Origin of the sequence: Bradyrhizobium sp. 76 (genome assembly GCF_023073025.1) — a bacterium.
In the GTDB taxonomy this organism is placed as follows: Bacteria; Pseudomonadota; Alphaproteobacteria; order Rhizobiales; family Xanthobacteraceae; genus Bradyrhizobium.
The window spans coordinates 1,131,212-1,185,319 of sequence record NZ_JADPIS010000090.1 but is presented as its reverse complement, the minus strand read 5'-3'; the positions used below and the strand labels follow the sequence as shown (position 1 = coordinate 1,185,319).

Here is a 54,108-nt window from a genome sequence, read left to right as displayed (position 1 = left end):
CGCCGCTTCCTCAATGTGCACTGGCTCAATCCGGCCTATCTGATCCCGCTGGTCGAGGTTTCGCCAAGCAAGGCCACCGATCCAGGCATCATCGAGGCGGTCAAGGCGCTACTCGAAGGCATCGGCAAGGTCCCGGTGGTCTGCGCAGCGACACCTGGCTTCATCGTTCCGCGCATCCAGGCGCTGGCGATGAACGAGGCCGCGCGCATGGTCGAGGAAGGCGTCGCTAGCGCAGAAGACATCGACAAGGCGATCCGCTACGGCTTCGGCTTCCGCTATGCCGTGCTCGGGCTGCTCGAATTCATCGACTGGGGTGGCGGCGACATCCTCTACTACGCCAGTCGTTATCTTGAAAGCGCACTCGGCAGCGACCGCTATCGTGCACCCGAGGTCATTTCGCGGAACATGCACGAGGGCCGGATCGGCCTGCGAACGGGCGCAGGCTTTCTCGATTATTCAGGTATGGACATCGACGCCTATCAGGCAAAACGGCTTCAGGCCATGGTCGACCTGCTCCGTCACTTTGACCTGGCTCGCCCGCCGGTGCTCGATAGGAACTAGCCGAACACGTCCTGCAGCACCCCTTCACTCACCACGGCGGCACCATCGAGCTCGATCGTCGTCCCCATCATCGGCAGATCGAAATGGCCCGCCGTGTAACGGCCGGCGAATTCGTTGGCACCGGTCGAGAACAGGAAGTTGCCGGAGACGGCACGAATTTCCGTGCCGTTGGTGTCGCGCTGGTCATACATCGACAGCGCCTCGTAGCGCGCGCCGGGATTCATGCCGAAGCCGACATGCGACACCGCATAGGCTTCTCGATCGCCCCAGGCGGCAAGATAGGCACGCATCATTGCGGCATCCGTGCCCTCGCCTTCCAGCTCGACGACATAATCGTCCTTCAGTGTCATCTTCACCGGCGACGTCAGGTACCGCTTGAAAGTCAGGTTGATGTCGCCTGGCGCCATCACCAGCGTGCCATTGATCGTTCCGCTCTTGGGGAAGCTGACGACGATCCCGCCGGGCCAATGCGCCAGCGTACCGGGCTTGTCCGTCCACCCCCACACGCCGACCGTGGATGCGCCGACCATATCGACGTCGAGCGCCGTGCCGGCCTTCGACGTCACCCGCATCCGCTTGGTCCCGCGCAGCATCTTCGCCGCCGCGCGAACGCGCTTCTCGAGCGCGGAATCCGGCACCATCCGCTCCAGCGCTTCGGGATGCTCGTTGGAGATCACCAGGATGCGCGCGCCGGCTTTGAGGATCTCGGGTGTCTCCACCGCATGCATCAAGCCCTCTATGGTGCAATCCACCACAAAGCCGGCTTGTTGAAGCGCGGTAATGACCGGGCCGAGCCGCTGGATCGCCTCGCTCGCCCCTGTCGAGCGAACCGGAACGATATTCCGGTTACGCGGGGTCGGCATGACCACGTGAAACGGTCGGGCGCCCATCCGCAACAGCGCGAGCTCCGCCAGATGAACGTTCAACGCACGTGACTGGGTTTCCGAGAGGATCGCCGCGGTATCGCCGGCCTTGACGGCGCATCGCTCAAAAATCTCGCAAAATGCGTCGATCCATTTTGCCTCAATGCGATCAGCCAGCATGTCTACTCCCGTCTTTCTGTTTCTTCTTCGTCAGTTCATGCTTCGGGGAAACCCCGCAGCAGATACGCGCGCACTGCCCCCAGCAGACCATTGAGGATCAGGCCCAGCAGCGAGATCGTGATCAGCGGCACGAACATGTCGACGGCCTGAAAGGTCCGGGCCGCCGTGACGAGCACATGTCCGAGCCCGTCGCTCGACGTGATCATCTCCGCCAGAAACACCACGATGCAGGAAATGACAAGGCCGATCCGGCAACCGGTCAGGATCGACGGCATCGCGGCCGGCAGCACCACCTTGAACAGGATCTCATAGCGCGGCGTTCCCGCCGCCATGGCCGACCAGATCAGCTTCTGCTCCACCGTCGACGCACCGTAATAGGTAGACAACAGAATGGGAAAGAGTGCATCCGCCGCCACCAGCGTAATCTTCGATCCGTGACCGAAGCCGAGCAGCAGCAGCAATGCTGGATAGAGCGCGACCTTTGGCAAGGGTGCAAGCACGCGAACGATCGGCCGAACCACGGCGTTGATAGCCGGATTGGCGGCAGCGGCGATGCCCATGCTGACACCGAGCACGACCGCAATCGCGAAGCCGGCAAACAGCCGGATCAGAGTCGCCGCGATCTCCTGCTGAAACGTCCAGGTCAGGAGTTGCTGAAGCAGCCTGCTGAATACGTATCCCGGCGGCGGCAGCAAGACCGCAGGCGCAAAGCCAAATGATACAAGGCCTTGCCACAGCGCGATCACCAGCACGATCGGCGCAAGCCCGAGAATGATGCTGGTGGAGCGAAGCTGCGGCATCATGAGAAGCTCAGCGGCATGTCGAACTGCGGTTCAGACCAGCGCACCAGCCTTGCGCGGACCCGCTCGAAGATCGCATCCAGGCATATTCCCATCGCGCCGACGATGATGATCATCGCAAAGACGGTGTCGTATTGGCCCATGTCGAGAGCGTTGAACAAGATGTTACCGGCGCCGGACTGACGGGCGATCATCTCGCTGGTGATCATCGTGATCAGCGCCAGCACGAGTCCGGTGCGGCAACCGGTCAGAATTTCCGGCAGCGCCGCCGGCAGTACGATCCGGACCAGCCGTTGCGCAGGCGAAAGCCCCATCGCGGCACCCGACCACAGCATCTTCTCTTCCACCGCCTTGGCGCCCTCGAAGCTGTGATAGATCACGGGCAAGCTGACACCGAGGAAGATCACCAGCGTCTTCGTGATGTCGCCGACGCCGAGCCACAGCATGATGATCGGCATCAAGGCGGCCTTCGGCACCGGGTAGATTACCATCAGGAGCGGATTGAAGAAGGCCGCGACGGCCCGGCTGCGGCCCATCAACAGGCCGAGCGGAATCGAAACCGATACCGCTATGCCAAACCCGACCGCCATGCGGCGGAGCGAGGCCAGGATGTTGATCAGCGATTCCTTGTCCCCGAGAATGTCCGGGATTGCACGAATTGCTTCGATCGCCGTCGGAAAGCTGTCATTCTTCAACGCGAGGGACGCCGCCTGCCAGATCGCGAGCAATCCGATGCAGGCAAGCACCGGGGCAGCCCGTCTCGCCAAAGCGGCGAGCGATATCATGACGGAGACCCGACAGGGTCGGTCTCGTCGAACATCCGCTCGATATCGACAACGTATTTCTGGTAGCGTGGATCGAGCAGCAACTCGCTGCGTCGGCGCGGCCGCGGCAGATCGATGTCGATGACCTCGCGGATGCGGCCGGGAGACTTCGACATCATCACGACCTTGTCTGACAGGAACACCGCTTCGTCCACCGAATGGGTGACGAACAGCACCGTCTTGCGATCACGCTCCCAAATATTCAACAGATCGTTCTGCAGGCGAGTTCGCGTGTGAGCATCGAGCGCGCCGAACGGCTCGTCCATCAACAGAACCTCAGGATGGTAAGCCAGCGTTCGAGCCAGCGCTACGCGCTGCTTCATGCCGCCGGACAGCTCCTTGGGATAGAAGTTCTCATAGCCCTTGAGCCCGACCATTTCGATCAAGGCCCGGCTCTGTGCTTCCGCCTCGGCGGTGCGCACGCCCTGCTGGCGAGGGCCATACATCACATTGCCCAGCACGGTCTTCCACGGAAACAACGCGAATTCCTGAAACACCGGGCCGCGATCCGGCCCTGGACCCGTGATCGTCCGTCCCTTGATCTTCGCTGAACCGCTGGTCGGGCTGACGAAGCCGCCGACGACGTAAAGCAGTGTCGACTTGCCGCAGCCGGACGGACCAAGGATGGAGACGAAGGCTCCTTCGTCGATCGCCAGCGAGATGTCCGATAGCGCTACATGATCCTTGCGCGCCGAGGTCTGAAATACCTGCGAGACGCTCTCGATCTCGATGATTGCAGAAGCCGGTTTTTGCGGCGTCACCGGTCTCACCCATTCGCTCCATCTCGAAGGCACTACCTTCATCCCGTCTCACTTCGTTCGCGCGACCCCTGCGCAACAGGCTTGCTGAACATCCTTCGTCAGCGACGCGAGCTTAGCAAGAAACTTGCCAGACGATTGGCTGTTTTCGGGCAAGTGCGCCGCGTCATCCGAACCAGGGCCATTCCGCGGGCCCCTCATGCGTCACGGCCCCGCCCGGTGCCTGGCCAACCAATCGGGCATATTTCGCCAGCGCGCCGGCACGGTGACGAGGCGGACGCGGCTTCCAATCGTGCCGGCGAGCAGCGAGTTCCTGCTCGTCGACCAGCATATCCATCCGCCGGTTCGCAGCATCGATCCGGATCCTGTCGCCATCGCGAACCAGCGCCAGCGGACCGCCGACGAAGGCCTCGGGAGACACATAGCCGATGCACATTCCGCGCGTGGCGCCAGAGAAGCGTCCATCCGTGATCAGGGCCACCTTCTCGCCCATGCCCTGTCCATAGATCAGCGCCGTGACGCCGAGCATCTCGCGCATGCCGGGGCCGCCCACCGGCCCCTCGTTTCGGATCACGAGAACCTCGCCCGCCTGATAGGTGCGATCACGAACCGCAGCGACGCAGGCCTCCTCGTCTTCGAAAACGCGCGCCACGCCTTCAAAGAACTGACTCTTCAGGCCGGCGACCTTGATGACCGCGCCGTCGGGACAGAGGTTTCCCTTCAGCACAGCGACGCCGCCATCTGGCATGATCGGCGCGCGAGCCGCGTAAACGACCTCGCCGTCAGGTGCATTGGCGGCGCCGTATTCTTCGGCAAGTGTACGGCCCGTGACAGACAAGCAGCTGCCATCGATATGCCCGCTCTGGATCAGCTCCCGGATCACCACGGCGGCACCGCCGATATCGTAGACATCCTTCGCTGTATATTTGCCTCCAGGCCGCAGGTTTCCGATCAGCGGCGTCCTGGCAAAAACCTCGCCGACATCGTCGATCGTGAATGCGATCCCGGCCTCGTTTGCGATCGCCGGCAGATGTAGCGCAGCATTGGTCGAACCGCCCGTGGCGGCCACGATCGCCGCACCGTTTTCCAGGGATTTCCGTGTCACGATGTCGCGCGGCAAAGGCCCGCCCCGCTCCAGCATCTCCACGACGAGGCGCCCGGCCCGCCTGGATATCTGCGCGCGTTCGGCATAGACACCCGGCACCATCGATACGTTGGGAATGGTGAGGCCCATCGCCTCCGACACCATCCCCATGGTGTTCGCGGTGAACTGGCCGGCGCACGCGCCGATTGTCGGCAGGCAAGCCCGCTCGATCCGCTCGAGCGTGGCACTGTCGATCTCTCCGGTCATGAAGCTGCCGACAGCCTCATAGGAGTCGAGCACGGTGAGGGTCCGCCCGTCCATACGGCCCGGCAGCGCGCTGCCGCCATAGATGAAAATGGACGGGACGTTGCACCGGACCATGCCCATCATCACGCCGGGAAGCGTCTTGTCGCATCCGCCGTATCCGATCAGCGCATCGTAGGCGAGACCATGGACGACGGCCTCGATCGAGTCGGCGATCAGCTCCCGCGAAAACAGCGAGAACTTCATCCCCTCGTGATTCATGCTGATACCGTCGGAAACCGATACGGTAGAAAACTCGCGCGGCGTGCCGCCGGCCTCTTCGATTCCGGTCTTGGCCGCGGCGACCTGAAAGTCGTGCGTCATGTTGCAGGGCGTCTGTTCGCCCTTCATGCTGACGACGCCGACCATCGGCTTGGCAATTGCAACGTCGTCAAGCCCCATAGCGCGCATGAACGCGCGGTGCGGGGCCCGGTCGAGACCATCCGTCGTGATCCGAGATCGGAGCTTCTTCATACGTGCATCTTCTTCATGCAACGTCCCGGATCATCCTGGACGCCACGACCTTCTCGCTCGGTTCGTTCGCCCGATCGCCTATTGCAGTGGAGCGACAATCGTCGAATGCTTGAATTGCGCGACATCCAATTTCGGCAGCATCCCTGTCTCCGCGTAGATGTCCAGCATCTTCTGGATCGCGGGGAAATTCGGCGCCGCACCCGGATCGCGGCCAAAATCATTGTCCTTGAGCAGATAGGTCTCGAGAACCGGAATAGGTGCCTTCAGGACTTCGTTGACGACCTTCAACGTCTCTTCGCGGTTCGCCAGCGCTTTCTTCATGCCGGAGGTAATGTCACGCACGTAAGCCTTGACCAATTCCGGGTTCTTGTCGACGAAATCGGCACGGCAGGCTTCCAGGATGTGCACGATGTTCGGCATCGCCTGCGACAGCGAGAACAGTTTGCGCGTGCCGCCCTTTGCCTCCGCGCGCGCGGCAAACGGCTGGTTCATGTTGACCGCATCGACGCGGCCCTGCCGCAACGCATCTTCGGAGACGGCAAAGCCGACCTCGACCAGCTTGATGTCCTTGGCCGGATCGATGCCGTTCTGCTTCAGCAACAGATTGAACGGGCCTTGCGTGCCGCCGCCGATCACGGAAATTCCGACCGTCTTGCCTTTGAGATCGGCGATGGTCTTGATCGGGGAGTCGTCCATGACAGCCCAGTAGACCGAGAAACCGCCGGCCTTTTCGAAGACATGCTGCGCCACGATGTAGGCCTTGAGGTTGCCGCCAACCACGCCGTTGGCGAGCGACAGCGGCGCCTGCGTCGCGCAATCCAGCGCGCCGGCCGCCAAGGCCTGCGTCATCGGAGCGGTGCCCTGAAACTGGGTCCATTCGATATTGTAGGCCTTGCCGATGTTGGGAAACTCAGCCGGGCGGCGCATCATCCAGTATTTGGATTCCTCGGCTGGAATCGTCCAGCCGACGCGAATTGTCTGCTGCGCCCATGACGGGCCCGCGCTCGCGCTCACGGCCACTGCCGCCCCCAAAGCCAGGATCCACTTCGAAACGGTTCGCATCGTGCCCACTCCGCTGCCCAGGCGCCGACCCGCGCCATCCAACCCGACTGCGGCAAATGTTTCATGGTTCAAACAATCAAGCAAGCCATGCAGGCCGGGCGGTTTCGTCGTGGGATACGCCCTATATGGTAGTGCAGCGTCGCACAGCAGCAGATGGAGGCAACCTATGGCTGAGGCAAGCAAGACAAACCCGCAAGGCGTCGAGCGGCTCGGCTATCTCGGCCTTGGACTGATGGGGACACCGATGAACCGGCGCCTGCTCAACGCCGGCCATCAGGTCACTGTCTGGAACCGTTCGGAAGGGAAGATGGCCGCGCTCGTCGAAGCCGGTGCCAGGCGCGCAGCCAGCCCACGCGACTTGATGGAGAGCTCGGACATCGTCTTCATGTGCGTGACGGATGCGGCCGCCGTGGAAGAGGTGATCTTCGGGCCCACGAGCATCTCAACAGCGCCCGGCGCGGGTAAGCTCGTGGTCGACTTCTCGTCGATCCATCCTGATGCCGCACGGGACCTTGCAACACGATTGTTAGCTGCGAACGGCGCGGACTGGATCGATGCGCCGGTCTCCGGTGGCACCAAGGGCGCCGAGGAAGGCACGCTTGCCATCATGGCCGGCGGAAAAGCAGACGATATCGACCGGGTCCGCCCCTACGTACTGGCCATGGCACGCAGGTTCACCCACATGGGCCCGACCGGCGCCGGCCAGACCACAAAGCTATGCAATCAGGTGATCGTCGGATGCGCGATGGCTGTTCTTGCGGAGGCAACACGCCTTGCCGTGAACGCCGGAATCGATGCCAACCGGTTGCCCGAAGCACTCGCCGGCGGCTTCGCGGATTCCATTCCGTTACAGCTGTTCGTGCCGCGAATGGTCCAGGGCATTCACTCACCGCCGCTTGGTCACATCGCTACAATGCTCAAGGACCTCGATACCGTCGCCGATGTCGCGCAGACGACGTCGACTCCGGTGCCCATGGCCTCGCTCGCAGACAACTTTTCAGGCTCGCCAAGGCCGCGCGAGGCGCGGACGCGGATGCGCTCGAAATCTACAAGCTTTCGGCAGGGGGCGCTCAACCGTCGCCCGCAAGCTGAAGCACGCTTTGAGTGACTACTTGCGCTAGCCGTCGGCGAGAAATCGGCCGAACGCGCCGCGCGCGAAGAGCAGCGGCTCCTTCGCATTGTAAGTATAGGCCTCGACCGCACCGAGAAAGATCACGTGGTCGCCGCCGTAATAGCGATTGACCGAGCGGCATTGAAAATTGGCGACGCTCTCGGCGAGCACCGGCGCGTTGCCGAGGCCCGGCGTCCAGTCGACACCGGTGAACTTGTCATCAGACGACTTGGCGAATTTGCTCGCAAGCGCCTGTTGCGAAACGCCAAGAACGTTGACCGTGAAATGACTGGCGTTCTGGAAGATGGTCAGACTAGAGGAATAGACGACAAGGCTCCAAAGAACCAGCGGCGGATTCAGCGAGACCGAGGCAAACGAATTGCACGTCAGGCCATAGGGCTTGCCGTCAGGCGCAGCGGCTGTGATGATCGTCACCCCCGTGGCGTAGGTGCCTAGCGCACTGCGGAAATCACGGGGATCGATCGGCGAGTTGTCGCTCGCGAGTTCGTTGGCCGGATCGGGAACGGCCGGCTGCTTCGGCAGATCATTCATCGGCCGGCCTCACAGCGTGAGATTCTCGGACGGCAGGCCCAACGCCACGCGTCCATAGTTGGTCCCGGCTGCATCGAAATTGAACGCGAGATGCGAATTGATCGCGTGCGCATCGCGGAACTGCCGCTGCAACGCGCCCGTCGTGAACAGGCCCCGCGCTCCGCTCGCGGCGAACAGCATCGACACCGCATCCGTGCAGAAGTTTACTGAAAAGGCGCCGTCGCGCCGATATCTGGTCTTGGTCGCCATATCGGGGATATGCCCCCGCCGTGCATCCTCCATGGCATTCAGACAGGGCGATCGCATGATCAGGCGTGCAGCGTCGATCTTCGCCGAGGCCTCGGCGATCTTGATCTGGGTGCTCTGAAAGTCGCTCAGCCTGGCGTGGTTGTAGGTGGAAATGCGATGACGGACGACCTCCGCATAATCGTCGAGACACGCCTGCGCGTTCCCCAGCGCGACGCCGGAGAGGACGTAGGGAAACAGCGAGAATACCGGGAGCGCATACAGCGGGTTAGGATTGAGCTTGCTTCCCGGCGTCGGACCGCCGTCAAGATCGCCGACTGCAACCGTCATGTCCTCGGGCACGAAAGCGTCCCTGACCTCCACGTCGCAAGACCCCGTCCCGCGCAGCCCCGCGACATTCCAAGTGTCGAGGACCTTGTAGTCGGCTTTCGGCAGCAGAAATATCCGATACTCGATGCCGTCCGCCTCGTCGTCGGAGTAGACGACGCTTGCAAGCATGTTCCATGCGCAGGAGGCAACGCCCGAGGAGAACGGCCAGCTGCCATGGAGACGGTATCCGCCCTCCACTCTCGTGGCACGTCCGGCAGGAAAAATGAACGAGGACGCGATCAGTGCGTCCGGATCAAGGCCCCAGACCAGATCCTGCGCCGCCGGCTCGAACATGCCGAGCATCCAGTGATGGCTCGCCAGATTGGCCAGATTCCACGCCACCGACGCGTCCGCCTGTCCGAGCAAATCCGCGCAGTCGATCAAGGCGACATAATCGAGTTCTGCGCCGCCAATGCGCTTGGGCTGAAGCATCCGGAACAGGCCCGCGTCGTGCAGATCCTTCTCCGTTTCGGGCGGCAAATGCCGCAACTCCTCCGTCCGCGCCGCCCGCTCCCGCAGCCGCGGGACGAGCGCGCGGGCCTTCGCGACCATTGCCGCATGGGCAGGTTCGTCGAATTGCGCCCCTGCGGGTTGGCCCGCGCTCGGCTCTTGACCAGGCGCCATTCGTATCCCTCGCTTTCACGCATTTATGCGGCTGGAACATCGCCAAATCAAGCGGATGCAGCGAAAGGGCGCGATTTGCACGTCCCAAGGGAACGACCGCTTGGGTTCAGACCTGCTCCGATGGATTGCCCGATCCAAAAGCCCCCTTTTGGTTGAACTCCGAGATCCGGCGCTCGTCATAACCGAGCGTATCACGCAAGACCTGCTCGGTGTGCTCGCCCAGCAATGGAGCAGCCACAGGATCAATCGGGCCGGTCAAGCTCATGGCAATCGGCGGCTCGATGTTCGGGACCCACTCTGCCGTACGATGTGGAATCCGGTTCAAGCGATGGCGCTCTCGCGCCTCCGGCGCATTGAACCCCTCCTCTACCGTCCGGAGATAGCCGACCGGGATATTGGCCAGCTTCATCTTGGTCATCCAGTTCTCGAGAGTATCGCTCGCAAAGACCTCCGCGATGGCTGCCCGCAGAAGCTCCTTGTTCTCGGAACGCGCCTTGCGCGAGGCAAACTGCGGATCGGTGATCAGTTCCGGCCGGTTCAGCACCTCGACAACCAGCCGGCGATAGAGCCGGTCGTTCGCGCAGGCCATGTAAAGCGCCCCATCGGAGGCCTCGTACACGCCGACGGTAGGAGAGCCACTCGGCGAATTACCAAACCGGCCGGGATTTTCGCCGTTGATCAGATAGGCCATGCCATAGAAGCCGGTCATGCCCATCGCGACGTCGAACAGGGCGACCTCAACATGCTGACCGCGACCGAGCCGATCCCGCGCCAGCAGCGCCATCAGGATGGCGTTGCAGGCAGACATCCCCGTCGCCATGTCCACGATCGGCGGGCCCGTGCGAACCGCCGGGCCATCGGCAAATCCGTTGAGCGACATGAAGCCGCTTTCCGCCTGCGTGATCGGATCAAAGCCGGGACGCGAGGCAAACGGTCCGGTGCGCCCGTAGGCGGAGATCGAGCAATAGACTAGCCGCGGATTGAGCGGCGCAACCGTTTCATAGTCGAGGCCAAATTTCTTCATGACCCCGCTGGAGAAGTTCTCGACGACCACGTCCGCCTTGCGAATCAAATCCAGCGCGATCTCACGAGCCTCCGGCACGGTAAGGTCGAGCGTGATGCCACGCTTGTTGCGATTGAGGCTCAGATAGGCAGCGCTCTCTCCACCGATCTCGGCGTGTTCATACGCACGCGTGTCATCGCCTCCGTCTGGATTCTCGATCTTGATGACGTGCGCACCGAAATCAGCAAGCGTCTGCGTACAGGCCGGGCCGGCAACCACACGCGTGAAATCGACGACCAGCAGACCGTCGAGCGCGGTAGGCGCCCCCGTCGCGCGCGACGAACGTTCCGGCAATTGAGGCTTGGTGGGCATCGACGGCGCTCCCTTACATCGGCTTATGGTTGCCGAATTTCCCGCAGGAGCAAACTTAAAGCCCGGCACCGCTGACTTCGCAAGTCCTTCGCCCGCATCGCTTCAATACGCAAAAAGGGCCCGACAGCTGTCAAGCTGCCGGGCCCTTGGACGTTCCGTGTTGCGCTTCATCTCGCGCGAACCATTTTCCGTAGCGGGAATCGCGTTCCGCACCACGGGAAACCTGGCTCCACTCGCTCAGCGAAGCCGCTTTCGCCAGCAAAGCGTATGCACCCAAGCCCAGGGCACATGGGGTTCGAAGAGCCGATAGCCCGTCCGGATGAAATTATTCGCAGACACCGGATTGTCCGTCGTATCCGAGACGATGCTCTTCCATCCAACATGCCGTGCCCTTGCCTCGATCACCCGCATCAGCCTGCACTGAAGGTCACGTCCCCGGTGCCGCTGCAACACACCGACCCTGGAGAAACAACCGCCGTTTCGAAGGTACGTTGACGGCACGACACCGGCGAAGGCTACTGCCTCATCGCCGTGATAGGCAAGCCACCAGGCCCCTAACTCGAATTGTACAAGGGAGCCGCATCGAAGTACGTCAACCGATGAAGATCGGCGATGTCGTCATCGGATGCATCGACGATGCGAATTCTCTACATGAGACGGTCCGTTGGCGAAGGATGACGCGAGTGGAATGCAGCAAATGTCGTCGCGGCTGAGGCTCACTTCCCGAGCACGAACTTGACGCTTAGCCCAACCACGCCCATCAGGCCGGTCGCGATCACTGTAATCACGGCCTTGAGCGTGTAGCTCTGCGCCTGCTCCAGGCTCCTTCGCCATCGGCGCAGGTGCTGAAAATCCGCCCTTAGCTCTTTTCGATCGTCATCGTCTATTCCGAAAGACGCCAGCACCGATGCCACTGCCCGCAATACGATGGCATCGATGTTCGGCTGCTGAAGCCTGTGTTGCTCAGCCAGCGTCTCGGCAACGACCGCCCTGATTTCGTCATCTGCCATCTTCACCGCTTGATGATCCTCTCAATGTTCGCGAAGCCGCGCTTGGCGAAGTAGGAGACAACCAGATTAGCTCCGGAGACAGCAGCAGCGCGAGCACCGGCCCAGCGCCGCGAGCCGACACGTTCGCGCGTGCGCGGCCAGCAATGGCACGGCCGGCGGCGCGCCGATCGGCGCTCCAGGTTTGACGAGTGCGTGGCCGCAATGCGCCGCCGCCGTCCGATCTCAATCGAGACGAAAAAACCCGCGGCGGATGCGTTCCGCGCGGGTCAACCAAACTCGTCTCGATGATGGCATTATGCCGGTGTTTTGCCCGACGTGTCAAACGAACGAATTTGCTCAAGCTGCGTTAGACGATCAGGAGGCCGGCAGATGACGCTCAAAACTCCATCACAAGACACATCGCGAAATCTTCCAGGACGAAAGCCGCGCATCGACAAGGAGCGCGACACGCAAGAGACCGTCGTTGAAGACGCCGGCGACACCGAAGACAACAAGCGCGATCTCGTGCATGGCGAGGGCGGCACCATCGACCTCCCCACCAGCCCCGGCGATTTGTCGAAGGACGATTAGGCCGCTCCGCAGGCGGCGCGACGTGTGAAACATCGCTCGTTCGACCACGCCGTGCCGGAACTTACGCCAAGGCGGGCGCGTTTATTCCTTCATCAGGAGGAACATTGTGCGATGAGCCACACCGTACTGGTTGTTGACGACGATCCCGGCGTGCTCGACGTCATCGTCGACATGCTGGAAGATCTTGGTTGCGCGGTGATCAGCTCCCGCAGCAGCGCGGATGCGCTTGAGCGCCTCAAGCAGAACCAGGATATCTCCATCCTCATCACCGACATCAACATGCCCGGTATGGACGGTCATGAACTCGCCGAGCTGGCCAGGCGAGACCGCCCGGAACTGAAGATCCTGCAATTGTCGGGGCGTGAACCCCGGCGCGACGGCCTTCCCATGATCAGAAAGCCGTTCTCGTTCGAGGAACTCGCCAGCACCATGCAGCGGACCACCGGCATCTGCTGAAGGTCGCAAGCCCAAGACGTCGCAACAAGACGTCGCAAACCCAAAACCCAAAACAAAACCCGCGTCGGATCGCGTCCGCGCGGGTTGAACCACACTCTTTTCGACGATGGCATTATGCCGGCGTTTTGCCCGACGTGTCAACGCGGCGAACGCGGACAAAGGATTTCCCTCTCCCCACTCAGATATGTGGTGTGCAACGGGCTTGCTTCAAGCCCCCGACCCTGCCGTAGAACCCTCGACCCGAACACCATCCAAACCCGAGGGGTCATCACATGCCTGTACTGCTTCCGACGTCCCGGACGCGCGACCACAGCAAAGGGCCCGGCGCCCGTCGCGCGCAGGATCACGTGCAAGACCGCGTGAAAGACCACGCGGTGGTGATCGCCGGCGCTGGCCCGACGGGCTTGATGCTGGCCGCGGAGCTCGCGCTCGCGAACGTCGACGTCGCCGTGGTCGAACGGCGCGCCGATCAGGAACTGGTCGGCACGCGCGCCGGCGGCTTGCACGCGCGCAGCATCGAGATCCTCGACCAGCGCGGCGTCGCGGATCGTTTCCTGCGCGAAGGACAAGTCACCCAGCTCGCGGGCTTCGCCTGGACCAGGCTCGACATCAGCGATCTCCCCACCCGGCACGCTTACGGGCTCGTACTGCGGCAGAGCCACATCGAGCGCATCCTGGCCGACTGGGTCAGCGAGCTCGCGGTGCCGATCTATCGAAACCGCGAGATGACGGGTTTTGCGCAGGACGAAACCGGCATCGACGTGACGCTGTCCGGCGGCGAGACCTTGCGCGCAAATTATCTGGTCGGCTGTGATGGCGGCCGCAGCCTGGTGCGCAAGGCCGCCGGCATCGACTTCGCAGGCTCCGATCCGACGCTGAGCAACCTCATGGCCGAAGTCGAGATGCGAGAGGAGCCAGCATGGGGTCTGCGTCACGACGCGCTCGGCTTTCACGGCCTCAGCAAGACCGAGAGCGGACGCGTGCTGGTGGTCGTGACGGAAGCGACGCTCGATCGCACGGGCGCGCCCGGTCCGCGCGATCTCAGCGACGCCCTCGTCGCCGTCTACGGCACCGACTTCGGCCTGCAAAACCCGTCCTGGATCTCCCGCTTCACCGATGCGGCACGGCAGGCCGTGTCCTATCGCAAGCGTCGCGTGCTGCTCGCCGGCGATGCCGCGCATATCCATCATTCCGTCGGCGGACAAGGCCTCAACACCGGCGTGCAGGACGCCGTCAATCTCGGCTGGAAGCTCGCGCAAGTGGTCAAGGGTTTGTCGCCCGAAACCCTGCTCGACACCTACCACGCCGAGCGCCATCCCGTCGCCGCGCGGACCTTGCGCAACACCATGGCGCAAATCGCCCTGCTCCGCCGCGGCGAGGACGGCCTCAAGGCCGCGCGCGAAATCGTCTCCGAACTACTCGGGATGGACGAGCCGAGAAAACGCTTTGGCGCGATGATGAGCGGGCTCGACGTGCACTATGATCTCGGCCAAGGACACGCGCTGCTCGGGCGGCGCATGCCCGATCTCGACCTCACGGTCGAAGGACGTCCGCTGCGACTATTCACGCTGTTGCGCGGAGCGCGCGGCTTGCTGTTCAATTTTGGCGACAAGAACAGCTTCGATACCGCACCATGGGTTGATCGCATCAAGACAGTGGATGTCGAACACGACGGCGCCTGGGAGCTTCCGACCGTCGGACAAGTCGCAGCACCAAGCGCCGTGCTGGTGCGGCCGGACGGGCACGTGGCCTGGGTGAGAGATCAAGGCCATGACGGACTTGCGGACGCGCTGACGAGATGGTTCGGGGCGCCTGCGGCGTAGCGAGAAGCAGTGCACCCGCCGCTGAAACAACAGCCCGCGGTTCGCCGACGGCTGTTGAGTAACAGGTTTTTGGAATGCGACTCAAGATTCGGATGTTGCACCGCTCGTCGGCCTCCGATCCGGCTGGGTTTCCCGCCAAGCCAAATGCCAGAACCGGCCTTTCCGATTCATATGCTAGCCCATCGGCGTCCATTGCGGCCATCCGGTGCCTGCACCTGCTTCAACGCGAGTTTGACGCCCTTTCGCTTCCGTGCTCATGCCTCATCCTGCGAACTCAGCTAAAGCTCTTCATAATCGGCATCGAAATTATTCTTTGCCCGAAGCTGCCGAGAACGCTGACTGCACCCGAAAGCCGGCCTATTATGCTCAGACTGAGTTTTGTCGTTCATGACTCAGAGCCGACCTCGCGTCTCTTAAGGTGACAGCCACTCAAAGGCTTACGCTCGTCGGCCTTCACTGGGCGTCGAGGCACGCTGCGACTCCTTCAGGAGCCGCACCGTCATAGCAGTGGTAAGAGCTGTGGCGATCAGGTAGGCAGGGGACATGTTCCATCCGCTACCTGTGACCACTAAATAGCACAGCAATCCCGCGGCCGACACGGCGAAGCCAAGCCAGGCAAGCTTCGGAAAATGAAATCCGCGTCCGCCGCGCCAGAGATCAAGCACAAGGTAGAACGCGAGAAAGGTATTGCATAGCGCTGCCGGCGGTAGAGCCATAACGATGCCGCGATCGAAAGCGAGATAGGACATTTACACCGTCGACTTGAGCAATAACCGCGAACGGCAGATAGCGCAGATTGATGCAGGACAGGGCGATCGACGTAATCTCGAACGGGTAAAAGTATCGCTCATGCATCTTCGGCAGCAGGTAGGGCATGAACATGAGTGATGCACACGCGACGAGCAGAACAAACTCCGGCCCCACCCGTTTGGACTCCGCTATAAAAATCGATAAGGCAAGTCCGCATGCCGCTGTCAGCACCAAGCCGACGGCGACACCGGTCGTGTACGGTACGCCTGCGGCGAAGATCCAGATGTTCGCTGCACTTATGAAGAGACGATCAAAAGTGTTGGCCTGGTCCACATAGACCCCCACCACGGAGACCAAGGATCTGCCCGCGATGAGAACCGGAATGGCGAGGACCATATAGACCCCGGGGACCGTTGCGAGCCATGCCAGGTGGATCCGGCGGCGCAACATCATACCCAACAAGAAAGGGCCCAAGAATACGCCCTGGGCCTTGACTGAAAAAGCCACCGCGAATGGCAGAATGCCGTTTCGGTCTCGCATGAACAGCGTCACGGAAACCAGCGTGAAAAAGGTCCAGATCGAATCGGCCTGCCCCCACAATGCACCATTGAAGATCACCGTAGGGGCAAGCCAAACCGCGCAGAAGGCTAAGGACGCGCGCAATAGCACCCTTGTAGTGCGCCAGACCATCTGGGCGACAACGATGGCGCAACCGAATTCGAATACTGCCGAGATCATCTTCACGAGGGAAAGTGGCTGGCCAAGCCAATCAAATTGCGCGGCGATCAGGAGGAGATAGCTAAAAAACGGGGTGTAATTGGTGAAAGGTTCGGCCAGCGCGCCGATACCGTGATCACGAGCAAAGGAATACCACGGGATCAGGAACTGAAAGGCGTCGACGGTGGCGTGCTCCCGGGTGAGGTAACGGAGCACAAGGCCTGCAAACCCGCACATTATTACCAAGGCGATCGCAAGCGGCCATTTGGTGAGCAAAGCCTCGTCTGGACTGTTGCAGCGCGCGGGCCCCGGCGACGTGCCGATCTGAATATTCTCTTCTGTCACGCTGTTACTGTTGCTGGTGATTTCTTCAAGAACGAGACGAGATGTCAGAGCTTCATGTTGCGATCAACCTGTAAGTGTAGCTCGTTAAAGTAGCGTAAAATAAGTTGCGCAATTCGATGATTACCCTTAAAAGGATTGTTTGGTTAACCCCACGAGGGGCAACCATGAACGCGAAGACGAACGCCAGGCCGCCGTAGATGCCTGCCGATCAGGCGCCGCCGGCAGACGCAAGCGATGCTGTAACCGAGCTGGACGCCGTCGAACTCAACGACTCCAAGCGCCAGCGCATAGGCGAGATCAGGGCGGCCGAGGCCGCGTTCCCCGATCTGATCGCCTTCCGACCTTTCCAACACCAAGGTCAAAGAAGCCGTCATGTGAGCAATTAAGGGTGTGGTCGCGCAGTAAAGGCACGTTCGGAAAACTAGCCCGTCTGTTCTGGAGGCATCATGTCAAACCTCTAGCGACCTGGTACACCCTTCAGGGCAGTAGCTGCTAGCCACTCCATCAGGGGAAGAGCACTGCAAGAACGCCGTCGACGAAGGCCTGACACTCAGCGTGCGTTTTGAAGGCGCCCTTGTACTTGCCGAACAAGAAAACCGTTCGGCCGCGTCCCTTTCCGAAGAAGTATTGGCCCACGTGCTGGCCGCCTCCATCTTTGAGTTCAATGGCTAGGAGACTCTGGGCTGATTTGAGGTCCGCTTGAGGTAGCTTAATCTGCACGATATTGCTCCCAGGATGAGCTGCCCCGACAGTTTAGTATGACTCGCACTGACTATGCATCATGGCTCTGGTGTCCGTTATCCTGAATGAGGCGCGCGCAACTCTCTTCGCGTATCGTTCCACTCAATTAAGTCGAACCATCGGTACAGAAAAGAACGGGCAAGCCTTCAAATCGATCGGAGTCCTTGTAACGAGCCGAGAAGCGCTCGCGCGAGTCCCGACCAAACGTATCGCCGTCTTTGACCACAAGCCCGTGCTCAACCAGATAGACGGCAAGGCCGTCCACCTTGTTGACCAGCGTTGGAAGTGTCAGCTTGTGGGTCTCGAACTCGATTTCACGCTCAGCGAATGCTGACAGACCCATCGTTACTGCTCCGATGCCTGTCTCTGATCGGAACGGCAATATGTCCACCCACAGTGAGGAAGGATAGTCTGGATACGGCGCAAACGATCGGCTGGACATGTCCAACCATAGTTCGGCGGATCGTGCGACCTTGCCATTCCATACAACAGCGCAACATTCCGGCACCGTCGCAATCAATGCGCCGATGACAGCCGTCGTCAGACGAGCGGCGGACAGCGGCTGCTGGTTTTGGCCTAGCACAGAGACGATCAGATGCCCTCGATGTCGCGCCGCGGCCGCCTTCGCCTGCGGCCATGTCGTGGAAGCGCGCGACCACAAGCCGGGATCGTCGGGAATGCGCGCCGGCATCGACATGACGGCAACAAGCTCGTTGCCACAGCGAATGAGCGGCGAGTTTGCCTCAGCCTGTTGCGCGTCTCCGTTCTCCGCAACATCAGTTGCCAGCTCCGGATGTCGCGCGCGGAGCGCCTTCGCAAGTGCCGACATGTCCGGCGTTGCAGGCGTGTCCAACAGGACCAAAGCGAGCAGTGAATTGCTCATCGGCTATCCCGCAGAAATTTTGGGAGCGAGACCAGATACATTTGCTCCTCGCCCAGAGGTTGAACTTTTACTTTGCTAGAACAAAACACGAACATTGTCAAGTCATCCTCTTCGCCAGCATCGGCTTGCGGGCCACACGCACGTTGTTCTGAAATCATCTCGCGCGTGATGATGTCATCGGCTTTGCTGCGCCGAGCTCGGAAGCGCTTGCGCCGGCGCAGAGATCTCACATCCCGCGCTGATCCTCCGGCGCGTCCCTTCCCACGCGAGCTGAGCTGGCTTTGTTCAAAAGTGAACATTGGCATCGCAGCCACTGAAGTTGAGCAAGTCCCTCAACTGGCTCAACCCGCTCACGCAATTTAATTCGCCGACATATCATATGCTGTGTCTCTCCCTCAAACGCGGGGCGTAAGCTTTATCCATCACCGCAAGGCAATTGGCGTCGACCGGTGATGAGAACGCCGAAAAAGCGCTCCCACCCCGCACACGAACGAGGGAGACGTGCATGCCGACACGACGACGATTCAAGCAGACCACGACACTCACCGAACGGCTGGCCGAGGAGGCCGCCCGGCTGCGCGAGGAAGCGCGCACGCTGGCACCGGGGCGCCGCCGCGAGATGCTGCTGCGCCGCGCGCGGCAGGACGAGACCGCCATGCACATCGACGCCTGGCTGCAATCGCCCGGGCTGAGGGCACCGTCATGATGCAGCAATATCGCGCCTATCTGGTCGGCGACAACGGCGTGTTCCGCTCCGCCGAGGCGTTCGAGGCCGCGTCGGATGCGAACGCCCTCACCTTCGCGCAGCAGTTCACGCGGCACGGCAAGGTCGAGGTCTGGCAGCTCGGCCGCAAGATCGCCGTGCTCGAGTCCGACTCCTACCCGCCGGAATTTCTCACGCGTCAATGATCGCGTGATGTCGAGGGCGGCCTGAAGGTCTCGATCGCGAACGAGAACTTGACCTGCATCACGGGACCTTTGGCATCGCGAACGTCGATCGCCATGGTCTGCCTGGCACCTGCGGGCGGCGCGGAGAGGATGGCATCGCGCGCCATGTCCGCGACCGACTTGGCGGCCTCCGCCTGAACGGCGCGCGCGCTGGCCAGCTCCAACCCTTCCTCGTCGAGCGCTACACCGGTGTCGTCGCGCAGGTCGAAATAATATCGGGGCATTGCAGCATCCTTTGCCCGTAATAGGCCCGAAGCGGACAAAGAGTTTCCGGCGGCCCCGAAAAAATCTGGTGGAATCAACAGGTTCCGGGAACCCGGGGTCTTCCCGACCTGCGCCTGCACTTCGCCTGCGTGTACCCATCTCGGGTCGATCCGGCAGGCAACGAGCGCCGGCCGCGCCGCCCCTCCCCCGTCATCTCTCATTCCAACGAAGGAGGATTTCGCCTGCTGTGTGCGCGGGGTCACGGATGCACGCGCCATGTCCGCCTATCACTCATCCCACGACGACGGCATGAGACAAAACAAACAACCAGACAGGTGGACCATGACGAAGACCCTGATGATCACGAAGATGGCGGCAGCGATCGTGTTGGCCAGTGTTGCGGCAGGCGTTGCGAGCAGCTCGGCTCAGGCCGGCTGGGGCGAGAACGGACAGTACGGCAACGCGCCGCAGGCGCGGCCCCAGTTCGGTCCCCATTTCAACGGCTATGGCGGCAACGGCGGCCAGCGCCCGGTCGTCTATCCCGGCCCCCGGCCGATGCCCCAGGTCAACGTCTATCCGCGGCCCGCGCCGCCGGTCTATATCCCGCCGCAGGTCGTGGTCCGGCCGGTCCAGTATCCGGTTGTCGTGAACAGGCCGGTGTACGTTCCGACGCCGCAGGTAGTGGAGAAGACGGTGGTCGTGCAGCGGCCCGCCACCGTGGTTGCGGCACCGGTCGCGGCGGCTGCGCCCACTCCGGTGGTCAACAACAACTGCAACTGCCTCGTGAAGGAATATCCGCAGGCCGGCGTCGTGGTGTTCAGGGATATCTGCACCAAGGAAAGCGCGACCTACACCAACCTGCCGCAGCAGACCACGCAGGCCGTGCTGCCGCCGACCTAGTAATCGCGGGAGCCGGGCTCAGGATACGATGACCAAATCGAACGCGGCAGCATCGCCTGCCGCGTTCGTGTCTCTTCTTGAAGCGAAAGCGACAGGGGCGAACGACATTCGGCCCTTCACTCCTCCGCAAGCTTCCCGACGATATAGGCATCCACCGTTTCGGCGAACGAGCGCTGCACGCCGACCGCGGTCCCATGCTGGTCGAGCGCGTCGCGCTGGAGCACGCGCAGGCCGCGGCCGCGCATGCAGATTGGCGCCGTGTTCAGATATTGATCGATGGCGCCCTTCGCGAGCGGGATGGCCTTCGGGTCGCCCCTTGCGATCAGAAGCCGCAAGAGGCTCTGGCATTCGGCCAAACCTGGCATGGGATCAGCGCCTCACGCGCGCGATTTCGCCGGCCGCTTGACCGGCTGGGTGTGGGTGCCGAACAGCGCCAGCAGAAACGCGACTTCTTCCTTCGAACCGACCTGGATCATGATGATCTCCTTTTCGCTAGGTTGGTCGGGCACAGCGGGCGGGGCGTTCGAGACAATCGGGTTTCAGCACTGTTTCAGGCGTGTTTCGTCGCGACGCGCGACATGGTCGTCTGAAATAGGAACAGCTGTTCGGGCTAAAGGTTATCGGTGCGTCGGTCCGGATGCACGACCGGCTACCCCCCACGGCCTCAGCTCCGCCCCCGGGCTGGGGCCGTTTCTTCCCCGCGCAAATTCAACGCGAGCGCGCCTGGTTCTGGTCTCGCATGGGCTTCTCCCAGGACAGCTTGTTGCAACCGGAACACCGGAAGATGGCAATCGCCCCCTCGGGTGAGCTGACCGCGTCGATGAATGTCATGGGCTTGTTGCACGCGGCGCACATCGGCCGCTGCCTGGTATCTCGGTTCGCCATCCGCGCAAACGCGGGACAGAGCAGGAGGTTTCTATCGTTCTGCTCTTCGCTGTTCCTTAACGCCTGCGACCTAGTTTTTCCCGCGGCGCTTGAGAGGGCTTGGGGTTCGCGTGATGGCTGTGAAGTGTGCGGGATGTGCCGACGGGACCGAACTCCCGTTCCAGTTCAACATGGCGTTTCAGCCGATCGTCAACGTCGTCGAGCACCGCATCTGGGGCTATGAGGCCCTGGTGCGCGGTCCCAACGGCGAAAGTGCGCATAGCGTCCTTAGCCAGCTCACCGACCAGCAGCTCTATCGCTTCGACCAGGCCGCACGCGTGCTGGCGATCGAAACCGCAGGCGCGCTGTTCGACGATCCGGAGGCGCGGCTCTCGATCAACTTCCTGCCGAATGCGGTCTACGAGCCGCGCGCATGCATCCAGAAATCGCTGGAGGCCGCGCGCCGCGCGCGCTTTCCGACCTCGAATTTGATGTTCGAATTCACCGAGAACGAGCGGATCAGCGACCCCGCCCATATCGAAAACATCGTCCGCGCCTACAAGGCCTTCGGGTTCTGGACCGCACTGGACGATTTCGGCGCCGGCTATGCCGGCCTCAGTTTGCTTGCGCGGTTGCAGCCGAACCTGATCAAGATCGACATGGAGCTCGTGCGAGACATCCAGCTCAGCCATCCCAAGCAGGTGATCGTCGCCGCGGTGGCCGCGATCGCGCGCGAGCTCGACATCACCGTGCTGGCCGAAGGCGTCGAGAGCGAGGCCGAGCTCACTTCCTTGCGGGCCGCCGGCATCGCGCTCTTCCAGGGTTACTATTTCGCCAAACCAGGCTTCATGTCGCTGCCGCAGGTTGCGGGACTCCAGCGGCTGGATGTCTCGATCGCAAGTGCCTCGTGAAGAACGGTGGACGAGGTCTCTATTGTTCTGGAGGCTCGGGATGCCAGATCTTCGGCACCTGGTGCTGAAGCAGCGCCATTGACGCCGCGATCTGCTCCCGGGAACGGCGCAGCATCTGCCGCGTCGTTTGGCTTCCATCAAGCTGATGCGTTTTCTGCCGGTCGAGATACGCCTCGAATTCCTTGCTGGTGAGCATGACAAGCTCCCGTCTTCCTGCTCGATGGGCGAAGTAGGTCAAGAGATGATTGCGGACAGTTCAGAAGTGAACTTAACGAGTCCGGCGACCAGATACGGCAGCACGCGAGACCATGCATGTCTCCATCGACTTGGGCTGCTGTTTAACCCACGGCCATCGAAGGCATATTTGAAAAGCACATAATTTGTTCCGAGCAGGGAACTGAACTTACCGTTTTCAGTTTTGGAGTCGTCGTCAACAGCTCAGGAGCGTGCGTCGTGATCGGGCATCGCCGCAGAGTGAAGCATACTCGTTCCCTGGAAGAGCGACTGGCCGAACTGGCCGCCCAGTTCAAAGACCTGGCCAATCAATTACCCGCAGGCGCGGAGCGCGACAGTCTTCTCAGGCGGGCACGCCTGGCGGAGACGTCCGCGCACATCAGCGATTGGCTGAAGTCCCCAGGCTTGCAGGCGCCAAAGTAATGCCATCGGCCCGGTATGTCATGGGTGATCGGATCGTGCGCGCTTCTGCGTGACGAGGCGCAGCGCGATGCCGTGCTGCCAGGCGCGCACCCTCACCGCCGCCTCGCTGCGACCAAGCTCGCCGGCGATCTCGTCCGGCCGCCAGCCGGCTTCGGCCAACGCCTTCAGCCGCTCGTGCTCTTCCGCTGTCCACTTCTTCAACAACGGGTAGCGTGATTGCATGGTCGGAAGCTGTCTCGCCTTGCGTGGTCGATGCAGACGAAAAGCGCGCGAAACAAGCGAAGTTCCTATGCGGCGTTCATCTGCGACCCGCAAAAGGCCATCCGGCAGATGGGGCCGACGCTGGGGACCCCCTCACTCAGATCCATACGTCCTCGCGGCACGAGTCGCAGCGATAGATCAGGATCGAGCAATCGCGCCTCACGTCGAAGATCGAGGTCAGGCAGCGCGTCCCCCTCTCGCATTTGGGGCAGGCCGGCCCCGGCCTGAAATGCTGATCCGGCCTCGTTGCCGGGCCTTGCTGTTCGCTGCTCATCTCATCCCTCATTGGAGGACCGAGTTCCTAAGTGCCAAAGTGGACATTCGTTCCAATGGCGCGGGCGGTGCTTGTGATAGAAGCGAGGGCCTAGACGCCCCATGATCGCGCGCGCTGGTCATGGGCTTTGTCCTGAACCATCAAGCGGGTTTGTCCTGAACGATCAAGCCGGCTTGCTGTTGGCGGGCTCCCCCCCCGAGTTGGTCCAGGCTCTCGAGTGTGGAGATGAGCGCGGCGCGGCGCGCCAGCTCGTCGTAATTTTCCGCCACCTTGCGCAGCACGTCCCGCGTCTCGGGATATTCGCAATTGTCCGCCTTGGTGCGAAATTCTTCCGCCCGCATCCGCCAGTACCGCGGAGGGTGCATCCGCTCGGCGCCCATGGGCCACTCCCCTCAGTTGGTCCAATTGTTCATGTTCGTTAATGGAGAGCGCGTCCAACAGTTCCCGCGCAGATATTCCATTCCCGCTCGCACGTCCAGATTGCGCAGCAAACTGCAGCCGACGGCGGCATCCTGCGGGACGCGTCAACTTTAGTTCAAATGCAGCAGGGCGAATTCGGCAGGATGCAATGGGTTCGCGCCATGCTGGAACATGTCCCTTGCGATAGACGCAACGGGGATAGCTCGGAGAGATCGTCGATGTATGTCGTCGCCGCCGCATTGCTGGTGCTGTCCGGACTGTTCTACTCCGCGAGCCATCACGAGATCGGCTCGTTCGGCGTCACCATGTGCACCTATGGCAGTGCGTTCTGCGACAACCCTCTGATCGTCTTTTCCGGCGCCGCGCTGGCCGGCGCCTGGGGCATGTTCGTCAGCATCAAATAATCCCGACCGCACTCTCTGCGGGACGAACACCTTGCTGGTGTCCGTAATACGGGGTTGCGGAATGCGCGACAGCCGTCCATGGCCGCCCGGTTGCGCCCGGGGATGCGCGCCAAAGCGGGCACCGGGTATTCTCCGATGATGAACTTATACAGGTGTTTGGCCCGACGAGTCAAAGGCGATTAGCTTTATCCGAATTGGATGAGACGCCCGCTCACCCCGGCTCGGGAACCTTGTTTCCTGCTTAGCATTTGTGAAGGACGCGCCCGACCGAGGTCCCTCCTGCCATGACCGACAGTGCCCTCACCCCCACGAAATCAACGCCGACGCTGTTGCAGAGGCTGGGGCCGGGTCTCGTCACCGGGGCGGCCGACGACGATCCGTCCGGCATCGCCACCTATTCGCAGGCCGGCGCGCAATTCGGTTACGGACTGCTCTGGACGGTGTTTCTGACCACGCCGTTCATGATCGCCATCCAGCTCGTCAGCGCCCGGATCGGCCGTGTCACCGGCAAGGGGCTCGCCGCCAACGTCATGCAGATCGCGCCGCGCTGGGCGGTGCTGTCGCTGGTCGCCATGCTCGTCGCCGCCAACACCTTCAACATCGCCGCCGACATCGCCGCGATGGCGGAGGCGCTGTCGCTGGTGATCGGCGGCCTCAACCACGAGCACGCGCTGATCTTCGCGGCGGGCTCGACCCTGCTGCAGGTGTTCCTGCCCTATCGGCGCTATTCGCCGGTGCTGAAGTTTCTCACCTTGGCGCTGTTCGCCTATGTCGCGACCGCCTTCACCGTCAAGATCCCGTGGAGCACGGCGCTGCTCGCGGCGGTGTGGCCGAAGACGAATGTCAGCGCCGACTATTTCATGATGGTCGTCGCCGTGCTCGGCACCACGATCAGCCCGTATCTGTTCTTCTGGCAGGCCTCGCAGGAGATCGAGGAGATGAACCAGGGCAAGCGCGACAAGCCGCTGCGCGAGCTGAAGCGCGGCGGCAGTCCGGAGCTGGCACGCATCAGGTCCGACACCATCGCCGGCATGCTGCTCTCGAACGGCATCGCCTTCTTCATCATCCTCACCACCGCGTCGGTGCTGCACGCGAATGGCGTCACCAACATCAATTCGGCGACGGAAGCCGCCGAAGCGCTGCGGCCGCTCGCCGGCGACTTCACCTTCGCCCTGTTCGCGACCGGCATCATCGGCACCGGCCTGCTCGCAATTCCGGTGCTGGCGGGCTCGGCCGCTTACGGCGTGGCGGAGATCTTCGGATGGCGCGCGACGCTTGAGGCGAAGCCAGACGAGGCGGTCGGCTTCTACACCATCATCGCCGCGGCAACCATCATGGGCTTCGGACTCGGTTTCACCGGGATCGATTCGATCCACATGCTGGTCTGGAGCGCCGTGCTCAACGGCATCGTCGCCGTTCCGATCATGGCCATGATGATGCTGATCGTGTCGAGCAAGGCGATCATGGGCCGCTTCGAGGGCCGCTCATGGCTCGTCGCGCTGGGGTGGCTCGGCACCGCGCTGATGGCGCTGGCCGTGCTCGCTCTGCTCGGCTCGTCCGCGATCGGCTGACCAGCCAGCCTTTGACTAGCCTTGCGACAAGGCTGCCGATATCTGCGAGGCGATGACGAGGGCCGCGAACACGGCCGGCACGCTGATGAAGCGCAGGAATTGATCGATCGAAAGCATCGCTGTCTCCCCCAAGACAAAAAGCATCTCCGCCCGCCGCGCTATTCCACCCCGTGCGCGACGTGCTGATCGGCCGTCAGAAACTGATCGGAAATGGCCGCTCCACCCATCGTGAGCAGCGCCAGGATCGAAATCACCGCCAGAAATTTCATGGCCGGAGGGTCGATCCCGATTGTGGCCAAAAACGTCAAAGCATGGTCCCTTTTCAGGACGATCCCGGGAAAGATCATGGCTGTCCCCACCGGATTCCCCGACCTTTCCCGCCGAAGAAAGGCGGCAAAGCGCCCCCGGCGCAGTTCGCCGGGCTTCACTGCGCAGGGCCATTAGCTTAACAGTTGCGGCTGGAGCGGGGCTTGCGAGCCGGCCAAACAAAAAAAGGACCCAGCCAGGTCACAGGGAGCGACATGACCAGATCATCAAAAGCAACGAGTCTTGAAATTCTCGCCTGCGACGCCGGCTGGCGAAACTACCACTTTGTCAAGCTGACGACCGAGGACGGCATCGTCGGATGGAGCGAGTTCGACGAGGGCTTCGGCTCGCCTGGCGTCGGCGCTGCGATCCAGCGCCTGTCCGCCCGCGTCGTCGGGCAGAACGTCTTCCGGCACGAGCGCATCTACGCAGAGCTGTTCGCGGCCACGCGTCCCGCCGCCGGCGGCGTGGTGGCGCAGGCGCTCGGCGCGATCGAGAATGCGCTGCTCGATGCCAAGGCGAAGTGTCTCGGTGTGCCCTGCTACGAACTGCTCGGCGGCAAGATCCGCGACCGTGTCAGGGTCTATTGGTCGCATTGCGCGACGTGGCGGATCAATCATCCGTCCTGGTACAAACCGCCGATCGAGAACCTCGACGGCGTCAAGGCAATGGGACGCGAGGTCCGCGAAAACAAGTTCACCGCGCTCAAGACCAACATTTTCTCCTACGACGACGGCAAGCCAACCGGTTGGCGACCGGGCTTCGGCTCGCCCTTCGCCCCCGAAATCAACGTCGATCGCAAGATCCTGCGCGACCTGCGCATGCATCTGGAAGCGATCCGCGACGGTGCAGGCCCTGATGTCGACATCCTGCTTGACTGCAACTTCAACGCCAAGACCGAGGGCTATCTGGAGATCCTGCGCACCATTGCGGACCTCGACATGTTCTGGATCGAGATCGACAGCTTCAATCCGGAAGCACTCGGGTACATCCGCAGGCAAAGTCCGCATCCGATCTCGTCCTGCGAGACGCTATTGGGCTTGCGGGAATTCCTGCCCTATTTCCGCGAGCAAGCCATGGACGTCGCGATCATCGACACACCCTGGAACGGCGTCTGGCAGTCGATGAAGATCGCAGCCGCTGCGGAAGCGTTCGAAGTCAACGTTGCGCCACATAATTTCTACGGCCATCTCTGCTCGATGATGAACGCGCATTTCTGCGCCGCCGTGCCGAACCTGCGCATCATGGAGATCGACATCGATCGCCTGGCATGGGACCGCGAACTGTTCACGCATGAGCCCGAAATTCAGAACGGCCATCTGGTCATTCCGGACCGACCCGGCTGGGGCACCGATCCGAACGAGGAAGCCCTTCGCGCGCACCCGCCAAAGACCACCGGTGGACTGCTCAACTACGGCCGCAAGAGCTAGAGCGTCTTACGGCGTCACTGGATTGACGGTCGGGGACGTCTTGGGCCCCGGCCGCTCCGGCTCGAGCGGCGACTTCTGTTCGGTCGGGAGCACTGCGGCGCCTGCGGCGCGGGCGGCCTCGCCCGTGGTCTCATACATCGCAACGTGAGCAGGCTGCGTCTTGGCGCGATTCCATGGCCCATGATCGACGATGAGCATCGCAGCAATCGTGACCGCGGCCACAATCAACGCGATCACGCCGGGATGGCGAAGCGCTGAGGACATGGAATTTGCGAAGCGATCCGTTGCCATCGTGGAATCCATAGGTTTTTCCTCTCGCAGGTTAATGCAATCGGGTCCTGCGAGTTCCGCCCTTTGCCAACGCAAGTTCCAAGCGGGGAACCTGAGCGCCACAAAGCCAGTCAGTGTTTCACATCCGGCCGGGTATCGCCGACGAATCGGTCGCGGTTCGGCATTTTGACAGCCGCAAGCGATTTGGCATCGAGCGTCGCATCCGCTCCTACCAGTCCATTCAGGTTCAGGATGTACGCGGAGACCGCATAAACCTCCTCATCGCTTAACGATTGCGGCGCGTTCTGCGGCATCGCGCGGCTGATATAGTCGAACAGCGTCGGCGCATACGGCCAATAGCTACCGACCGTGCGGATCGGCTTTGGCGTTGCGATCGTGCCCTGCCCACCGACGAGCCGGTCACCGAGCCCGCCCTCGCCTTTGTCGCCATGGCATGATGCACATTGCTGGGCGAACACCTCGCGCCCATGGCTGACCGAGCCACTTCCCTTCGGGAGATTGCTGCCGTCGCGTCCGATGTCGATATTCCAGCCCGCGATCTCCGCAGCCGTAGCGGGGCGTCCGAGGCCGTACAGGCTTTGTGCTTGCGCAACACTCGCGAACGCACACAGCACGATGACGACAGCAATGCCGCAAGTCTCACGCCAGCGCATTGGTCACCTCGCCGTCAGCCGCGATGCGCCACGGCCAGATCGCGTTGTTGTGGTAGAAATAGTTCTCGCCGCGCACCGCGAGCAACTCAGAGAGCGTCGGCTGCACATAACCGGTCTCATCGATGGCACGGCTCTGAATCACGGCAGGCTTGCCCTCCCATCGCCACGGCAAACGGAAGCGCGTGAGAGCGCGGGTCAGCACCGGCTCCTGCAATTGCGCGCTTTGCCAACTTTTTCCCTCGTCGACGGACACTTCGACGCGCGCGATCTTGCCATGCCCGCTCCAGGCGATGCCGGTGATCTCGTGGACGCCGGGCGCGCCCAGGCGTTGGCCGCCGGAGGGCCTCGTGATGATCGACTTCGCCTCCATGTAGAACGAAAATTCACGCGCGGTGCCGTCCGGCAGCAGGTCTGTGTATTTCGAGGTCTCCTCGCGCGAGTAAACCGGCTCAGCCGTCACATGCAGGCGGCGCAGCCACTTCACGCTCATATTGCCCTCGAAGCCCGGCAGGGGATAGCCCTGCTGCGGGCGCAGCCGCTCGCCGTTCTGGCTGTAGACCAGCATGGCGTCCTCGAGGCATTTCTCGATCGGGATGCTGCGGGTCAGTGCAGCCGCGTCGGCGCCCTCGGCGACGACCCATTTGGCTTCCGGCTTCAGCCCGGCCTCTTGCAGCACCAGCTTGAGGCTGACGCCGGTCCATTCTGCACAACTCACCAGACCCAGAAGGTCCGACGCTGTCTTGCCGTAAGGCTTGCTGTAGCCGGGATTGCCGGAGCATTCGAGAAAGTGGACGCGCGATTCCGACGGGAAACGCCTGAGATCGTCCATTGTGAAGATCAGCGGGCGCTCGACCAGCCCGTGCAGCATCAGCCGGTGCTGGGCCGGATCGATGGTCGGAACGCCGCCGTGGTGACGCTCGTAGAACAGTCCATTCGGCGTGATGATGCCATCGAGCTCCTGCAACGGCGTCCGGCTGGAGGCCGAGATGTACTGCTTGAGAGTCTTCGAGATGTTCTTGACGACGCCCTTCTCGAACGACGATGGCGCGCCATAGAGCTGGCCCCCCGTCGGTTCGCCCGGCGCCTTCATCCATTCGGGAATGTTGGGTGGAAGGTTGTCGGTCCCGGCAGCAACCGATGCGCCGGCGCCCAGGACAGTACCACCCGCAGCGGCAGCGCTGCCGCGCAGAAAGCGGCGGCGAGTCGTCCCCGCGGATTTGTCGGCGGCGTCGAACGTGCGGCTCATTTGCGGATCCTCGGTTGAAGCGCGACCCGCATGGAACATTCTGCGACGAGCATTTGCAATTCGCACCTGTTTCAAAAACAGGCGATTTCGATCTGGACTGATCTAAATCCGGTGGCGGCGACGGCAATTCTCTTCTTCGCAACGCACAAACGGCTCGTCCGTCACTCGCCCGGCGCGATCGCATTGCTCGGGGTCGGCCGGTCGGCGATCTGCTGGCCGAACAGGCTGCCGATCAGTTCGACCGCGGTGCGCGCGGTGCGGCCACGCTCGTCGAGGAACGGATTGAGCTCGACGATGTCGAGTGAACCGACTACGCCGGAATCGTGTAGGAGCTCCATGATCAGATGCGCCTCGCGATAGGTCGCTCCACCCGGCACCGTCGTGCCCACGCCAGGTGCGACGCAGGGGTCGAGAAAATCGACGTCGAAGCTGACATGCAGTACGCCGTTGCTGGCCCTGACGCGCTCTATGACGCGGCGGATCAGTACGGCGACGCCGAATTCGTCAATCTGGCGCATGTCGACGACCCTGATCCGGCGCGAGCGCATCAACTCCTTTTCGAGCTTGTCGATCGAGCGCGCGCCGAACAGGTCGAGCCTGTCGGGATCGATCGAGGCGCGCGGATCGTCGCCCAGCAATCCGTCGAGGCCGGGTTCGCCGCAAAGGAATGCCGCCGACATGCCGTGCATGTTGGCAGTGATCGTCGTCTCCGGTGTGTTGTAGTCGGCATGGGCATCGAGCCAGAGCACGAACAGTTCGCGTCCGCGCTCCTGCCAGTGACGGGCCATGGCATTCACCGATCCCATTGACAACGTGTGATCGCCGCCAAGAAAAATCGGCAGCGCGCCGGTTTTCGCGATCTCGTAGCCTCTGCGGCTCAGCACGCGCGTCCATCGCTGGATTTCGCGGTAGTGATTGGCTTTATCCGGGGGCCTGTCTGCGAGGTCCCGGAGCTCGGCCACCGAGAGATCGCCGTAATCGACGACCTCGAAATCCAGGCTCTCGAGCAATGTCGCAAGGCCGGCGGTGCGGAGCGCCGCAGGGCCCATCAGGGTACCGCGCTGCGAAGCCCCCATGTCGATGGGAGCGCCGAGCAAGGCGATGCGCCGGGCTCGATCCGTCGTGGTCCGGTCGGTCACAGCTGTCTCCTGACATCAGCAAGATTGAGCCAGCCTAACAGAGATTCGCATCCGTCGTTTCACGGGGGCGGTCCGCGCAGGGGCGCATCGTTTCGGAACAAAAGCCCGCCCGCCGAATTGCTTATTCAAGGCCGGTACCCGCCGTAAAAACCACGGCGCCTGTCGCGGATAGCCAAAGGTCATCTGACCCGCTGTTCAGAACGAGCGCTCGCGCGGATAGCCAAAGGTATCGGCCTCCGTCACATGATCAGCCCGGAGGTCGCGCACTTGAGCACGGAGATCCCGCAGTCCACCTCACATCCCGGCATGGCCGAGCGCGCCATCGATGCCGCGACGGACGTATCCCGCACCATCGGTGAAGTCGCGGGTGGCCTGCATGCAGCTGTCGACCGCATGACCTCCGCTATCGACGAAGCGCGAAAGCCGGGCCGGCCCCTCGCGACCGTCGCTGCGATCACGCGCGAAGCGCCGCTCGCCAGCCTGTTCGTTGCTTTCCTGTTCGGCGTCGCGGTCGCGCGGCGGCGCTAGAGCAACGTATGTTCAGGCCGCACTGACGGCGGCGCACTCGGCTGCGAGGAACTGCCGCTCGAATGCTTCCGCCGGCATCGGACGGCCGAAGAAATAGCCCTGGCCTTCCTCGCATCCCATGCTCACCAGGAAGTCGGCCGTGGCGCGATTCTCGATGCCCTCGGCCACGACCGTGAGACCGAGCTGTTTGCTGAGGCCGATGGTCGATCCGACGATCGCGGCATCGTCGGAATTCGCGAGCAGACCGAGCACGAACGACCGGTCGATCTTGAGCCCATCGAGCGGAAACTTCTTCAGATAGCTCAGGCTCGCATAGCCAGTGCCGAAATCGTCGAACACGACGTGGACGCCGAGCTGCTGGATGCGCTTGAACATGTCGAGCACGCGGGCTTCGTCATGGAGCAGGATGTCCTCGGTGACCTCGAGCTCGAGCAGCGACGGCGTGAGCCCCGTCGCTTCGAGCATCCCCGCAACCGAATGCGCGAGATCGCCGGAGTGCAGCTGCGAGGGCGACAAATTGATCGCGACGCGCACTCTGTCGCCGGACAATTCCCAGGCGCGTGCCTGCCGGCAGGCGGTCTCCATCACCCAGTTTCCGATCCGCTCGGACAGGGCTGAGCTGTTGACCACGGGCATGAACTCTCCGGGCGAAACGTAGCCGCGCACGGGATGCCGCCAGCGGATGAGCGCTTCGGCCCCAACCAGGCTGGCGTCGATCAGGCGAACCTGGGGCTGGTAGAACAGCTCGAACTCGCCGCGATCCGCGGCAAGCGCCAATTCGCTCTCCAGCGTCAGGCGGTTCTCCAGCTCCTGCCGGATCGCGCTCTCGAAGACCACATGACCGCCGCGCCGCGTCAGCTTTGCCTTGGTCAACGCCAGATGGCCGTTGCTCAGGAGATCGTCGGCGTTGTGTCCGCCTTCCGGATGGACCGCGACGCCGATGCTGATCCTGACGCGATGCTGCCGCGTGCCGGTCGCAAGCGGCGCTTCGAACGCGCGCGCAATTCGTTCGGCGTACTCTGCGATCCGCTCGTCGCCATCGGCGCCTTTGCGCGCAATTGCGAATTCGTCGCCGCTAAGCCGGGCAACGACAGCGCCGTCGCCCGCGTGGGCTTTCAGGCGAGTAGCGACCGCCTGCAGCACGAGGTCTCCGGCGGAATGGCCCAGCATGTCGTTGATGCTCTGGAAACCGTCGAGCCCGATCACGAGCAGCGCGACCTCGCAAGGACGCTGCGCTGCATCCGCGATCATGCCGACCAGTCCGGCGTGCAGCGTGTTGCGGTTGACCAGACCGGTCAGCACGTCGTACTCGGCGAGATATCTGACGCGTTCGGCCTCGCGCTTGCGGACCGAAATGTCGCGCAGGATGGCTCCGTATTGGAAGCCGTCCGTTCCCTGCCAGCCCGAGAAGCTCGCCTCGACCGGGAAAGTTTCACCGTTCTTGCGCCGCCCTTCGAACTCGATGACGACCGCTCCGCCGGGTGCGAGGAGTGCCTGGCGCGCGGCGTCGCGCGTGGACGGCCTCGCCTCACCGTCCACCGGAACGGCACATAGCGTTTCGAACGGGCGGCCGATGATCTCGGCGGGCATATAGCCGAAGATCGCGCTGGCGCCGGGGTTCCAAACGGTGATCAGCTGATCTTCGTCGGTGCAGACGAGGCCATCGCCGAGCGACATCGCGATACGATGAAAGCGGCTTTCGGCGATGCGCCCCAGCAGACCACGAAAATCGATCTCGTCGAGTGCGATCGCCGTCAGATAAGCGACAATCGCGATGTGGAACAACGATGTGTCGATGATGAAGGGCCATCTTGCCTGAACGAGGATCGCAACCAGCTCGAAGGCCGCCCCGGCCGAGATCAGGATTGCGACGCGAATTCCCGAAGCGAAGCGGCGCCACGAATACATCATCAGCAGGCAGATCACCGCGAGACCCAGGATCATGCCGGTATCGGAAGTCCAGCGCAGCATCCGGTTCTGGAGGATCGATTCCGCTGCCAGCGCCTGGAGGATGGGTCCGGAGATGATGCGGCCATTTGGAACGCTGAAGCGGTCGCCGAGTTCGAGCGCCGTCGCTCCAATGATGATCTTCTTGTCTCTCAGCCTGTCGAGAGCGGCGGCTTTGCCGCGGAGCACGTCGACATAGGAGACACTTGGAACGGAGCCCGCCCGAATGCTGAAATCGATCAGGAACGGCGGCCGCCGATTGGCGTCCTGCCCGGCCAGCACGACGGCCATCGAAGGCATCAACGCATCGCCGAGCTTCTCGCCGAACGGATATCGGCGAACGAGCCCGTCGGATTCGATGGCGACATTGACCAGCGCGGGCCACGACTGGTTGCCGAACGGCTTCAGGGGGCGATTGATGTGAGCTGCGCCGCCATTCGGCGCCGGCTGCTTGAAGGACGGCAGGATGGTCGAGCCGCCAGCCTCACGCAGCGCGTTGACGAAAGCCTCGTCGGAGGCCGGATCGGATGGCGAGCTGAAATCGACGTCGAAAGCGACGTCCTGTGCCCCCGCAGCCTCTAACCTGTGCAACAGTTCCGCGTGCAGCCGGCGCGGCCACGGCCATACCCCGATCTGGTCGATTGAGGGCGCGTCAATGGCCACCACGACGACGTTGCCGCTCGCGGCGCGCGATTGCCAGGCAAACCGTAGGTCGGTCAGCGCGTTGCGAAGCGCACCATGCCACCCCGTCGACAGCACGATCGCCAGCGCGGTCACGACTAGAATATGCGGACGATAGCGCTTCACTCCGGTCCTCCCGCGCACCCGCTTCTGCGGTTGCGCTCCCTCATCCCCAGGAAATCGCCTCAGTGCTTGTTGTGGCCAAAGGCATTGCCGTGGCCATTGCTGCCGTTGCCGCCGCCATTGCCATTGCCGTTGCCGTTGTTGCCCTTGCCATTTCCGGTGGCACCGCTGTTGCCATTGCCGTTGCCGGAATTCCCATTGCCGGAATTGCCGTTACCGGAGTTGCCCTTATCCGGTTTGGTCTTGCCATCGGAATTTCCGCTGCCGCCGCCCGAACCGTCGCTGGACGCACCTGCCATGGTCGCGGCTATTGTCGTGCTTGCAGCCGACGAACTGGTGCTGCCAGCCGTCACGCCGCTGCTCGTGGTTACCGCAGTCTGGACGGTGCTGTTGGATGCGTTTGTGCCCGATTTCGAGTCGCTCCAGACCGTCTCCGTGCTGGCGTGCGCGTTGCGCACCTGTCCGGGGGCACCGCCGCCGTGGGCGAGCCCGTGCGTGACCTTGTGGACGTTCAGCTTGACCTCGCCGAGCGAGTTCGAGATGCGTACGACGCCGGGCTTTGCAGCACCGCCCTTGGCCGCGTGAGCTCCAGCCGCCTGTTGCGATGGCTTGAGCGCGCCAGCCGTCTTGCTGCCCTTATCGATCGGCCCGAGCGCATGGATCATGTGGCCATTCGCCCCGTTGCGCGGCGCCGGCAGGCCCGATTTCGGCACGGGCACGCGCTCGATGCTCGAGGCGCGTGGCTTGCCGTGCTCGATCGGATTGAAAGTCCCGGCGCCGCTCAGGCTGAGACCAGGCTTGCCATGCTCAAATACGGTGGCGGCCTGCCCCGGCAGGACCTGGGCGATCTGTCCCGTCTTGAAGTCGGAGACCTCGACCTGACCGCGAAGCACGCCGACCTTGGTGCTGCCCGCATTCACGGTGACGCTGAACTGGGTGCCCTTGACGACAGCGGCGAGATAGGGCGTCTCGACCTCGAAATGCTTGACGTTGCGCTTCTCGACCTCGAGCAGGATCGAACCTGCCTGCTGGATGATGGTAGTCGAGAGGCCCTCCTTGCTCTCGGTCGGCAAGCCGACCACCGAGTTGGGAGAGATCAGGATCGTTTCCTCGCCGCGGACGAGCAGCACGCGGCCATTACGCCCGGTGCGAATGGTGTCGCCGGGCTTGAGCGCCTCCTGCTGATTCAACGAGACCTGCTGCGCGCCGCTGGTGGCGACCCAGACCTCGCCGGTGGCTTTGCCGACCGACCAGACGCCATCGTCGGCGGCGGATGCGCCGCAAGCCGTTCCCAGGATCAGCGCAGCCGCGAAGGCGCACCGCATTCCAATTTTGCTCAGCATGACGATCCTCAGTCCGCGTTACAGCCAACCTGAGGGGTATCCGAAATCACTCAACATAGGATTAGCGGGAAGCGGCCAGCGGAGCGGTCGCGTTAACGGTTCATTGACCATAAAAAACTATGAAAAATCATGTGGCTAACGAACCCTTATCGCATCAGGGGCACATCTCCGTCGAACTACGGGGACAGGCGCATTGCGCGCGTCGGGAAGCGGCATCTCATTACCACATTGGTGCTGTTAGCCCCTTTTTTCACGGGAGTTCCTCAGGCTTTCGCACAACAGGCGAACCAGCCGGGCTTCGATCCGCGCCAGCCTGAGAAATATTTTGAAAACCAAACCGAGCGGGAATCGCTGACCCGCCCTCCGGTCAGGCTGCCGACAGTCGGCCAGCCCAACACCGGCGGCGATACCAAGCCTCAATTCGTGCTGCGCGGCGTCGATATCAGCGGAGCCCGGGCCGTATCCCCCGATCGCATCGCCGCGGTCTACCAGCCCTATGTCGGCAAGAAGGTTTCGCAGGCGGATCTCGCCGCGATCGCAGGCGCGATCAGCGATCTCTACCGTGCCGATGGTTTTCACTTGAGCCGTGCGATCGTGCCGCCGCAGGATATTGGGGACGGACGCGTCCGGATCCAGGTGGTCGAAGGCGCCATCTTGGAGGCCGAGCTGAAAGGCGACGGCGCCGAGCAGTTCGGCGTGAGACCGATGCTTGGGCCGGTTCTGGCTGAGCAACCGTCGCGCCTGGCAACGCTGGAACGTCAGCTCTTTCTCGTCAACGGCAGACCTGGCGTCCGGATCACCGATACCGCACTGGAGGAGATCGGCGGCGCAACCGGCCGATTCCGCCTCATCGTCTATTTGAAGACCTGGCACGTCTTCTCGTCGTTCGGTCTGGACAATCTCGGCTCATCATCAGTTGGTCCGTGGCAGACCTATGCGACCGGCGCGTTCAACTCCTATCTCACGCCCGGCGACACGCTGGCGGTCAATCTGTCGACCATCGCCAACGACCCCCGCCAGCTTGGCTTCGCACGGCTGTCCTACGATGCACCGGTCGGTGTCGACGGTGTGCGTCTCGGCGGGTCCGTCCTGTACAGCGCGGTTAGACCGGGCGATGCACGCCGCCTCGACAGCGACATCACCACGACCGAGGCGTTCGAACTGCGTGCCAGCATCGTCCCATTGCAGTCGCAATCCTCCTCGCTGACCCTGACCGCGGCGACGACCTTCAGCAACGTGTCCGAGCATGACCTTTACGGCCCCTGGTACAACGACCACATCAGGACCGCGAGCCTGACCGCTGATTACCGGCTTCAGGACCATTTCGGCGGCACCAATTTCGCGACGCTGACCTACCGCCAGGGCCTCGACATCTTCGGTGCCTCGCATTTCGACGACGATCTTTTGTCGCGCGATGGCGCGTCATCGAACTTCTCGGTGCTAAACCTCTGGTTCACGCGCTACCAGACGCTCAACGACGTCTGGTCGCTCAAGCTTTCCGCTGCGAGCCAGACGGCGTCACGGCCGCTGTTCACCTCGCAGCAATTCTATCTCGGTGGCGCTGCCTTCGGTCGCGGCTATGGCGCAGCAGAGATCAGCGGGGACAACGGTCTTGCCGGCTCTCTCGAACTGCGCTTCGACCAGAAACTCAACTACCGCTACTGGACCGGCTATCAGCTCTATGCCTTCGGCGACGCCGGCGCCGTCTGGAACGACGGTTACCGCCTGAGCGACGGCCTGTCGCTGACCTCGGCCGGAGCTGGCGTGCGGTTCTTCCTGCCGGACGATTTCCAGGCCGATCTCGGCGTGGCCGTCCCCCTGAGCTACCGGGCGCCCGACAACGACCGCCGCAGCCCCCGCTTCCTGTTTACTCTGTCCAGCGCGCTGCGGCTCTGCTCCGAACGCGGCAAGGGCGGCTGTCTCTAAACCCTTGCCCTTCGCGCCATGGCCCCGGGCATGCGGCTCTTTTGGGACGCGGCTCACAGACTTGCCTAAATTTAATCCCGTAACCTGCTCACGATCGCTCGATCCGGGAGTTCCCAATGGCCATGTTCAGTCAAAGTGATTGAGACGGAACCATGAAAAAGGTTTTTGCTGTTCTGGCGTTTCTCTGCGTCCTCGGCGTCGGCCAGTATTTCGTCGTCAGCCGGTTCGCGATCCGCCATGAGGTTTTGACCCTATTCGACGCCGCGCGCCAGCGGCCGATTGCGGTCGAAATCGCTGTACGGCGCGATTACGAAACCAAGGCCAATCTCGGCCTCTGGAAGCTCCCGCTCGCCATCATCAGCAACGGCAATACCGTCAAGGCCACCGAATATTCCTTCCTCGCCAACGTGCTCGCCGCACGCGGTTATCTCGTCGCCAGCATCCAGCAGGATCTGCCGAGCGATCCGCCGCTGATGACCAAGGCCGGCCAGCAATATGTCGGCCGGCGCGAGGTCTATATCCGCTGCGAGGCCAACATCCTCTTCACCTTGGGCGAGTTGAAGCGGCGGCAGGAGAACGCCGACTACGACCACATCACGCTCGTCGGGCATTCCAACGGTGGCGACGTTTCGATGTATGTCGCCCATCAGCACCCGGAGCTGGTGTCGAAAGTGATCACGCTCGACAATCTGCGAGTGCCTTTCGTGCTTAGCGACAACATGAAGATCCTGTCGTTCCGCTCGAAGGATCCGCATTTCGTAACCGATCCCGGCGTGCTGCCGACGCCGGAAGAGGCCAAGGCGCGCGGCATCGACATTATCCACACCGGCGCGCAGCATACCGAGATGAGCGATCGCGGTCCCGATGCGGTCAAGGAGAAGATCCAGGCGACACTCGACCGCTTCCTGCGCGACAGCGCCAGCAGCGCGCTCGCGCCGGCCGATACACGAAGCCCGATGATCATGAACCCCGGCGACTATTAGTCCAGCACCTTTGCGGCAGATCAAGGCTGCGGCGAGCCGGCCACGCTAGAAAGGGCCTTGCCATCTCGGAGAGACACCGTGTCGCACTCCATCGAAAGCCTTGGTACGAAAAGACTCGCTGCGACAAGCTTTGTCCTGCCTGCGGCAAGGACGCCGAGATTCGCCCGGCATCTCTATCGTTTGGCCCGCAAGCTGCTGCGGTCGATCATCGCCCGCATCGACCTCTCGCAGTTTCCGGGTTCGTGTTGCGGATGAGGACGGCGTCGCTAGCCAACAACACACAGGGTTGCCCTATGCACCGGCATTTGAGACGAATCTGTCTGCTGGTTGCAGTGGCCTCGAGCGTGTGCGCGTCGCCCGCTCTCGCCGCCGATGCAGATCACGGCGCCGACCTTGCGAGGCGCTGGTGCGCCAGCTGCCATGTCGTGGCGAACGGCCAGATCCAGGCGAGCGCCGACGTCCCCTCCTTCGCGTCCGTTGCGCGCAGGCCTGACTTCAGTTCGGAAAGGCTCGCCTTTTTCCTGCTAGACCCGCACCCGAAGATGCCGAATTTCCCTTTGAGCCGGATCGAAGCCGGCGATATCGCGGCCTACATCGCATCGCTGCGCTAGCAGAGCCACCGATCGGTCAAGACACCCGCGACAAATGCTTATCCCTGCCTGAGAACCGACAGGGATCAGCAGAAGGGATGATGGGCGGCGAATGAGGTCCATTCGACGGCCCAGCATGGACCGGTACCCGCATCGACGTGCGGACAATCACGCCCGGGCAAGTCCAATCTCTGGACGCGCCAGGAACACACCGAGAATCAGGACTTGCCCTTCCCTGGCTGCATGAGACTGCCGGTCATCTGGCGCATGTGGTCTCCGGCATTGGTGAACTGGCTGCGCAGGAAATCCGATTGAATTCGCATCGCCTCCTGAAGGTCGGTCGCATGGACGAGCTTGCGAGCATGCTCGAACGCCGACTTCATGTTCTGCTCGGTGAATGCGAGCGCCTGCTTCGAGACGTCCGTCCCCGCACCCGGAACGGTCGTCATCGATTTGGTGGCGGCTTCGAAAAACATGCCGAATGCTTTTTCCGCCTGGTCAATCGTCTTCTCGGCCAGGTCGCGCAGTTCGGCCGGAACTTCGAGCTTCGGTTCGATCATGGTCGCACTCCTCCCGCTTTCAGAACTGAATACCACACTTGCCGGATCGCCTGCCAGCGTCCAGGCCGGGGAAGACGTCGCCCGGCGGCCGGCTCTGGCAGGAAAACGAAGGGCAAGGGGTAAGGCCAGCGCGCAGGCCGGCTCAGGACAGGGGGTGTTCGGGAAGGGATTCTTCGGTGGCGAGGTCTTCGACGAGCTTGATGACTTCGAAACGCTGCCGGGGCGCGAGCTTCAGAAAGGCGCGGAGCAGGCGCAGGCTTTCGACAGTACCGCTTGCAGGCGCGCCGAGCTTGAGGTGCAGCTCAGCTGCGAAATTGAGGTTCTTCATCTCGCACCTATAACAAGCATCGGACTTCGTGATCCAACATCGAGGTCCCAACTAAGAACCGAACGCCACAACCGGATGCCACAACCGGATGCTATGGCGATGGCGCGCTTTCGTCCGGGGGAAGCCCGGTGTGTTCGCACGCCGAGGTACATGTGCAAGCGGGCCCACTTGAACAGGTTGCAACTATGTCAAGAAACAACCCCTCCGGCAAGCCTAACAGTTGACCCAGCGATGCTTCGTCTGCATCGCGCCACGGCAATTCCGGATAACAGGAATATGACCAGCCGTCACCCACCTGCGTCAAGAAGCGTCATCGATCAGGCATGCAGCTTCGATCGCCGTCAATCGACGCCTTGTTTCGTCTTGTTTCAGATGTGAATGGACATTGGTGGATCCGACCAGTGCTTCTTCAGCGTATGCACGTAATTGTTGAGTCCGGCGTCGGCGGTTGTATCGTCCACGAAATAGATGTCGATCTCGGGCCATGGATCGGCAGGCACAGAGCGGCCTTCTGAACCAAGAGACAGACTATGGCGTTTGGATTCATCTAAACCCGCCCCATCGAGCTCTTGGACTTGGACTCGCCTCTTCGCATCAGAATTCATCGGGCCGCATTTGTTTCCGGCGGTGAACCGTTTTTGAGGAGCAAACGACAAAGCGGTGGCGAAACAGCCACGCAGATCACGGGCGCCATGGCCGATGCATTGATCGATTCGGCGCCCCAGAAACCAAAGGACGACGGCATGCTTTCTCGCTGCGATCTCATCAAGGGCGCCGCAGTCGCGCTTCTCACCTTCTCGATACAAGGCGCATGGGCGCAGGAGACCAGGATGAACCTGTTCAAGATCGTCACCATCAAGGACGAAATCGTCGTCGGATTGTCGACGGAGGAGCTTCAGGCGCTCGGCGGCAATGATGCCAGCGCCGTTGCACATGCTCTGGCACAGAAGGGCGATCTCACCGTCTGGCAATACAACGTGCATCGCGGTCCGAACGGCGAATTGCAGCAAGCGCCGACCGCCAGAATCGGGCTTTTGGCCAACGCGTCGCTCCGGGTCGAGCCGTATACCACGACCTACCAGATCCTACCGCATCCCTAAGCAGCAGACCGGCGCGCCCGCGACCGAGGTCGCGGGCGCGCCCTTGTCATCTGCGTTGCCCTGCACGCCGTGCCCCCGTTTCCGTCGCAAAGCCGTAGATCAGTGCCAACCGGTCCAGGCATTCACGAAAACGTCGAGAAAAATAGTCGGTCCAGCGTTGCGTACGAACGGCGCGACGCTGGCCGATCTCGTCCATGGTCAGGCCCAGCACCAACACGTCGTGCACTAGCGCGGCACCGTCAGTGCCGAGTTCGCGCTCAATCCGGTTCAGCCGCAGCACCGCCTGACGTTGGCTCTCGGTAACCGGCTCGCGCGTGCGCGCGCCATCGACATATTCGCGGGTCGGGTCCATCGCCTGAGGGCCACGCTCGGCCCTCTCCCAATCGTTCTGGAAGGCGCGCCCGCCGCGATACTGCGCCTCGTCGATCTGATGGTGCGCGTGCAGCCGGCCGAGCGGATCGCTGCGGATCGACCGCACGGCCATGATCTTCTCGCCGGGGTCGAGCGCCAGCGGATTGTCCACCTCGACTTCCGCGATCTCCGCATTGAACGGTATCTCACGCGAGCGTCGATCGTAGACATCCGCCAGTTTGTAAGACCTGTTGCGTCGGACACGTGCCACTCGGATACTCCTTGCGAAATTGACGATTGAACGGGCGGTCGTCAGGTCAGGCGGCAGAGACCAGCCTCAGCACGACGGGGCCGGCGACGCGAGCGGATCCAGCTCCGGCGCGGCGCGTCAGGCGCGCATGCGGCGTGCAATAGCTCGAGCCCGGCTCGCGCGGATGGCCGCAGAAGGTGATCTCCTCCCCGTCCTTGTCGCCGCCATAGGGATAGCGACAGTCCTCGCCAGCGAGTTCGACCAACGGGACCAGGCGCGGCTGGACGCCGACGCAGCGCAATTTGACCTGCGCGGCAGGCTTCATCGCAGATTTCGGCGGCAGGCTCAGCTCCGTAGGGCGGTGCGGCAGGACAAGACAGCCCCCAGACGGCAACACTGGGACGATCGACGGGCTCGCCGTCCGCACCTGCACGACCAGCCCGAGCCGCTTGGCGCGGCCGACCACCGCGTTGCGCGTGTAAGACGTTCCAAACCTTGCGTTAATCTGTCTTCCGATCTCCGCATAAGACATTCCCTTGAGAAAATAGTCGCGAAGCGCGTCGGAGTGCTCCGACGGCCAATGGCCCGGTTCCATGCTGCTGTCCTGTGATGCGCCTCCTCCGATCGCACGATCGCGAGGCGAAGCGCACATTCCGGTATTCCGAAGTCAGAGTCAAGCGATAATTCTGATATTCATAATTGCATCAATTCCGAATTTCGGATTACAAGAGGCGGAACGATGGACAATCGAGGGAATCACCATGCTGGACGCTGCAATGATCGAACGGGGCCTGGAAAAGACAGGCAAGAGCAAGGGCGGCCTGGCGGCTGCCATGGGCGTGCGGCCCGGCGCGGTCTCGGAGATCCTCGGCGGTGAACGCCTGGTGAAGGCTTCGGAAATCATTCCGATCATGGAATATCTCGAGCTCAATCTCGCGCCGATCATGGGCCGCGTCGGCGCCGGTGCCGTGATCGAGCCGGATTATGAGCAGGTTCCCCCGGAAGGCCTGGGCGACATCGCGCTGCCCTTTCCGATCATGGAGGAGACCATCGCATTCGAGATCGTGGGCGATTCGATGCTGCCCAAATACGAGAGCGGCGACGTCATCGTGGTCTACAAGGACCAGCGCCATCCCCTGTCGAGCTTCTACGGCGAGGAGGCCGTGGTCCGGCTCAAGACCGGCGAGCGCTATCTAAAGACGATCGAGCGGGGCAAATCCCCCTCCGTCGTCAATCTCAGCAGCTTCAATGCCAAGCAGATCGTCGGCGTGAAACTGGAGTGGGTCGGCGAGATCTGCCTCTCCATGCCCAAGGGGCAGCTGGAGCGGCTGCGCGCCAAGTCGGCGCGCCCTCGCAAGAGGAGCAAGTAGGCTGGAATTTCCGTTTTTGCGAAATGCGCCTTGACTTGATTCCGTTTTTCGGAAATACTCTGCCGTGCCCGACATGGGGCACGGCAGGATCGTTTCATGCAGTATTTTGTCGTGATGATCGAGTATGGGCGCCGCGGCCGCGAGGCGGTCGTCGACCCTGAAATCACCAGGCGCGAGGTTATTTCCCGCGTTGCCTCAGGTGAATATCGGAACATCTCGTTCATCCACGAGATCGCGGAGAGCTCGGTCGAGGACATTACCGAGGCCATCCTCGCCGAGGCGGCCCTCCCGGAGATCCGGCCCGAAGAAGTCGACTTACAGGCTATCCGCCTCGATCACGCCCACGATCTGCGTAAGCACGAGCCGACGTGACGCAAGGCCAAGCGGCCTGCGCCACAGCCCGATCGGAGATCACACCGTGAGGACGGTCGATCCCGTGGTCTTGCGCGCGGCGAGATCGGCATGCGCCTTGGCGGCATCCTTCAGCGGATAGGTCTGGTGCACCTCGATCTTGACCGCGCCGGACTTGACGACGTCGAACAGCTCGCCTGCCATCGCGACCAGGCTCTCACGCTTGGCGGCGTAGGTGAACAACGTCGGCCGGGTGACGTAGAGCGAGCCCTTCTGCGCTAGCAAACCGAGATTGAGCGGCTCGACGGCGCCGGACGACGCACCGAACAGCGCGGCGACGCCGAGCGGCGCGAGGCAGTCGAGCGACTTCAGGAACGTATCCTTGCCGACGGAGTCATAGACCACCGGCACCTTCTTGCCGCCAGTGATCTCATCCACGCGCTTCACGAAATCCTCGCGGCTATAGATGATGACATGGTCGCAGCCATGCGCCTTGGCGAGCTTGGCCTTTTCGTCATTGCTGACGGTGCCGATCACGGTCGCGCCGAGATGCTTGGCCCATTGGGAGAGAATCAGGCCGACACCACCGGCTGCCGCATGGAGCAGGATAGTGTCGCCGGCCTTCACACGATAGGTCTGCCGGATCAGATACTGCGTGGTGAGTCCCTTCAGCATCATCGCCGCCGCAGTCTTGTCGTCGACACCGTCGGGCAACTTCAGCAGTCGGTCGGCCGGGATCAGCCGCGCCTCGGAATAGGCGCCGAGCGGCGAGGCGCCGTAGGCGACGCGATCGCCCGGCTTCAGATCGGTGACACCGGGCCCGACCTCCTCGACGACACCAGCGGCCTCGCTGCCAAGCCCGCTCGGCAGTTGCACCGGGTAAAGGCCCGAACGGTTGTAGATGTCGACGAAGTTGAGACCGACGGCGGTATGGCGGATTCGCGCCTCGCCAGGTCCGGGCTTGCCGACACTGACCTCTTCCCAGACCAGCACTTCCGGACCACCAGTCTTGTGAAAGCGAATGGCATGCGTCATGGGCGTTGCTCCCTTATCGTTGAGGTCAAAGTCCGAATACCGGATCGGGCTTTTGAGATAGGTATTTGGTCCGCCCGTCACAGTACAGAGACGTAACAAGAATGTCACAGCGAACGACAAACCTCCGCCGTTCCGCCTCTGTTCGAAAGAGTTGATGTCGGCCTTGCGCCAGCCGGCAGTAGCCTTCGCGCGGGTTTGGAGGTCGTCTGCGAAGGAGAGCCGAGATGCCAGCTTATGTACAGCATCATCAGGATATCGAGATCGCGCCTGTGATTTGCCCTGCTTGCACGGGGTTCCTTCCAATGTATGTGCGCGAGGTCGAGCCGCATTGGAGTCTTGCCAAGATCGACTTCGTCTATGAATGTGCCGATTGCGGCGCCGAGGTCAGACAGACAATCCGCAAGCCGGAGTTGCTGCGGCACTGATCGCGCGGCCAGTGGCTGCTATTTGCGTTGAGCGGAAAAAACGCCCATTGGCGCGGGTCTGGCCTCTCCCAAACGAGGCTTGTTCTTTGCCGTGAACGCAGGCAGAACAAGCCTCAATCAAGACCTTTGGGAGCGCCTTTTCGTGGCTGAACAGAAGCCCTCGACAGCGATCGAGGCAGTGGAGAGCGGCCTCGCCGCGCAAGGCTACATCGCGAGCCGGCAGATCGCGACCGCCGTCTATTTGTCCCAACAGATCGAGAAGCCGATCCTGGTCGAAGGCCCCGCGGGCGTCGGCAAGACCGAGCTTGCCAAGGCGATCGCGGCCTGGCGCGGCCTGAAGATGATCCGCCTGCAATGCTATGAAGGTCTCGACGAGGCCAAGGCGCTCTATGAATGGAAATACGCCAAGCAGCTTCTCTACACGCAGATCCTCAAGGACAAGCTCGGCGAAGTCCTTGGCGGCGCGCAGACTTTGCACGCTGCACTTAATCAGCTCCACGATTTCGGTGACGTGTTCTTCTCCAAGGAGTTCGTCGAGCCGCGGCCGCTGCTGCAAGCGCTGGAGCAGCCGGGCGGCTGCGTGCTCCTGATCGACGAGATCGACAAGTCGGATGCGGAGTTCGAATCGCTGCTGCTGGAAATTCTCTCCGACTTCCAGGTCACGATCCCCGAACTCGGCACCGTCTCCGCGATCACGCCGCCAACGGTGATCCTCACCTCGAACAGCGAGCGCGATCTCGGCGACGCCCTGAAACGGCGCTGCCTGCATCTGCACATCGGCTTTCCCGAGCAGCGGCTCGAGGAGCGCATCGTCGAGAGCCGCGTCCCCAACATTTCGCAGACGCTGCGGCGGCAGATGGTCGGCTTCATCCACGAAATCCGCTCGCTCGACCTGAAGAAGCTGCCTTCGGTCAGCGAGACCATCGACTGGGCACGCGTGCTGGTGCTCTTGCAGGCCTCGGAGCTCGACACCGAGATCGTCAAGGACACGCTCAACGTGCTTCTGAAATACGAGGCCGACATCGAGGCGGCTCAGCCTCAGATTACGACCTTCATTGCCAAGGCAGCACGATCCAACGTCTTCGGTTGACGCCGATGCGCGAGAATATTCATCGCTTCTTCCGTGCGGCACGGGGCGCCGGGGTCCATGTCTCGCCGGCCGAAAGCATCGATGCGATGCGTGCGGTCGCGCAGGTCGGCGTTTCCGACCGGACCATTCTGCGCGATGCGCTCCTTCTGACGCTCGCCAAGTCGCAGGACGAAAAGCTTGCGCTTGGTGACTGCTTCGATCTGTTCTTCAGCCAGCCGGAGCCGCGGCAGGAACAGCCTGAAGCCGACAGCAACGATGTTTCGGAGGACGCAGATCAATCTCCGTCATCCGGCGAGGCCAGCGATGCGAGCGGCGGTTCGCCTCCCGCAGAATTGGGCCCCCTCGCGCAGATGCTGCTGTCGCAGGATCGCAACGCGATCACCGCCGCGATCGCCGGCGCCTCAGGTGCGGCCTCCCTGTCCGACATCCGCTACTCCACCCAGCGCGGCATCTTCTCCAGCCGCATCCTCGACGCCATGGGGCTCCAGCGGCTACGCGACGATCTCGACGAGCTGACCGCGACCAATCCGGCACTGGCCGAGCGGCTTCGCGCCGCGCTCGATGGCTTGCGCGACGCCGTTCGCGACACTGTCGCGCAGGGGCTTGCGCTCTATGCCCGAGAGGAGGCTGAAAACCTCCGCAACGAGATTCTGCGCAACGCGCCGCTTGCCCGCATCGAGCGGCGCCATGTCGCGGAAATGCGCGCTCTCATCCGCCAGATCGCGCGGCGCCTGCGCGAGCGCTATTCGAAGCCACGCAAGCGCCAGCGGCGCGGTCATCTCGACGTCCGCCGCACGCTGCGCCGCAACGCCGCCTGGGGCGGCATCCCCTTTCTCACGGCCTGGAAGCGCAAGCATCGCGACCGGCCGAAGATCGTGGCGCTCTGCGACGTCTCGGGCTCGGTCGCGCAGGTCTCGGATTTCTTCCTGCTCCTGATCCACTCGCTGCACGAGGTGGTCGACGACGTCCATTCCTTCGCCTTCTCCTCGCATCTGATCGAAGTCAGCGACGTCCTGGAATCGAAACCGCCGGAAGAGGCGATGGCCGAGATCATGTCCAAGGTCGGCTTCGGCTCCTCCGACTACGGCTCTTCGCTGGCCGATTTCGACAAGGAATTTATGAGCACGCTGACGCCGCAGACCACGGTGATCGTGCTGGGCGATGCCCGCAGCAACAATCTCGATCCGCGCGCCGACATCCTGCGCCGCATCTCTGAGCGCTCGAAGCGACTGGTGTGGCTCAATCCCGAAGGACGTCTCGCCTGGGGCTTTGGCGATTCCGAGATGCCGCGTTATGCGACCTTCTGCAGCGTGGTGCGCCAGTGCGCCACCGCGCAGCAGCTCGAGCGCGCGGTGTCCGATATTGTGGCGACTTATCAGTAGGCCTTACCCAAGCGGACGTCAGTTTCGCATCAGCTCCGTCTGAGCCACATTGCACTCCCGGAAATGATAGGCGATCTCGTCAAGCGCGCGCTGCTCCCATTCCTGAGCTTGCGCAAGCCAGAAAACCCGGCGCTGGAAATCAAGCGCGGCGCGCTCCCGGCACAGGGATTCCTGACTACGAATTTCGACCAGTCTGTTCATGCACTCCACTCCTGCCGTGTGAAGCCATTCACCGTGAATCAGCGTAACAGAATCCCGGACCCTTCGTCTCATGATTTCTGTGCATATTGCGACGCAGAATGGGACAGCAGCGCTTCCCGTGCAGTGCGGTGGTTCGCCGACCAATATGAAGCCCACATCATCAATATGTGATCGAGGCTCCGGACGGTCCTCGTGATCGAGCGGTCTTAACGCTTGTGGCGCAATGGCGTGCAGCAATTTGTGAAGAGGAGTTCTAAACACCTCACCGAATTCCCGACTCATTGTCGTCGCACGGTCTTCATGCAGCGCCTCTAACAGAGGCGCACGAACGGCACTACGGCTTGAGGCAACATGAGCAACGACATCGACTTCGATCTTTCGCCGGACCAATGGGAGGTTCTGAAGGCGCTTCGCAACCCGGTGTCGAACGGTCGCCTTTCCAAGGCCTATCTCATCGAGAGCCTCGTTAAGCTCGGTCTTGTCGTCGTCTGCGACGGTGTGCCGGTCATGACGCCGAATGGACGCAAGGTGCTGGTACGCGGATCGTGTCGGCTGCTGGATCTGGCGGCGTGACACGGCCACCCGCGTGCGGAACATGACGGTACGACCGCAAAATCGCCTGTCCATGTGACCGATGGCAGCTCGAACGGTGGCCCGGTGCCGATGCGGATGCCCAGTCGCACCGCAAAAGCGACCAAATAGACCTCCTCCTCAGCGGAAACCGCGACAATCTGGCACGCTAGTTGCTCCTTTCGACGATCGAGACGTCGTCAAAACGGGGGAGTCACCATGTCGACCATTGCCGCGGCCCCGGCTGCCGAGCCAAAGCCGCTCTGTACATCGCTGTTCGTCCAGGTCCTGGCCGCGCTGATCCTCGGCATCATTCTCGGCGTGGCCGCGCCGGATTTTGCCATCTCGCTCAAGATTCTGAGCGACGCCTTCCTGAAGCTGATTTCGATGATCGTGGCGCCGATCGTGTTCTGCGTCGTCGTGCACGGCATTGCCGGTGCGGGCGACCTCAAGAAGGTCGGACGGGTCGGCGTCAAGGCGCTGGTCTATTTCGAGGTGATGACCACAGTCGCGCTCGTGGTCGGTCTCATCCTGGCCTACACTTTCGGCCCCGGCCACGGCATGAACATCGACCCTTCGACGCTGGACGCCAAGGCCCTCAATACCTATGCCGACAACGCCCACAAGCTTCAGGGCGGCGGCATCGGCTCCTTCCTCCTCAACGTGATCCCGAGCACCTCGTTCGACGCGTTGTCGCGCAACGACGTGCTCCAGGTGCTGTTCTTCGCCGTGCTGTTCGGCGTAGGCCTCGCACTGGTCGGCGGTGAGAAAGGCAAGCTCGTCACCTCGATGATCGATGCCGCCTCAACCGTGCTGTTCCGCGTCATGGGGCTTATCGTCCGCGTCGCTCCACTTGGCGTGCTCGGCGCAGTCGCCTACACCGTCGGCAAATACGGCGTCGGCTCGCTCAAGCAGCTCGTCTCACTGGTGGCGCTGTTCTACGTCTCGGTCGGCATCTTCGTGCTGGGCGTGCTCGGCGGCGTCATGGCGCTCGCCGGCATCAACATCCTCAAATTCCTCGCCTACCTGCGCGAGGAGTTGACCATCGTGCTCGCGACCGCCTCGTCGGACGCCGTGCTGCCGCAGATCATGAAGAAGCTGGAGCGGATGGGCGTAAAGGATTCCGTGGTCGGCCTGGTGATCCCGACCGGATATTCCTTTAATCTCGACGCGTTCTCGATCTACCTGACGCTTGCGGTCGTCTTCATCGCGCAGGCGACCAACACGCCGCTGTCATTCGGCGACCTCCTGCTGGTGCTCGGCGTCTCCCTGATCACCTCGAAGGGCGCGCATGGCGTACCGGGCTCCGCGATCGTGATTCTGGCGGCGACGCTGAACGCGGTGCCGAGCATCCCTGCGATCGGCCTCGTGCTGGTCTTGTCGGTCGACTGGTTCATCGGCATGGCTCGCGCGGTCGGCAACCTCACCGGCAACTGCGTTGCCACCGTGGTGGTGGCCGCCTGGGAAGGCGACCTCGACCGCGCCAAGGCGGCGAAGGTCCTCGACGGCGGCGAGCTCGTGGACGTAACGGCGGGGTAACGACCGCCGTTCAGTCATTCCACTGGAGGAGCGGCGTTCCATGCGCCCTCCTCCAGACGGAGAGGAAACGCGGAAACCAGGAGTGGGCTACGGCGCCCTTGTAGGCCCAGGTGCGATATTTCAGGCCCTGCTCCGAGATCAGTTCCTGATAGCCGCCGTGGACTTCGGTCGCGGTGCGAATGTCCTTCAGAATTCCCTGGGCGCAGGAACGGTAAGTATTGCTCCCCGAGAATTCGTCGTAGTCCAGCATGCGATCCGCGAACTCGACGTTAAACGTCGGCCAGGAGGACCGTCCCTGGTAGGCGGGAGCCGCGATCTGGTGGATCATCTTGTTACGCGGATTATCCGCGGACACCAGGAAGTGGAATGTGCCGGGGATGCGAAAGCGCGGCTCCGCAATGATCAGACCCGCCGTGGCCGCGAACAGCGCGCGCTCGCTTTCCTCGCTCATATCCCAGAAGCCGCGATGCACGCCGACGAAATCCAGCGCGACCGAGGACACTGGCGAGCCCGTGGCGCCATCAAGAGAATGCCTGATATAGCCGCCCTTGTCGAACAGGTGGAGCAGGTCCCTCTTGTGCTGCGCCAGGTCGCGTCCGAGCCGCCGCTTCAGCTCGTTCTCGTCGACGATTCCGAGCTGCACGCCCCACACGAACGTCGTGTAGACGCAGGCATTGGTGACGAAACGCCTGCGCTCGGCGCGCGTGTCGGTTGCCGCGGAGCGCGGAGCACTGGCGTCGCACAGCAAATAGGTGGAGCCATCATCATTGAACGGTTCGAACTCGCTTGCGAGCTGGAGGATCGCGCGCTTCAGATCACCGCAATATTCGGCCAGCAGCAGGCGGCCGGCATGCGCGCATTGCGACATCGCCAGATAGGATGACCCTCTCTCCTCGGCAGAGATCATCTGCCGCAGGCCGGCCAGAATGCCGAGCAGCGTATCCGAGGGGCGCGAGAAATAGTTCACGCCGAGATACCTGGCGCGCCCAGCCGGGACGATCGTCGTCGTGACGACGTTGGCGCGAACCGCTTCCAGCAGCAGGCGGACGCTCTTGTCGAGCAGACGAGCTCGCCGCACCGCATCCTGCGAATCCATGATGGTGTCGCGGTCGAGGACGTCGGGATAGAACCAGGCAAAGTCGCGCGGATAATACGCAGAGGCATGCGGCGCGCCCGTGACGAGAAAGGACTCAGTCACCGCAAAGGCGCTGTCCATCGAGTGCCGGTAAAGGTCTTCGATGGCCGTGAACGGATGATGTGACTGCCTCAGGAATCGATCACCGAGAAAGTTCACGGCTTGGAGCGCGTTGGCGACGAAGGTCGCCGCCACACCCTGGTAAAATCGGTTTTCGCGATGGGATGGAAAAGAGATGCCGCTGTTCATAGGCGCCGTCGAATGGTGTCTCGTGGTTCGGCGGGAGGCCGTCGCGGCTCTAGACCTGTCTGATTCGTGTCTCTATCCCGTGACTTGCGGGCTCAGTTTAGCCTTGCCGCGGCCGAAAATTCTCGATCAGCCCCAGCAACACCCGCGCGCCGGCATCGGCGTCGGCGAGCTCGACATGCTCGTCCGGGTGATGGCTGATGCCGCCGCGGCAGCGGACGAAGATCATGCCGACATCGGCAATATCGATCATGGCCATGCCGTCATGCCCGGCCCCGCTCGGCAGCTCGAATACGGAAAAACCCTCCGTCTTGATTGCCTGCGCGATCTGGTCCTTCAGCCAGGGCGCGCACGGCGCGGTGCGGTTCTCGTGGGTGACGTCGAGCTGAAGCGACAGTTGACGGCGCTTTGCGATGGCTTCGATCTGCCTGACGACATCGGCGACCGCGCGCTTGCGGTGCATGTCCGTCGGTGCCCGCATGTCGATGGTGAACGACACCTCGCCCGGAATGACGTTGGTCGCGCCGGGCCTCGCCTGGATGTACCCGACGGTGCCGACCAGTCCGTCCTCGTCGGTGCGGCAAAACTGTTCGATCGCGCCGATACATTCGGCCGCGCCCGCCAACGCATCGCGCCTGAGCGCCATCGGCACCGTGCCTGCGTGCCCCGCCATGCCGGTCAGCCGCGCGGCAAGCCGTGTCGCGCCCGCAATCGCGGTGACCACGCCGACGGGCAGGTTTTGTGCTTCCAGCACCGGCCCTTGCTCGATGTGCAGCTCGAGATAGGCAAGCAGCTCGCGCCGGGCTCGCGCGGCCGCGCCAATATGATCGGGGTCGAGCCCGAACTGCACCAGCGCGTCGCGCATGGACACGCCATCGCGGTCGCGTGTGTTGAGGACGCTCTCGTCAAAGGTGCCGGCGACCGCGCGGCTGCCGAGCAAGGTCGAGGCAAAGCGCACCCCTTCCTCATCAGCAAAACCGACGATTTCGATCGCGAACGGGAGGCGCTTGCCGCGGCGGTTGAGATCGGCGACGCAGGCGATCGCCGTGATCACGCCCAACGGCCCGTCCCATTTGCCGGCATCGCGCACGGTGTCGTAGTGCGAGCCGAGCATCAGGCAGGGCGCGCCCGGCCGCTCGCCTTCATAGCGCCCGCAGACATTGCCGATCGCGTCGAGACGCGCACTCATGCCGGCGTCGCGCATCCAGCTCAGGATGAGGTCCGCCGCCTTGCGCAGCTCGCTGGTCAGATAGATGCGGGTGAGCTTGTCGCCTTCTTCCGAGATCGCCGCGAGCTCATTGATCCCTCGCACGATCGCTTCGCCGAGCGAACCAGTGTGAACGGCGTTACCAGCAGCCATCTCGGCGAGCTTTCCATCTCTTGGGACCGCGGCGACGGCGGTCCTGGCGGCAATCGATTCAAGTTCGGTGCCAGCGAAATCACGCGGCCGACACCGTTCCAATCAGCGCGTGGTTAGCATGAATGCGGTCGCCGGCAGACCACCCGACCCTTGTCATGCACATGTCCAGGCCGGTCACGACTGCTTAACTCCATTGCATACAATAACAGAATATTGCCCAGAATTTCATCTGCTGCTTTCCTGATCAAGCTTGGTTCATATAAAATAACTAATTACTCTCAATAGCTTAACTCGGAACGCCCTTCCGGCAACCTCTGGCACGAAGCTTGCGACAATTGATCCCGGGCTCCGCCAGACCGGCGCAGCGCGAGATGGCGGTGCATCCGCCAAGGGGAGCAAGCAATGGAATTTGGCAGGATCTCACGACGTCATTTGTTGCAGGGCGGTGCGGCCCTTACGCTCGGCGCGGCGGCCGGCGCCCGCCCGTCCTTTGCGGCCGAGACGACGATCGGTTTCATCTATGTCGGCTCGCGCGACGACTACGGCTACAATCAGGCGCATGCGCAGGGCGCGGCGGCGCTGAAGAAGATTCCCGGCCTCAAGGTCGTGGAAGAAGAGAAGGTGCCGGAGACCGACGCGGTCGAGAAGACGATCGAGTCGATGATCAATCTCGACGGTGCCACCCTGCTCTTCCCGACCTCGTTCGGTTACTACAATCCGCACATGGTCAAGATGGCCAACAAATTCCCGAAGCTGCACTTCGAGCACTGCGGCGGCCTGTGGAGCGACAAGGACCCAAAGAACGCCGGCAGCTATTTCGGCTATATCGATGAAGCCCAGTATATCTCGGGCATCGTCGCCGGCTATAGCTCCAAGAGCGGCAAACTCGGCTTCGTCGCCGCCAAGCCGATCCCGCAGGTGCTGCGCAACATCAACGCCTTCGCGCTCGGCGCGAGGCTTGCCAATCCCAAGGCCACCACGCAGGTCATCTTCACCGGTGACTGGTCGATGCCGGTCAAGGAAGCCGAGGCCACCAACAGCCTGATCGATCAGGGCGTCGACGTCCTCACCTGCCATGTCGATGGTCCGAAGACCATGGTCGAGAACGCCGCGCGCCGGGGCGCCATGGTGTGCGGCTATCACGTCAACCAGTCGCCGCTCGCGCCGAAGGCGTATCTCACGGGAGCCGAGTGGAACTGGGAAGCGCTGTACCCCAAGTTCGTCAAGATGATCGCCGCCGGCGAGAGCATCCCGAACTTCTATCGCGGCGGCCTCAAGGAAGAGATCGTCAAGACCTCGCCCTATGGCGAAGCGGTCTCGGCCGAGGCACGCAAGCACGCCGACGACGTCAAGGCTAAGTTCTTGTCCGGCGACGGCTACGCCATCTTCAAGGGAGGGCTGGTCGACAACAAGGGCAAGACGGTGATCGCAGCCGGCACCGATCGCGGCCAGAAGGATCCCGAGCTCGAGAAGATGGACTATCTCGTGGAGGGCGTGGTCGGGGCGACTTCGTGACGACGAAAGCTGCAGATCTCGTTGAAGCGGTCGGGACGGTTGCCCCGGCCGCCGATCCGGGATTCCTCCAACGTCACGGCGGAGCGATCGAATATATCCTGATCCCGGGCGCGGCGCTGGCCGGCGCGCTCGGGGTCTTCGGTATCTTCGTCGCGATGTTCGGCAAGAGCCCGCTCGACCTCTATTTCTACATGTACTACGGCGCGTTCGGCACCTGGT

Annotated in this window: 62 protein-coding genes and 1 pseudogene (2 of these 63 only partly in view); 28 read left to right on the top strand and 35 right to left on the bottom strand. The window is 62.5% G+C overall.

Features of this window, described 5'->3' with window-relative positions; all coding sequences use genetic code 11:
* Positions 1-561 carry the 3' portion of a 3-hydroxybutyryl-CoA dehydrogenase gene (locus IVB48_RS22350; RefSeq protein WP_247290425.1) on the top strand. The gene continues 432 nt to the left of window position 1, outside the view, so the window shows 561 of its 993 coding nt (coding positions 433-993); the start codon falls outside the window, past its left edge; its stop codon occupies positions 559-561.
* On the opposite strand, the gene IVB48_RS22345 is transcribed toward IVB48_RS22350, so the two are convergent.
* The 6 genes from IVB48_RS22345 to IVB48_RS22320 form a co-directional block, all read right to left on the bottom strand.
* Positions 558-1,604: a hypothetical protein gene (locus tag IVB48_RS22345; RefSeq protein WP_027566684.1), complete on the bottom strand. Its 1,047-nt coding sequence runs from the start codon at positions 1,602-1,604 to the stop codon at positions 558-560. The genes IVB48_RS22350 and IVB48_RS22345 overlap by 4 nt on opposite strands.
* Positions 1,605-1,639: 35 nt before the next feature.
* Positions 1,640-2,407 (bottom strand): ABC transporter permease subunit, encoded by a 768-nt coding sequence (locus IVB48_RS22340; RefSeq protein ID WP_247290427.1) that lies wholly within the window; start codon positions 2,405-2,407, stop codon positions 1,640-1,642.
* Positions 2,404-3,189, bottom strand: coding sequence for an ABC transporter permease (locus IVB48_RS22335; RefSeq protein WP_247290429.1), 786 nt, complete (start codon positions 3,187-3,189; stop codon positions 2,404-2,406). Before IVB48_RS22335 ends, IVB48_RS22340 begins: the two co-directional genes overlap by 4 nt.
* Positions 3,186-4,031, bottom strand: a complete 846-nt coding sequence (locus IVB48_RS22330) for an ABC transporter ATP-binding protein (RefSeq protein ID WP_247402921.1) — start codon at positions 4,029-4,031, stop codon at positions 3,186-3,188. Before IVB48_RS22330 ends, IVB48_RS22335 begins: the two co-directional genes overlap by 4 nt.
* A 121-nt stretch (positions 4,032-4,152) precedes the next feature.
* The gene (gene ilvD / locus IVB48_RS22325; protein WP_247290433.1) at positions 4,153-5,847 is read right to left on the bottom strand and encodes a dihydroxy-acid dehydratase; all 1,695 of its coding nucleotides are present in this window, start codon (positions 5,845-5,847) and stop codon (positions 4,153-4,155) included.
* 78 nt (positions 5,848-5,925) lie between these two features.
* Positions 5,926-6,909, bottom strand: a complete 984-nt coding sequence (locus IVB48_RS22320; RefSeq protein ID WP_247290435.1) for an ABC transporter substrate-binding protein — start codon at positions 6,907-6,909, stop codon at positions 5,926-5,928.
* Between the two features lie 166 nt (positions 6,910-7,075).
* Here IVB48_RS22320 and IVB48_RS22315 point away from each other — a divergent pair, with 166 nt between their 5' ends.
* Positions 7,076-8,017 (top strand): NAD(P)-dependent oxidoreductase, encoded by a 942-nt coding sequence (locus IVB48_RS22315; protein ID WP_247290437.1) that lies wholly within the window; start codon positions 7,076-7,078, stop codon positions 8,015-8,017.
* A 9-nt stretch (positions 8,018-8,026) separates the two neighbouring features.
* Here IVB48_RS22315 and IVB48_RS22310 read toward each other — a convergent pair whose 3' ends face one another.
* The 5 genes and pseudogenes from IVB48_RS22310 to IVB48_RS22290 all read right to left on the bottom strand — a co-directional run bounded on the left by IVB48_RS22310 (position 8,027) and on the right by IVB48_RS22290 (position 12,202).
* The gene (locus IVB48_RS22310; RefSeq protein ID WP_247290439.1) at positions 8,027-8,572 is read right to left on the bottom strand and encodes a flavin reductase family protein; all 546 of its coding nucleotides are present in this window, start codon (positions 8,570-8,572) and stop codon (positions 8,027-8,029) included.
* A 9-nt stretch (positions 8,573-8,581) separates the two neighbouring features.
* Positions 8,582-9,811 (bottom strand): acyl-CoA dehydrogenase family protein, encoded by a 1,230-nt coding sequence (locus IVB48_RS22305; RefSeq protein WP_247290441.1) that lies wholly within the window; start codon positions 9,809-9,811, stop codon positions 8,582-8,584.
* 106 nt (positions 9,812-9,917) lie between these two features.
* A complete protein-coding gene (locus IVB48_RS22300; protein ID WP_247290845.1) occupies positions 9,918-11,186 on the bottom strand; it encodes a CoA transferase in 1,269 nt (422 codons plus the stop codon).
* Positions 11,187-11,423: 237 nt separating this feature from the next.
* Positions 11,424-11,830: pseudogene (locus IVB48_RS22295) on the bottom strand (GNAT family N-acetyltransferase).
* 72 nt (positions 11,831-11,902) lie between these two features.
* Positions 11,903-12,202: a hypothetical protein gene (locus tag IVB48_RS22290; RefSeq protein ID WP_247402919.1), complete on the bottom strand. Its 300-nt coding sequence runs from the start codon at positions 12,200-12,202 to the stop codon at positions 11,903-11,905.
* Between the two features lie 363 nt (positions 12,203-12,565).
* Between IVB48_RS22290 and IVB48_RS22285 the strand changes: the two genes are divergently transcribed.
* The 3 genes from IVB48_RS22285 to IVB48_RS22275 all read left to right on the top strand — a co-directional run bounded on the left by IVB48_RS22285 (position 12,566) and on the right by IVB48_RS22275 (position 15,045).
* A complete protein-coding gene (locus IVB48_RS22285; RefSeq protein ID WP_247402917.1) occupies positions 12,566-12,766 on the top strand; it encodes a hypothetical protein in 201 nt (66 codons plus the stop codon).
* Positions 12,767-12,790: 24 nt separating this feature from the next.
* Entirely contained in the window at positions 12,791-13,222 is a 432-nt protein-coding gene (locus IVB48_RS22280; protein ID WP_247402914.1) for a response regulator, read from the top strand.
* Between the two features lie 272 nt (positions 13,223-13,494).
* The gene (locus tag IVB48_RS22275; RefSeq protein WP_247402912.1) at positions 13,495-15,045 is read left to right on the top strand and encodes an FAD-dependent monooxygenase; all 1,551 of its coding nucleotides are present in this window, start codon (positions 13,495-13,497) and stop codon (positions 15,043-15,045) included.
* Positions 15,046-15,702: 657 nt separating this feature from the next.
* Here the strand turns inward: IVB48_RS22275 and IVB48_RS22270 are convergent.
* Entirely contained in the window at positions 15,703-16,857 is a 1,155-nt protein-coding gene (locus IVB48_RS22270) for a hypothetical protein (RefSeq protein ID WP_247402909.1), read from the bottom strand.
* A gap of 197 nt (positions 16,858-17,054) precedes the next feature.
* Between IVB48_RS22270 and IVB48_RS22265 the strand changes: the two genes are divergently transcribed.
* Positions 17,055-17,243, top strand: coding sequence for a hypothetical protein (locus IVB48_RS22265; protein WP_247402907.1), 189 nt, complete (start codon positions 17,055-17,057; stop codon positions 17,241-17,243).
* A gap of 118 nt (positions 17,244-17,361) precedes the next feature.
* Here the strand turns inward: IVB48_RS22265 and IVB48_RS22260 are convergent, their stop codons facing one another.
* Together IVB48_RS22260 and IVB48_RS22255 are read right to left on the bottom strand one after the other, a co-directional pair.
* Positions 17,362-17,577: a hypothetical protein gene (locus IVB48_RS22260; protein WP_247402904.1), complete on the bottom strand. Its 216-nt coding sequence runs from the start codon at positions 17,575-17,577 to the stop codon at positions 17,362-17,364.
* Between the two features lie 127 nt (positions 17,578-17,704).
* Positions 17,705-18,481 (bottom strand): DUF4261 domain-containing protein, encoded by a 777-nt coding sequence (locus IVB48_RS22255; RefSeq protein ID WP_247402901.1) that lies wholly within the window; start codon positions 18,479-18,481, stop codon positions 17,705-17,707.
* Positions 18,482-18,986: 505 nt separating this feature from the next.
* Between IVB48_RS22255 and IVB48_RS22250 the strand changes: the two genes are divergently transcribed.
* Both IVB48_RS22250 and IVB48_RS22245 read left to right on the top strand, forming a co-directional pair.
* A complete protein-coding gene (locus IVB48_RS22250; RefSeq protein WP_027566628.1) occupies positions 18,987-19,187 on the top strand; it encodes a hypothetical protein in 201 nt (66 codons plus the stop codon).
* Entirely contained in the window at positions 19,184-19,390 is a 207-nt protein-coding gene (locus IVB48_RS22245) for a hypothetical protein (RefSeq protein ID WP_247290462.1), read from the top strand. Before IVB48_RS22250 ends, IVB48_RS22245 begins: the two co-directional genes overlap by 4 nt.
* Here the strand turns inward: IVB48_RS22245 and IVB48_RS22240 are convergent.
* Positions 19,384-19,653 carry a hypothetical protein gene (locus IVB48_RS22240; RefSeq protein ID WP_027566626.1) on the bottom strand — a complete coding sequence of 90 codons (270 nt, stop codon included), beginning with the start codon at positions 19,651-19,653 and terminating at the stop codon, positions 19,384-19,386. The genes IVB48_RS22245 and IVB48_RS22240 overlap by 7 nt on opposite strands.
* A gap of 322 nt (positions 19,654-19,975) precedes the next feature.
* On the opposite strand from IVB48_RS22240, the gene IVB48_RS22235 reads away from it, so the two are divergent.
* Positions 19,976-20,533: a hypothetical protein gene (locus IVB48_RS22235; protein ID WP_247402898.1), complete on the top strand. Its 558-nt coding sequence runs from the start codon at positions 19,976-19,978 to the stop codon at positions 20,531-20,533.
* Positions 20,534-20,649: 116 nt separating this feature from the next.
* Here IVB48_RS22235 and IVB48_RS22230 read toward each other — a convergent pair whose 3' ends face one another.
* Positions 20,650-20,898 carry a hypothetical protein gene (locus IVB48_RS22230; RefSeq protein WP_027566624.1) on the bottom strand — a complete coding sequence of 83 codons (249 nt, stop codon included), beginning with the start codon at positions 20,896-20,898 and terminating at the stop codon, positions 20,650-20,652.
* A gap of 633 nt (positions 20,899-21,531) precedes the next feature.
* Here IVB48_RS22230 and IVB48_RS22225 point away from each other — a divergent pair.
* Positions 21,532-22,308, top strand: a complete 777-nt coding sequence (locus IVB48_RS22225; protein WP_247402895.1) for an EAL domain-containing protein — start codon at positions 21,532-21,534, stop codon at positions 22,306-22,308.
* A gap of 19 nt (positions 22,309-22,327) precedes the next feature.
* On the opposite strand, the gene IVB48_RS22220 is transcribed toward IVB48_RS22225, so the two are convergent.
* Positions 22,328-22,504, bottom strand: a complete 177-nt coding sequence (locus IVB48_RS22220; protein WP_247290468.1) for a hypothetical protein — start codon at positions 22,502-22,504, stop codon at positions 22,328-22,330.
* A gap of 257 nt (positions 22,505-22,761) precedes the next feature.
* Between IVB48_RS22220 and IVB48_RS22215 the strand changes: the two genes are divergently transcribed.
* Positions 22,762-22,965, top strand: a complete 204-nt coding sequence (locus IVB48_RS22215; protein WP_027566622.1) for a hypothetical protein — start codon at positions 22,762-22,764, stop codon at positions 22,963-22,965.
* Between the two features lie 18 nt (positions 22,966-22,983).
* On the opposite strand, the gene IVB48_RS22210 is transcribed toward IVB48_RS22215, so the two are convergent.
* Positions 22,984-23,187 (bottom strand): hypothetical protein, encoded by a 204-nt coding sequence (locus IVB48_RS22210; RefSeq protein WP_247402891.1) that lies wholly within the window; start codon positions 23,185-23,187, stop codon positions 22,984-22,986.
* A gap of 453 nt (positions 23,188-23,640) precedes the next feature.
* A complete protein-coding gene (locus tag IVB48_RS22205; RefSeq protein ID WP_247402888.1) occupies positions 23,641-23,880 on the bottom strand; it encodes a hypothetical protein in 240 nt (79 codons plus the stop codon).
* Positions 23,881-24,138: 258 nt separating this feature from the next.
* Here IVB48_RS22205 and IVB48_RS22200 point away from each other — a divergent pair, with 258 nt between their 5' ends.
* The gene (locus IVB48_RS22200) at positions 24,139-24,324 is read left to right on the top strand and encodes a hypothetical protein (RefSeq protein ID WP_007612773.1); all 186 of its coding nucleotides are present in this window, start codon (positions 24,139-24,141) and stop codon (positions 24,322-24,324) included.
* 284 nt (positions 24,325-24,608) lie between these two features.
* The gene (locus tag IVB48_RS22195) at positions 24,609-25,895 is read left to right on the top strand and encodes a divalent metal cation transporter (protein ID WP_247402883.1); all 1,287 of its coding nucleotides are present in this window, start codon (positions 24,609-24,611) and stop codon (positions 25,893-25,895) included.
* 158 nt (positions 25,896-26,053) lie between these two features.
* On the opposite strand, the gene IVB48_RS22190 is transcribed toward IVB48_RS22195, so the two are convergent.
* The gene (locus IVB48_RS22190) at positions 26,054-26,242 is read right to left on the bottom strand and encodes a hypothetical protein (RefSeq protein WP_027566617.1); all 189 of its coding nucleotides are present in this window, start codon (positions 26,240-26,242) and stop codon (positions 26,054-26,056) included.
* A 174-nt stretch (positions 26,243-26,416) separates the two neighbouring features.
* Here IVB48_RS22190 and IVB48_RS22185 point away from each other — a divergent pair, with 174 nt between their 5' ends.
* On the top strand, positions 26,417-27,631 hold the full coding sequence (locus IVB48_RS22185; protein WP_247356482.1) for a mandelate racemase/muconate lactonizing enzyme family protein: 1,215 nt from the start codon (positions 26,417-26,419) through the stop codon (positions 27,629-27,631).
* Between the two features lie 6 nt (positions 27,632-27,637).
* On the opposite strand, the gene IVB48_RS22180 is transcribed toward IVB48_RS22185, so the two are convergent.
* The 4 genes from IVB48_RS22180 to rocF all read right to left on the bottom strand — a co-directional run bounded on the left by IVB48_RS22180 (position 27,638) and on the right by rocF (position 30,960).
* Positions 27,638-27,934, bottom strand: a complete 297-nt coding sequence (locus tag IVB48_RS22180; protein WP_247402882.1) for a hypothetical protein — start codon at positions 27,932-27,934, stop codon at positions 27,638-27,640.
* 98 nt (positions 27,935-28,032) lie between these two features.
* Positions 28,033-28,575 carry a cytochrome c gene (locus IVB48_RS22175; RefSeq protein WP_247402879.1) on the bottom strand — a complete coding sequence of 181 codons (543 nt, stop codon included), beginning with the start codon at positions 28,573-28,575 and terminating at the stop codon, positions 28,033-28,035.
* Positions 28,562-29,821: a sulfite dehydrogenase gene (gene soxC / locus IVB48_RS22170; RefSeq protein ID WP_247402877.1), complete on the bottom strand. Its 1,260-nt coding sequence runs from the start codon at positions 29,819-29,821 to the stop codon at positions 28,562-28,564. The genes IVB48_RS22175 and soxC overlap by 14 nt, the downstream gene beginning before the upstream one ends.
* Positions 29,822-29,982: 161 nt before the next feature.
* Entirely contained in the window at positions 29,983-30,960 is a 978-nt protein-coding gene (gene rocF / locus IVB48_RS22165) for an arginase (RefSeq protein WP_247402875.1), read from the bottom strand.
* Between the two features lie 243 nt (positions 30,961-31,203).
* On the opposite strand from rocF, the gene IVB48_RS22160 reads away from it, so the two are divergent.
* Positions 31,204-31,488, top strand: coding sequence for a hypothetical protein (locus tag IVB48_RS22160; protein WP_007612789.1), 285 nt, complete (start codon positions 31,204-31,206; stop codon positions 31,486-31,488).
* Positions 31,489-31,500: 12 nt separating this feature from the next.
* Here IVB48_RS22160 and IVB48_RS22155 read toward each other — a convergent pair whose 3' ends face one another.
* Together IVB48_RS22155 and IVB48_RS22150 are read right to left on the bottom strand one after the other, a co-directional pair.
* Positions 31,501-34,242 carry an EAL domain-containing protein gene (locus tag IVB48_RS22155; RefSeq protein WP_247402871.1) on the bottom strand — a complete coding sequence of 914 codons (2,742 nt, stop codon included), beginning with the start codon at positions 34,240-34,242 and terminating at the stop codon, positions 31,501-31,503.
* Positions 34,243-34,301: 59 nt separating this feature from the next.
* On the bottom strand, positions 34,302-35,582 hold the full coding sequence (locus tag IVB48_RS22150; protein WP_247402869.1) for a FecR family protein: 1,281 nt from the start codon (positions 35,580-35,582) through the stop codon (positions 34,302-34,304).
* Between the two features lie 129 nt (positions 35,583-35,711).
* Between IVB48_RS22150 and IVB48_RS22145 the strand changes: the two genes are divergently transcribed.
* The 3 genes from IVB48_RS22145 to IVB48_RS22135 all read left to right on the top strand — a co-directional run bounded on the left by IVB48_RS22145 (position 35,712) and on the right by IVB48_RS22135 (position 39,102).
* Positions 35,712-37,508 (top strand): POTRA domain-containing protein, encoded by a 1,797-nt coding sequence (locus IVB48_RS22145; RefSeq protein ID WP_247402866.1) that lies wholly within the window; start codon positions 35,712-35,714, stop codon positions 37,506-37,508.
* A 152-nt stretch (positions 37,509-37,660) separates the two neighbouring features.
* Positions 37,661-38,491: an alpha/beta fold hydrolase gene (locus IVB48_RS22140; RefSeq protein ID WP_247402863.1), complete on the top strand. Its 831-nt coding sequence runs from the start codon at positions 37,661-37,663 to the stop codon at positions 38,489-38,491.
* A 293-nt stretch (positions 38,492-38,784) separates the two neighbouring features.
* Entirely contained in the window at positions 38,785-39,102 is a 318-nt protein-coding gene (locus IVB48_RS22135; RefSeq protein ID WP_247402861.1) for a cytochrome c, read from the top strand.
* Positions 39,103-39,299: 197 nt separating this feature from the next.
* Here the strand turns inward: IVB48_RS22135 and IVB48_RS22130 are convergent, their stop codons facing one another.
* From IVB48_RS22130 to IVB48_RS41205, 3 genes are all read right to left on the bottom strand, one after another.
* Positions 39,300-39,641 (bottom strand): phasin, encoded by a 342-nt coding sequence (locus tag IVB48_RS22130; RefSeq protein WP_027519308.1) that lies wholly within the window; start codon positions 39,639-39,641, stop codon positions 39,300-39,302.
* 142 nt (positions 39,642-39,783) lie between these two features.
* Positions 39,784-39,969, bottom strand: a complete 186-nt coding sequence (locus IVB48_RS22125) for a hypothetical protein (protein ID WP_027519309.1) — start codon at positions 39,967-39,969, stop codon at positions 39,784-39,786.
* Between the two features lie 368 nt (positions 39,970-40,337).
* Positions 40,338-40,469, bottom strand: a complete 132-nt coding sequence (locus tag IVB48_RS41205) for a hypothetical protein (RefSeq protein WP_256468905.1) — start codon at positions 40,467-40,469, stop codon at positions 40,338-40,340.
* Between the two features lie 243 nt (positions 40,470-40,712).
* Between IVB48_RS41205 and IVB48_RS22120 the strand changes: the two genes are divergently transcribed.
* Positions 40,713-41,069: a hypothetical protein gene (locus IVB48_RS22120; RefSeq protein WP_007612800.1), complete on the top strand. Its 357-nt coding sequence runs from the start codon at positions 40,713-40,715 to the stop codon at positions 41,067-41,069.
* 46 nt (positions 41,070-41,115) lie between these two features.
* Here IVB48_RS22120 and IVB48_RS22115 read toward each other — a convergent pair whose 3' ends face one another.
* Positions 41,116-41,691, bottom strand: coding sequence for a hypothetical protein (locus IVB48_RS22115; RefSeq protein ID WP_027566606.1), 576 nt, complete (start codon positions 41,689-41,691; stop codon positions 41,116-41,118).
* 46 nt (positions 41,692-41,737) lie between these two features.
* Positions 41,738-42,265, bottom strand: a complete 528-nt coding sequence (locus IVB48_RS22110; RefSeq protein ID WP_247402858.1) for a GcrA family cell cycle regulator — start codon at positions 42,263-42,265, stop codon at positions 41,738-41,740.
* A 166-nt stretch (positions 42,266-42,431) separates the two neighbouring features.
* Between IVB48_RS22110 and IVB48_RS22105 the strand changes: the two genes are divergently transcribed.
* Positions 42,432-43,040 (top strand): S24 family peptidase, encoded by a 609-nt coding sequence (locus IVB48_RS22105; RefSeq protein ID WP_007612810.1) that lies wholly within the window; start codon positions 42,432-42,434, stop codon positions 43,038-43,040.
* Positions 43,041-43,136: 96 nt separating this feature from the next.
* The gene (locus IVB48_RS22100; protein WP_247402856.1) at positions 43,137-43,412 is read left to right on the top strand and encodes a hypothetical protein; all 276 of its coding nucleotides are present in this window, start codon (positions 43,137-43,139) and stop codon (positions 43,410-43,412) included.
* Positions 43,413-43,451: 39 nt separating this feature from the next.
* Here IVB48_RS22100 and IVB48_RS22095 read toward each other — a convergent pair whose 3' ends face one another.
* A complete protein-coding gene (locus IVB48_RS22095) occupies positions 43,452-44,426 on the bottom strand; it encodes a quinone oxidoreductase (protein WP_247402853.1) in 975 nt (324 codons plus the stop codon).
* A 224-nt stretch (positions 44,427-44,650) separates the two neighbouring features.
* Between IVB48_RS22095 and IVB48_RS22090 the strand changes: the two genes are divergently transcribed.
* From IVB48_RS22090 to IVB48_RS22080, 3 genes are all read left to right on the top strand, one after another.
* A complete protein-coding gene (locus tag IVB48_RS22090; RefSeq protein ID WP_247356466.1) occupies positions 44,651-44,851 on the top strand; it encodes a hypothetical protein in 201 nt (66 codons plus the stop codon).
* Positions 44,852-44,993: 142 nt separating this feature from the next.
* Positions 44,994-45,941, top strand: a complete 948-nt coding sequence (locus IVB48_RS22085; RefSeq protein ID WP_007601482.1) for a MoxR family ATPase — start codon at positions 44,994-44,996, stop codon at positions 45,939-45,941.
* A 5-nt stretch (positions 45,942-45,946) separates the two neighbouring features.
* Positions 45,947-47,323, top strand: coding sequence for a VWA domain-containing protein (locus IVB48_RS22080; RefSeq protein ID WP_247402851.1), 1,377 nt, complete (start codon positions 45,947-45,949; stop codon positions 47,321-47,323).
* A gap of 18 nt (positions 47,324-47,341) precedes the next feature.
* On the opposite strand, the gene IVB48_RS22075 is transcribed toward IVB48_RS22080, so the two are convergent.
* Positions 47,342-47,524, bottom strand: a complete 183-nt coding sequence (locus IVB48_RS22075) for a hypothetical protein (protein ID WP_027519316.1) — start codon at positions 47,522-47,524, stop codon at positions 47,342-47,344.
* A gap of 351 nt (positions 47,525-47,875) precedes the next feature.
* Here IVB48_RS22075 and IVB48_RS22070 point away from each other — a divergent pair, with 351 nt between their 5' ends.
* Entirely contained in the window at positions 47,876-48,097 is a 222-nt protein-coding gene (locus IVB48_RS22070; RefSeq protein ID WP_247290522.1) for a hypothetical protein, read from the top strand.
* Between the two features lie 216 nt (positions 48,098-48,313).
* Positions 48,314-49,633, top strand: coding sequence for a dicarboxylate/amino acid:cation symporter (locus IVB48_RS22065; protein WP_247402848.1), 1,320 nt, complete (start codon positions 48,314-48,316; stop codon positions 49,631-49,633).
* A 10-nt stretch (positions 49,634-49,643) separates the two neighbouring features.
* On the opposite strand, the gene IVB48_RS22060 is transcribed toward IVB48_RS22065, so the two are convergent.
* Entirely contained in the window at positions 49,644-51,017 is a 1,374-nt protein-coding gene (locus IVB48_RS22060; protein WP_247402845.1) for a hypothetical protein, read from the bottom strand.
* A 97-nt stretch (positions 51,018-51,114) separates the two neighbouring features.
* On the bottom strand, positions 51,115-52,374 hold the full coding sequence (locus IVB48_RS22055) for an allantoate amidohydrolase (RefSeq protein ID WP_247402842.1): 1,260 nt from the start codon (positions 52,372-52,374) through the stop codon (positions 51,115-51,117).
* Between the two features lie 402 nt (positions 52,375-52,776).
* Between IVB48_RS22055 and IVB48_RS22050 the strand changes: the two genes are divergently transcribed.
* On the top strand, positions 52,777-53,889 hold the full coding sequence (locus IVB48_RS22050; protein ID WP_247402838.1) for a BMP family ABC transporter substrate-binding protein: 1,113 nt from the start codon (positions 52,777-52,779) through the stop codon (positions 53,887-53,889).
* Positions 53,886-54,108, top strand: partial view of an ABC transporter permease gene (locus IVB48_RS22045; RefSeq protein ID WP_247402836.1) — the 5' portion only. Its footprint extends 890 nt past the window's final position; 223 of the gene's 1,113 nt are visible here — the first part of the coding sequence; the start codon lies at positions 53,886-53,888; the stop codon falls past the right edge of the window. The genes IVB48_RS22050 and IVB48_RS22045 overlap by 4 nt, the downstream gene beginning before the upstream one ends.

Excerpts from the sequence above, each read along its gene's own strand:
- IVB48_RS22345 (WP_027566684.1), bottom strand. The coding sequence starts at position 1,604 with ATGCTGGCTGATCGCATTGAGGCAAAATGGATCGACGCATTTTGCGAG.
- IVB48_RS22340 (WP_247290427.1), bottom strand. The coding sequence starts at position 2,407 with ATGATGCCGCAGCTTCGCTCCACCAGCATCATTCTCGGGCTTGCGCCG.
- IVB48_RS22335 (WP_247290429.1), bottom strand. The coding sequence starts at position 3,189 with ATGATATCGCTCGCCGCTTTGGCGAGACGGGCTGCCCCGGTGCTTGCC.
- IVB48_RS22330 (WP_247402921.1), bottom strand. The coding sequence starts at position 4,031 with ATGAAGGTAGTGCCTTCGAGATGGAGCGAATGGGTGAGACCGGTGACG.
- ilvD (WP_247290433.1), bottom strand. The coding sequence starts at position 5,847 with ATGAAGAAGCTCCGATCTCGGATCACGACGGATGGTCTCGACCGGGCC.
- IVB48_RS22320 (WP_247290435.1), bottom strand. The coding sequence starts at position 6,909 with ATGCGAACCGTTTCGAAGTGGATCCTGGCTTTGGGGGCGGCAGTGGCC.
- IVB48_RS22315 (WP_247290437.1), top strand. The coding sequence starts at position 7,076 with ATGGCTGAGGCAAGCAAGACAAACCCGCAAGGCGTCGAGCGGCTCGGC.
- IVB48_RS22310 (WP_247290439.1), bottom strand. The coding sequence starts at position 8,572 with ATGAATGATCTGCCGAAGCAGCCGGCCGTTCCCGATCCGGCCAACGAA.
- IVB48_RS22305 (WP_247290441.1), bottom strand. The coding sequence starts at position 9,811 with ATGGCGCCTGGTCAAGAGCCGAGCGCGGGCCAACCCGCAGGGGCGCAA.
- IVB48_RS22300 (WP_247290845.1), bottom strand. The coding sequence starts at position 11,186 with ATGCCCACCAAGCCTCAATTGCCGGAACGTTCGTCGCGCGCGACGGGG.
- IVB48_RS22285 (WP_247402917.1), top strand. The coding sequence starts at position 12,566 with ATGACGCTCAAAACTCCATCACAAGACACATCGCGAAATCTTCCAGGA.
- IVB48_RS22275 (WP_247402912.1), top strand. The coding sequence starts at position 13,495 with ATGCCTGTACTGCTTCCGACGTCCCGGACGCGCGACCACAGCAAAGGG.
- IVB48_RS22265 (WP_247402907.1), top strand. The coding sequence starts at position 17,055 with ATGCCTGCCGATCAGGCGCCGCCGGCAGACGCAAGCGATGCTGTAACC.
- IVB48_RS22255 (WP_247402901.1), bottom strand. The coding sequence starts at position 18,481 with ATGAGCAATTCACTGCTCGCTTTGGTCCTGTTGGACACGCCTGCAACG.
- IVB48_RS22250 (WP_027566628.1), top strand. The coding sequence starts at position 18,987 with ATGCCGACACGACGACGATTCAAGCAGACCACGACACTCACCGAACGG.
- IVB48_RS22245 (WP_247290462.1), top strand. The coding sequence starts at position 19,184 with ATGATGCAGCAATATCGCGCCTATCTGGTCGGCGACAACGGCGTGTTC.
- IVB48_RS22240 (WP_027566626.1), bottom strand. The coding sequence starts at position 19,653 with ATGCCCCGATATTATTTCGACCTGCGCGACGACACCGGTGTAGCGCTC.
- IVB48_RS22235 (WP_247402898.1), top strand. The coding sequence starts at position 19,976 with ATGACGAAGACCCTGATGATCACGAAGATGGCGGCAGCGATCGTGTTG.
- IVB48_RS22230 (WP_027566624.1), bottom strand. The coding sequence starts at position 20,898 with ATGCCAGGTTTGGCCGAATGCCAGAGCCTCTTGCGGCTTCTGATCGCA.
- IVB48_RS22225 (WP_247402895.1), top strand. The coding sequence starts at position 21,532 with ATGGCTGTGAAGTGTGCGGGATGTGCCGACGGGACCGAACTCCCGTTC.
- IVB48_RS22220 (WP_247290468.1), bottom strand. The coding sequence starts at position 22,504 with ATGCTCACCAGCAAGGAATTCGAGGCGTATCTCGACCGGCAGAAAACG.
- IVB48_RS22210 (WP_247402891.1), bottom strand. The coding sequence starts at position 23,187 with ATGCAATCACGCTACCCGTTGTTGAAGAAGTGGACAGCGGAAGAGCAC.
- IVB48_RS22205 (WP_247402888.1), bottom strand. The coding sequence starts at position 23,880 with ATGGGCGCCGAGCGGATGCACCCTCCGCGGTACTGGCGGATGCGGGCG.
- IVB48_RS22200 (WP_007612773.1), top strand. The coding sequence starts at position 24,139 with ATGTATGTCGTCGCCGCCGCATTGCTGGTGCTGTCCGGACTGTTCTAC.
- IVB48_RS22195 (WP_247402883.1), top strand. The coding sequence starts at position 24,609 with ATGACCGACAGTGCCCTCACCCCCACGAAATCAACGCCGACGCTGTTG.
- IVB48_RS22190 (WP_027566617.1), bottom strand. The coding sequence starts at position 26,242 with ATGATCTTTCCCGGGATCGTCCTGAAAAGGGACCATGCTTTGACGTTT.
- IVB48_RS22185 (WP_247356482.1), top strand. The coding sequence starts at position 26,417 with ATGACCAGATCATCAAAAGCAACGAGTCTTGAAATTCTCGCCTGCGAC.
- IVB48_RS22180 (WP_247402882.1), bottom strand. The coding sequence starts at position 27,934 with ATGGATTCCACGATGGCAACGGATCGCTTCGCAAATTCCATGTCCTCA.
- IVB48_RS22175 (WP_247402879.1), bottom strand. The coding sequence starts at position 28,575 with ATGCGCTGGCGTGAGACTTGCGGCATTGCTGTCGTCATCGTGCTGTGT.
- soxC (WP_247402877.1), bottom strand. The coding sequence starts at position 29,821 with ATGAGCCGCACGTTCGACGCCGCCGACAAATCCGCGGGGACGACTCGC.
- IVB48_RS22160 (WP_007612789.1), top strand. The coding sequence starts at position 31,204 with ATGATCAGCCCGGAGGTCGCGCACTTGAGCACGGAGATCCCGCAGTCC.
- IVB48_RS22150 (WP_247402869.1), bottom strand. The coding sequence starts at position 35,582 with ATGCTGAGCAAAATTGGAATGCGGTGCGCCTTCGCGGCTGCGCTGATC.
- IVB48_RS22145 (WP_247402866.1), top strand. The coding sequence starts at position 35,712 with ATGTGGCTAACGAACCCTTATCGCATCAGGGGCACATCTCCGTCGAAC.
- IVB48_RS22140 (WP_247402863.1), top strand. The coding sequence starts at position 37,661 with ATGAAAAAGGTTTTTGCTGTTCTGGCGTTTCTCTGCGTCCTCGGCGTC.
- IVB48_RS22135 (WP_247402861.1), top strand. The coding sequence starts at position 38,785 with ATGCACCGGCATTTGAGACGAATCTGTCTGCTGGTTGCAGTGGCCTCG.
- IVB48_RS22130 (WP_027519308.1), bottom strand. The coding sequence starts at position 39,641 with ATGATCGAACCGAAGCTCGAAGTTCCGGCCGAACTGCGCGACCTGGCC.
- IVB48_RS22125 (WP_027519309.1), bottom strand. The coding sequence starts at position 39,969 with ATGAAGAACCTCAATTTCGCAGCTGAGCTGCACCTCAAGCTCGGCGCG.
- IVB48_RS22120 (WP_007612800.1), top strand. The coding sequence starts at position 40,713 with ATGCTTTCTCGCTGCGATCTCATCAAGGGCGCCGCAGTCGCGCTTCTC.
- IVB48_RS22110 (WP_247402858.1), bottom strand. The coding sequence starts at position 42,265 with ATGGAACCGGGCCATTGGCCGTCGGAGCACTCCGACGCGCTTCGCGAC.
- IVB48_RS22105 (WP_007612810.1), top strand. The coding sequence starts at position 42,432 with ATGCTGGACGCTGCAATGATCGAACGGGGCCTGGAAAAGACAGGCAAG.
- IVB48_RS22100 (WP_247402856.1), top strand. The coding sequence starts at position 43,137 with ATGCAGTATTTTGTCGTGATGATCGAGTATGGGCGCCGCGGCCGCGAG.
- IVB48_RS22095 (WP_247402853.1), bottom strand. The coding sequence starts at position 44,426 with ATGACGCATGCCATTCGCTTTCACAAGACTGGTGGTCCGGAAGTGCTG.
- IVB48_RS22090 (WP_247356466.1), top strand. The coding sequence starts at position 44,651 with ATGCCAGCTTATGTACAGCATCATCAGGATATCGAGATCGCGCCTGTG.
- IVB48_RS22080 (WP_247402851.1), top strand. The coding sequence starts at position 45,947 with ATGCGCGAGAATATTCATCGCTTCTTCCGTGCGGCACGGGGCGCCGGG.
- IVB48_RS22075 (WP_027519316.1), bottom strand. The coding sequence starts at position 47,524 with ATGAACAGACTGGTCGAAATTCGTAGTCAGGAATCCCTGTGCCGGGAG.
- IVB48_RS22070 (WP_247290522.1), top strand. The coding sequence starts at position 47,876 with ATGAGCAACGACATCGACTTCGATCTTTCGCCGGACCAATGGGAGGTT.
- IVB48_RS22065 (WP_247402848.1), top strand. The coding sequence starts at position 48,314 with ATGTCGACCATTGCCGCGGCCCCGGCTGCCGAGCCAAAGCCGCTCTGT.
- IVB48_RS22060 (WP_247402845.1), bottom strand. The coding sequence starts at position 51,017 with ATGAACAGCGGCATCTCTTTTCCATCCCATCGCGAAAACCGATTTTAC.
- IVB48_RS22055 (WP_247402842.1), bottom strand. The coding sequence starts at position 52,374 with ATGGCTGCTGGTAACGCCGTTCACACTGGTTCGCTCGGCGAAGCGATC.
- IVB48_RS22050 (WP_247402838.1), top strand. The coding sequence starts at position 52,777 with ATGGAATTTGGCAGGATCTCACGACGTCATTTGTTGCAGGGCGGTGCG.